Below are 55,262 nucleotides of genomic sequence, written 5' to 3' on the forward strand. Positions count from 1 at the left end.
CTGGGGCGGCGTGAACAGGTTGTAGCTGGTGAACGCGTAGTAGAGCGACGCGATCATCGGCCCCGCCGTGAGCAGCAGGAACCCCGCGATCCACGGCGACATGAAGAGATAGCCGGCGAGGTTCTCGCGGCGCCGCCCGCGCCGCCCGGCGACAGGAGCGGCGGACCGCTTCTGCACCGGGCGCGCGGGCGCTTCTTTGACGAGCGTCATGGTCGTACGTCCCCTCAGCCCGCGAACGCGGCCTTGGCCTCGCTGAACAGCGCCTTCGCACCGTCGGCCGGCTTGGTCTTGCCCTGGGCGATCTCGGCGCCGATACGCAGGAAGGCGGCCTCGACGACGTCCGCGCCGGACGGGTGCGGGGTGATCTTCCCGAGCACGCCGGCCTTGGCGACCTCGTCCTCGTAGGCCGCGACGCCCTTGTTGTTGGGATCGGTCGGCTTGAACGCGTCGAACTGCTCGGTGGTGGCGAGGATGCCGCGGTCGTAGCCCATGATCTTGCCGACCTCGGGGTCGTGGACCATGAAGCTGATGAACTGGGCGACCTCCTTGGGGTGCTTGGTCCCCGAGAAGGCACTCATCATCAGCGAACCGAGGTACTGGCCGGTGTCCTTGCCGTCCGTGGTGGGGATCGGCGCGAGCCCGTAGTCGGACTCCCCCTCGCCCTCGTAACGGATGGAGAAGTTGTCCCAGGTGAACTCGGACGCGGCGAGCCCCGCCGACAGACCGGACTTGGGCGCGACCTGCTCGATCTTCTTGGGGTCGGCGACCAGGCCTGACTTCACGCGCTTGTAGCCGTCCGTCCACCACTGCGTGAGATCGTCCTCGGTGAACCCGAGATCGCTGTCGGTGAAGAAGGCCTTGCCGTTCTGGCGCAGGTACAGGTCGTACAGGTACATGATGCCGAAGTAGCCGGTGTCACCGGCGATCTTCAGCTTGTCCTGGATCTTCTGCAGCGCGGCGAAGTACTCGTCCCAGGTCCAGCCGAACTTCGCCTCGACGCCCGCCTTCTCGAAGGCCTTGAGGTCGATGACGAGCGCCATGGTGTTGGCGCCGACGGGAATGCCGAGCTGCTTGCCGTCGACCTGACCGTTCGCCAGAACACCGTTGCGGAAGTTCTCCAGGTCCAGATTCCCGGCGTCCGCCTGCGTCTTGAGATCCAGCAGAACGCCGCGCTTGTCGTACTTGCGCAAAAAGCCGACAGCATTCTGGAAAACGTCCGGCGGATTACCACCGGAGGCCTGCGTCTGGAACTTCTCCCAGAACGCCGCGTAGTCGGTGAATTCCGGCTTGATCTTGATCTTCGGGTACTTCTTCTCGAAGAGCGCGATCGACTTCTTGATGGCGATGGTGCGCGGTTCGCCACCCCACCACGCATAACGGAGCGTCACATTCCCGTCTCCGGCACCACTGTCGCCACCACATCCGGTCGTCGTCGCCAGCCCCAGCACGGCCGCCGACGCTCCGGCCGCCTTGAGGATGGTTCGCCTCTCAACATTTCCGTTCTTAGGCACAGTGGGCCCTCCCCGCGACGTCGTTGGCGCCCGCGTGAATCGTTTCAAGTAAGCGCTTGCTGGCACAAGCTACGGAGGGCCTCGGAATGCGTCAATGATTCGGACAGGATTTTTCTGTGAGCGGGCTGGGCGCGGGCAGCGCGCGGGTCGACCCGGGCCTCCGGAAAGGAGGTTGACGTTGCAGGTGAGGCGCCCGGGGTCGACCGGCCGAACATCGGCGGGCGCCCGGTGTTTATTTGGGACGAGGCCGAAATGCGCCTGCCGGGTGGGAAGTTGACGCCGGGCAGGGCGGACGCTCGAACAGGACGATGTCGGTATCGACGACAACGGGAGGGCATTTGCCGGAGGGCTCACGGCGGTCCCGCCGGGTCGCACGACGCGGCCACGAGGAGGGCCGCGAGGGTGTACGGGGTGGAGTTGTCGGGCCGGGCCGTACTAGCGCGACCGGTCTGCGCGGAACAGGCGATGCCGAACGAAAAATACGGCCCGTGTCCACATTTCCGTGGACACGGGCCGCACTCGATCCGGTGGGCGATACTGGGTTCGAACCAGTGACCTCTTCGGTGTGAACGAAGCGCTCTCCCACTGAGCTAATCGCCCGGACGCAGGGAGAACATTACCCCATGTCAGGGGGTGCCCCGGACATGCGCCGGATCACTGATCCTTGATCTTCCAGGGCATTTCCAGCCCGAACTTCCACACGTAGATCCCGACGAGAACCGACACGATCACCAGGCCGACCGTCGTCAGAATGATGTTGCGGCGGCGCACCCTGGGATCGAGTGCGCGCTGTGTCGCCTCGGTGACCTTGCGCTTCGTCCAGCGCAGTACCAGCTGCGCCCAGACGAACTCGGTCGCCCAGATCGCCATGCCGCCGAAGATCACCAGCCAGCCCGGCCCGGGCAGCGGCAGCATGACGATGCCGGCGCCCACCACCGCGAGGCCCACGACGAAGACGCCGACCTGCCAGCTCACATGCAGCATGCGGCGCGCCTTGATGAATTCCGGTGCTCTCGACCCGAGCTCACGCTCACCCGTGGCCGCACCGGCCCCGGTCTCATCTGGTGTCACGACAGCCTCGACCGGCTTGTCACTCCCCGTATTCATACAGCCAAACCCTACCGGACAGAAACCGGTCACCGGAATGGTCGAAGCCGACGAACCGGCCCTCGGCCGGAAGAGTTACGTAAAGGCACGCAAAACACTCAGAGGGGTTTACAACGGCACCGTAGGTGGCATGTCGATTTCGCCGACGTGCGAATCCCCGAGCGCACACTGAGCGAAAGGCCTTGGCGCTTATGAACACCACGGTCAGCTGCGAGCTGCACCTGCGCCTCGTTGTGTCGAGCGAGTCCTCACTGCCCGTTCCCGCAGGACTGCGGTATGACACGGCCGATCCCTACGCCGTGCACGCCACCTTCCACACCGGAGCCGAGGAAACCGTCGAGTGGGTGTTCGCCCGCGACTTGCTCGCGGAGGGCCTCCACCGACCCACCGGCACCGGCGACGTCCGAGTCTGGCCGTCCCGGAGCCACGGTCAGGGCGTTGTCTGCATCGCTCTCAGCTCCCCAGAGGGTGAGGCCCTGCTCGAAGCCCCCGCACGAGCCCTGGAGTCCTTTCTGAAGCGAACGGACGCCGCCGTGCCACCCGGCACGGAACACCGCCACTTCGACCTCGACCAGGAACTGTCACACATCCTGGCGGAAAGCTAGGACGAGGGACCCCCACTGAGCCGCCCGGCGCCGTCCACTCGGGGAGACGGCTCGGGTGACAACCGCATATGGCACACCGCCGCCGCCCCGCGGGTTTCCGCGGGGCGGCGGCGGTGCGTCCGCATGTCCTTCCCGGGCCACTTACCCGACCCCCGCCGAACACCGGCGCCGACCTCCGTCGCTGTGAGCCACTACCATCGGCCAGCATCGGCGGCGGGCGCCCGCCCGACCGCCCAGGCAGGCCAGGGAGAGCAACGTGCTGATCACCCACGACACCCGGTGCGCCCTCGACACCGTGGTCGATCTGGTGAACACCGCGCCGGAGGACGACTCGGCGGACGGACTGCCCGATGTCGACGCGCTCGAGGATTTCGTACGAAACCACAAAATCAGCGACATCGGCGTGCTGTCGGAGTTCGACCTCGCCGCCGTGCGCAGCATCCGCGGACGGTTCGCCGGGGTGTTCGCGACCCAGGACGCCCGGACCGCCGCCACTGTCATCAACGAGCTGGTCGCCGCCGCGGGCACCACGCCCCGGCTCACCGACCACGACGGCTACGACTGGCACGTGCACTACTTCGCCCCCGGCGCGTCCATCGCCGACCACCTCGCCGCCGACTGCGGGATGGCGCTCGCGTTCTTCGTGGTCGCCGGCGAGCAGGAACGGCTACGGCGCTGCGAGGCTCCGGACTGCCGGCACGCCTTCGTCGACGTCTCCCGCAACCGGTCGCGCCGCTACTGCGACAGCCGCACCTGCGGAAACCGGCTTCACGTGGCGGCCTACCGGGCGCGCCGCAAGGAGTCGGCGGGCTGACGGGAGGCGGACGGACAGGAGAGCTGGTCCTGATCCTGGTCCTGGTGCTGACGCAGTCCCCGGCGGGTGACGCCGGGGACTGGCGTGTACAGCTCATAGCAACAGCAGATCGTGCAACGAAGCCATGAGGAGCAGACACCCGATCACCGCAAGGAAGATCATCAGCGGTGGCTGGGAAAGGGCGAAGAGGCACCCGCGCGGCTCGTCCTTCGGCGGCACGGCCTCGCTCTGTGTTGTGTCCAGCATCTCGCCGCGATGATGACGCAGCCGACACCCTCTACGCGATCAACACGCCTGGAATGCGCGGTAGTTCGCCGAATTCCTTAATGTCCCCAGCGTGTCATGATCGCTTCGGAGCGACCTCCGTCGTCTCCCGGCCGTTTGTGTCGTTTCAGTACGTCACCTGTCGTACCCCGTCATACGCGGCACTTCTTCATATGCCGTGCTTCTTCATATGCCGTGCTTCTTCAGGATCGCCTCCAGGTCACTGAAGTCGTCCCCGGCACCACCACCGCGCGGCTTGGCCGCGGGCTGGGCCGCCGGGCGGGAGGTCTTGCCCCTGCCCTGCCCCAGCGAGGGTGCGGAGGCCGCCGGGGCCACCGCCTCGGGCCGCGCGACCTGTATCTCCCCGGTCCCCCCGCGCTCCTGCCGGGTGCCGCCCCTTCGCCGCTCCACCGCGCGGGTGGTCGTGAAGAGCAGCCAGGCGCCGCCGAGCACGCCGAAGCCCGCCCAGGCAGAGGGGCTGAAGGCGGTGTCGGCCGCCCACCCGACCACCCCGGTCATCACCAGGCCCACGGGAACCAGCGAGTACGCGGCGATCCGGGCAGCCGCGAGAAAACGCTTGCGGTACGCCGTGACCACCGCGATGCCCAGGCCGGCCGCGGAGACGGCGGAACAGACGGTCTCGGCAATCATCCGGTCCTCCAGGCAGGGTTCGGTCGCGCATGGTGCGCTTCGTCCCTTCCATCCTGCACCGCCCGGTCCCCCGGATGCCATGCTCCGGCCCGACATCAGGGACATCTCCGGGTCGGCTCCTCCACAGGTCCCGGTGCCCCTCGTACGACGGACCCGGCCGCGGCTGGGAAACTGGTGCCCATGAGCGACTCCTCCCCCGCGCCCGCCGGCGCTCCTGCCCCGGCCTCCGTCCCCGTCCTGGATCTCTGGTGCGAGCTCCAGTGCCCGGACTGCCGCACGGCCCTGGACGACGTACGCGCGCTGCGTGCCCGCTACGGCGACCGGCTGGAGGTGCGCCTGCGGCACTTCCCGCTGGAGCGGCACAAGCACGCCTTCGCCGCCGCGCAGGCCGCCGAGGAGGCGGCGGAGCAGGGGCAGGCGTGGCCGTACGTCGAGGCCGTGCTCGGTCGGGTCGAGGAGCTGGACCGTAAGGGCGAACCCTTCCTGGTCGAGGTGGCCGGTGAACTCGGTCTGGACGCCGAGGAGTTCGACACCGCGCTGATCGACGGCCGGCACATCCTGATCGTCGACGCCGACCAGGCCGAGGGCAAGGCGATCGGCGTGACCGGTACACCGACGTACGTCGTCGCAGGTGAGCGTCTCGACGGCGGCAAGAGCCAGGACGGGCTGCGGGAACGGATCGAGGAGATCGTGGACCGGCTGCTGGCCGGGCAGGACGTCTGACGCCGCCCACGCCCGGAGGTGACCGGCCGCCGTCCTACAGCAGGTCCTTGTACATGTGGTGGGTCACCGTCTCGTACCCCAACGACTCGTAGAGCCGTTCCGCCGGGGTGTTGCCCGCGAAGACATTCAGGGAGACGGCCGGGCGCCCGACCGCGATCGACTGGGCCTCCGCCAGGAGCATGAGGGCGCGGCCGTGCCCTCTGCCCCGATGATCCGCGTCGATCTCGACCTTGTAGACGAAGCCCAGGCCCTCGCGGGAACCCAGCCACAGGCTGCCGACCCGGGTGCCCTCGTGTTCCAGAACGCTGAGCGTCACGCCCTCGCTGGCCACGCCACGCGGCAGCAGTTGCTCGTGGTCCCGTGCCGCCTTGGCGTGTGCCTCCGCGGCCGACACTCCCCGGTCGATCCAACTCTGCGCGTAGTCCAGCCTGCCCGCCGCCTGCCACCCAACGAACTCAGCCTCCGTCATGGGCCGGCCACGGCTTCCGGCGGGCAGTTCGGGCGAGGTGGCGCCGAGCGCCTTGTCCATACGGCGGTTGCGCAGCACGTAGCCGAGCGCGGTCGCGAGCCGTAGGGCCGCCGGCGCGTCGCCCGGAACGGACGCCTCGATGCGGCGGCAGCCCCAGCCGCGTGCCACCTCCTCCGCGGCGAGTGCGGCCACCGTGGCCCGGCCCCGCCGCCGGTCGCGTTCGTCGATGCGGAGGTCAAGGATCTTCGCAACGGAGTCCCCGAAAACGGGGTCGGTGCCAAGGTGTATCGCACCGACGGGACGGCTGTTCACGCACACCTGATAGCGCCGTGAAAGCGCCCCGTCGGCCTCGTGCTGCAGCGGCTCGGTCGGCCGCAGGGTGGTGGTCATCAGGGGTGTTCTACCCGCTGCGGCGTCCGGCGTCAGCCCATTTACATGCGGCTTCTCCAAACCCTGTCCCAGGATCAGGGATCGAGGTCGTCCCCGGCCCGCTCGTCGAAGACCCGCATCGCCTTGGCCGTCACCGGGCCCGGTGCGTCAGGGAGTTGACGGTCGTCGACGCGCCGCACAGCCTGTACGTCCCTCAGGGTGGACGTCAGGAAGATCTCGTCGGCGTCCTCAAGGACGCCGAGCGGCAGGTCGGTCTCCTTGGCGCCCGTCCACTCGGCGACGAGGGCGCGCGTGACGCCGGCGAGGCAGCCGGAGGCGAGCGGCGGGGTGTGGATCTCGCCGCCCAGGACGACGAAGACGTTCGACCCCGTCCCCTCGCACAGTCGGCCGACCGTGTTGCCGAACAGCGCCTCGGACGCGCCCTGTTCGCGCGCCCTGGCGAGGGCGACGACGTTCTCGGCGTACGACGTGGTCTTCAGGCCGGTGACGGCGCCACGTTCGTTGCGCGTCCAGGGGACCGTGATCACGGCGGTCGAGTCGGGCCGCCGGGCGGAGTCACCGAGGGCGACGACCAGGGTCGGGCCGTGCTCCCCGCGATCGGAGCCGAGGGGCCCGTGACCACCGGTGTAGGTGATGCGCAGGCGGCCCAAGGACATCGGATTGGCGGCGAGTACGGCCGTACAGGCGCGCCGGACCTCGTCGAGGTCGGGGTCGGGCAGGCCGAGGCCGCGGGCCGAGCGGGTCAGCCGGTCCAGGTGCCGGGTGAGCGCGAACGGCCGGCCGTCGACGGCCTTCACCGTCTCGAAGATGCCGTCGCCCACGGTCAGTCCGTGGTCGAACACGGAGACACGGGCGGTCTCGATGTCCTGCAACCCGCCGTCGAGCCATAGCTTCACGTCAACGATCCCTCTCCACTGGCCGCATACGCCCCCGACGCTACCGCGAGCAGCCGGGACGCCTTCAGCTCGGTCTCCCGCCACTCGGCCTCGGGGTCCGAACCCCAGGTGATGCCCGCTCCGGTGCCGAAGCGCAGCATGCCCTCGGCCCGGTCGATCCAGAACGTGCGGATGCCGACCGCCAGTTCGCCCGCACCCCGGTCCGCGTCGACCCAGCCGATACCTCCGCAGTAGGGCCCCCGGGGTGCCGTCTCCAGGGCGTCGATGATCCGCAGGGCGCTCGACTTGGGCGCGCCGGTGACCGAGCCGGGCGGAAAGGCCGCCGCCAACAGCTCCGGCCAGCCGGTGTGCGGGCGCAGCTCACCCCGTACCGTCGACACGAGATGGACCAGCCCGGGGTGCTTCTCGACGACGCACAGTTCGGGGACGGTCACCGAGCCCGTCGCGCAGACGCGCCCGATGTCGTTGCGGACCAGGTCCACGATCATCACGTTCTCGGCGTAGTCCTTCTCCAGGAGGTCCGCCTCGGTGCGTCCGGTGCCCTTGATCGGGCCGGATTCGACGGTCCGGCCCGCGCGGCGGAGGAAGAGTTCGGGGGACGCGGTGGCGATCTCGACGCCCTGCACGGGCAGGCGGATCGTTCCTGCAAACGGTGCCGGGTTGCCGTGCGCGAGCAGCGAGGTCAGGGCGTCCACGTCCGCCCCGGGCGCGACGGGCGCGGACAGTACCCGGCAGAGATTCGCCTGATAGACCTCGCCGGTCGCGATGTGTTCACGGATCCGGCGCACCCCCGCCGTGTACGCGGAGCGGTCGAGAGACGACGTCCAGTCACCGGCGGCCGGACCCCGCCACTCCCCCGGTCCCGACCTCGGCGCGGGCACCGGTTCCTCTCGTACGTCCCGGAAGCGGGCGCAGGTCAGACGGCCGCCGTAGTCCGCGGACACGGCCCAGAAACCGGTGGAGTCGAGGGCGGTGGGATCGCTGGTGACATCGAGGAGACCGGTGGCGACACGACCGCCGAAGCGGGCGAGAGGAGCGAGATCGGACACACCGCCGAGTCTATGGCGGGTGTCCTGCGGGTGCCCTGACCATTGCTTCGAGCGGACACAGCGCAGCACGCTGCACAAACGCGTTTTTGTGCTGGCACCGGAATCCGCTAGAGTTCAACTCGTCGCCGGGTCGCGAGAGCGCACCGAAACGACATGCGGACGTAGCTCAGTTGGTAGAGCGCAACCTTGCCAAGGTTGAGGTCGCCAGTTCGAACCTGGTCGTCCGCTCGTAGGAAGTGGGGGATCTTCCCGAACCCCCGCACTCCTGGTGGAGTGGCCGAGAGGCGAGGCAACGGCCTGCAAAGCCGTCTACACGGGTTCAAATCCCGTCTCCACCTCCAAGGACGATTAGCTCAGCGGGAGAGCGCTTCCCTGACACGGAAGAGGTCACTGGTTCAATCCCAGTATCGTCCACTGGTCCGCAAGGACCTTGATCCGCAAGGGTCCCCGCGCGATTAGCTCAGCGGGAGAGCGCTTCCCTGACACGGAAGAGGTCACTGGTTCAATCCCAGTATCGCGCACGCAGTAGTCACGAAATCACGGCCTTCGGGTCGTGGCCCCGAGGACGATTAGCTCAGCGGGAGAGCGCTTCCCTGACACGGAAGAGGTCACTGGTTCAATCCCAGTATCGTCCACACACCGAAAGCCCCCCGGCCGTCTCGAACGGCCGGGGGGCTTCTTCGTGGTTCCAGCCAGTCGTTCCGGTCAGCTGGAGAACAGCATGTGGCCGAAGCTCTTGTGGCGCTTGTTGCCGTGGTGACCGCCATGGCCGCCGTAGTGGCCGCCCTGCGGGGCGCCCCAGGCGGGGGCGGGAGCGGTCGGGTAGGCCTGCGGGGCCTGGGGCGGCGGCGCGGCGGGCCCGGCCCACTGGGTCTCCACGCGGGTCAGCGCCTCCAGCTCGCCGTAGTCGAGGAAGATCCCCCGGCAACCGCTGCACTGCTCGATCTGGACTCCGTTGCGGTTGTACGTGTGCATCGGCGCATGGCACTTCGGACACTGCATGCTCGGCTCAACTCCTCGCCGTCGGTACTGCTTCTTGATCCGGTACTGCTTCTTGATCCGGTTTTGCTTCTCGCCAGGACAGACTCGGTCCGGCTCCGGTCGGTTGCACCCTACTTCGTGTTTTCGTGGGCCAACTCGGGTGGTACCGAACCCATTCGGGCACAGGCGTCGACCACGGCCCGCTGTACGTCGTCCAGCGGGCGGTCCGCCGCCGTCGCCTTGACGATCGCCAGGGCGGCCGTCTGCACGGTGAGGGCGCGGGCGGCGACGTCCAGGGCGGGCCAGGGGTCGCCGTCGGCGGGGACGGCCGGGCCGCCCGCTGTGCGGTAGGCGGTCAGAAAGCGGGTCCACTCGTCGGGCGGGAGCAGTCCGCAGGCGTACCAGGCGGCCGGGCGGGCCAGATCCCAGGCGGGTGCTCCGACGCCGAGATCGTCCACGTCGATGAGCAGCCAGGGGCCGTCCGGGCTGGGGTGGCGTACGAGCTGGCCGAGGTGGAGGTCGCCGTGACAGAGGGTCGGGCGGAGCGCCTGGCCGGGGAGGTCGGGCATGGGGGCCTCGGCTCTGGCCCAGGCCGGGAGGGTCGCCCAGGCGCGCAGGACGGGTTCGGTGGCCGGCTGTGGGGTGGTGGCCCGGAGTCGGGCGATGGCGCGGGCCGCCTTGGCCGGGCCGCGCATGGGCGGCAGACCGGGCGGGGCGGGGGTCCGGTGGAGGCGGGCGAGGAGGGTGGCGGCCTCTTCCCAGGGTGCCGCGTCCGGGTCCTCCGGGTCGACCGGGTCGCCGTACGGCCAGAACGTCACGAGCCTGCCGTGCAGGTCGACGGGCGTCGGGCTGAGCGGGGGCAGGAGTACGCCGGGGAGGTGGGCGGCGAGAGTGAGGCGGGCGGTGAGGTCGGTGGGGGTGGTGTCCGGGGAGTGGGCCTTGGCGACGGTGTCCGCGTGGCGCACGACGGTGCCATCGGGGCGGTCGGTGAGGGTGGCTGCGCCGCAGGGGCACGGGGAGAGGTGGGTGCGGGAGTGGGCCTTGGCCTTGGCTCGGGTGGTGAGGTCGGAGAGCAAGGAGGTGGCGGTCACGGGGCTCCCTGGGGCGTGGGTGGGTCTGGTCGCGAGAGTACGGGCCGGTTGCGGTGGGTTGTTTCGCCCCCGCCGCCCCTACCCGTCCCATCCCAGGGGCTCCGCCCCTTCGACCCCGCCAGGGGCTGTGCCCCTGGACCCCCTTCGGCCTGAACGGCCTCGTCCTCAAACGCCGGACGGGCTGGGGGTGCGGGCCGGGGCTGAAAAGGGCAAGGCAATGCCCGCGCAGCTCCCCAGCTGCGCGGGCATTTTTTGCCGTCCGCCGCACCCCCGTCCCCACGGGGTTTCATGGGTGGATGTCCCCGCCCGGACCGCTCTTCCGGGCCTGGGGTCGCCGCTCAGCGCCCCAGCATCACTCCCACGGACGACGCTTGTGTGACCACTGCTTCCCAGCCGCCGAAGACGACCACGAGCAGGGCTGCCAGGGGGAGGACCATGGCTGTCGCCACCAACGGGTGGCGTTGGCCCTGTCGGCGCGGACGGAACGCGGCGATGTACGCCTTGCGTCCCTGTGTGCGGAGCGCCGTCCGCGATGCCGTGTGGGCCATTGGTCCCTCTCCTGACCGTTCTCTTGTTGGTTGGCAGCGGCGAGTGTCTGACCTCGGGGGACGAGTGCTGCACCCGCCGCTTGACCTCAAATCTAGGCTGCCGAGACGTAGCGGTCGTCATGCCCTCGTACCGATTGCCGGGCCTCCCGGAGGATGACCTGTGACCTGCGGAGTACTCCCCTGGGTGGAGACGGGGTCCCAGGTCTCAGGGTCTTCCCGGAAGGGGCGCCCGGTGTGTCCCTACTGTTCCGAGCTGTCCTCCCTCGGCACCGGCTGCTCGACCAGGGCCAGGACACGGTTCGCCATGAAGCGGGCCGTGCGGACAACCGATCCGTTCCTCGTGACTTCGCTCACTTCCACGACACCTCGGCGTACCGCCGTCTCCACCCTGCGGCCCGCCCTGCTGGCCACCACCTCATACGTACGTGTCGTGTCCCCGGCATCCACCACTATCTCCACGCGGTCACCCTTCACGGGTCCAATCCCCCTTCTGCGACGGGTGGTTGGGATCACACCCACCGTCAAGCCGCCCTGCTCGCGCGCTCCCTGACCACCTTTCAAGTCTCCCACCCGGCACTGACAATCCATCGGGACGAGAGGGCGCGGCCTCTGCGCGCACCCGGCCGTGGAAACGTAAGCTGTCGCTCGTCAAACGGACCGGGCAGCGGGGATGAACATGGCGATGATGCGCCTGAGGCGCGAGGACCCGCGCGTCGTCGGCTCGTTCAGGCTTCACAGACGGCTCGGCGCGGGCGGCATGGGCGTCGTCTACCTGGGCTCCGACAAGCGGGGGCAGCGCGTCGCGCTGAAGGTGATCCGGCCCGATCTGGCGGAGGATCAGGAGTTCCGTTCCCGGTTCGCGCGCGAGGTCTCGGCGGCCCGGCGGATCAGGGGCGGGTGCACCGCGCGGCTCGTCGCCGCGGATCTGGACGCGGACCGGCCGTGGTTCGCCACGCAGTACGTGCCGGGGCCCTCCCTGCACGACAAGGTCATGGACGAGGGATCGCTCAGTGCGGCAGACGTCGCCTCCATCGGCGCCGCCCTCGCCGAGGGGCTGGTCGCGGTGCACGAGGCCGGTGTCGTGCACCGGGACCTGAAGCCGTCCAACATCCTGCTGTCCCCCAAGGGGCCGCGGATCATCGACTTCGGCATCGCCTGGGCGACCGGGGCCTCGACACTCACCCACGTCGGTACGGCGGTCGGCTCGCCCGGCTTCCTCGCACCCGAACAGGTGCGCGGCGCGGCGGTCACGCCGGCCACGGACGTGTTCTCGCTCGGCGCCACTCTCGCGTACGCCTCGATGGCCGACTCGCCCTTCGGGCACGGCAGTTCCGAGGTGATGCTGTACCGGGTGGTCCACGAGGAGGCCCACCTGCAGGGCGTTCCGGACGCGCTGGCACCCCTCGTACGGGCGTGTCTGGCGAAGGATCCGGAGGAGCGTCCGAGCACGCTCCAACTGTCGCTGCGGCTCAAGGAGATCGCGGCGCGCGAGGCGCAGGGCATGGCGGACTCACGGCCGCCCGGGCCGCATGCGGCCGAGGCGGAGCGGCCGACGGGACGGCTCACCGAGAGCTATCCGGACCAGCGGCCCCCCTATCACTCCCAGACCCAGCCCCACTCGCAGTCCCCTTCCCCGTCACAGTCCCAGCGGCGTCCGCAGGGGCCGGCCTCGGGGGCGTCCGGGTCGCGCGGCGGCGTGCCGTCGCGGGGTGGCAGCGGTGCTTCTCGGGGGGAAAGTCCGTCGCGGGGTGGCGGGGCCTCGCGCGGTGGTGCCGCGTCGCCGCGTTCCGGGGCACGGCCGGTTCCCGGGGCGCGGAACACGAACCGTCCCGGTCCGCGCAGTGGCACCGGGCGTCCGGCGCCGCGTGGCACGGGCACCGGGCGGCGGCCCGCCAATCCGCGGCTCCTGCGGCAGCGGTTGTTCGTGTTCGTCGTGGTGACGCTGCTGGTGGCCCTCGGGATCGCGGCGGCTCAGGGATGCCAGGGCCCCAGCCGTGGGCTCGGGGACGACAGTGGTCGTGGCGCAGGCGGGCAGGAACAACAGCAGCGGCAGGAGCAGGTGCGGCCGGACGACAAGCCCGGTGGTGGTGCCGGGTCGTTGGCACCCGCTCCGCCCCGGCCTCGGTCGAGCTCGGACGCGAACAGCGACTGACGTCCGCCGGGACCTGAGGTTCTGGTCGTCGACTCGGGCTGACTCGGCACAGGGGTGGGGCGGCTCGTCGCCACCACGTAGAGGGTGACCGTTGCCGCCGCGCCCACATCGAGGGAGTCGACGCCGTGGGCCATCGGGATGCGGATGTGTTCGTCGGCCGTCCCCAGGGCCTGGGTGGAGAGCTGTCGCCCTCCGCACCCAGGATCCAGGCGACGCGGTGCATCTTGTGCGGGGCCGTCTCGTCGAGGGTCTACTTGATCTCGACCGTCACTTCGGAGGATCCGCACCCGACGACGGCCGGCACAATAACGCTCACACGGCCCCCCACCTGCGCAGCGTGGGGGCAACCCGCCGGGATCCGATGCGGTACAACTTCTTGGCCCCCCGCCCGGTGACCCGGCGTACGGCACTCTTCAGCGAACCGGGACCGGCGGTCCCCAGCGCAGTGGGCAGCGGGCGGCCCTTCTCGTCGATTCCATGGCGCTGCAGCAGGTCGCCCAGGTAGAACCCGGCGCGCTGCAGCGTGTAGTGCGGCCGCAGCGGTGGCAGCGGTCTGTCGGCGCGCAGGACGGCGAGGCGGGCGCGGGCGGTCGCGTACGGGTCGGTCTTGCCGATGCCCTGCGCGGTCACCCACTTCGGGTCGGGCTGGGGCAGGGCGCCGGCGTCGATCTCGTCCCAGGAGGCCAGGCAGCCGGAGTGCACGAAGTAGTGGTTGCCGTGAGCCTCGCGGACGCCGAAGTCGGTGAGGATCGCCGTCGGAATCCTGCGGTGCATCGACTCCAGGGCGGCCGTCGAACTGACGGTGACCAGCAGGTCGGTGCGGTCGAGGACCTCACCCATGTTGCCGTAGACCAGCTGGAGGTTGGCGGGGGCGGGCTCGGCCAGGTTGTCGATGAGCACCTGGTAGGGGTTGGCTTCGACGTGGGTGGTCCGCTCTCCGGGCAGACTTCGCAGCTTGAGCAGCACCAGCCGGTCCGGGTGGCGGCGGGCATGTGCGGCGACCCGCTCCAGGAGCCGAAGTCGGGACTCGCGCCCCTTCGGCACGGACGGCTGGACGGCGAAGGTGAGGGTGAACGGCCGGTCGTCGGACGGCCGGTAGGGCTCGCCGCCGAGGAAGGGCAGTGCGCACTCCACGACCGACTCCGGGTCGACCCCCACACTCGCGAACGCGGAGCGGAAACGCCGGGCGTCGTAGGCGGAGTTGGCGAGGACGACATCCGTCCCCGCTCTCGTCATCAGGCCGTCGACCATCTTCTCGTAGACGACCCCGACATAGCCGGTGACAGTGATCGGGCGCTGCTCCAGCCCCTCCCACGCCAGACCCAGGCTGTGCGTGAGCGTGAGAATCGTGCCGCCGGCGATTGCCATCACCACGATGTCGGCGTCGGCCAGCTGCTCGTCGTCGACGAGTTCGACGGCGGACACCTCACGCTGGGTGTCGGGGACGATGCCGATCTCGGCGAGCTGCCGCTCCGTCGGGCACGAACGGCCGCGCAGGAAGAACGCGTCGAGAGCATGCCCGGGGGCGATCTCGCGGGCCACCGACGCCCCCCACTTCCATCTCGTGTCCGAGTCGGCTAGTACGGCGATGCGTTTGGGAGGCATGGCTCAGCGCCCTTTTCTGAAGTTGGTGCGGCAGGGTGAGCCGAGGCTAGAAGCGGAGCGTGGGTGTCCGATGAGGAGTTCCGAGGAATCTCCTGTGAACACGTGGTCCTCGAACGTCCTTGAACGTCCTTCATCACCCGGGGCCGCCGGTGCGCATCCTGTCGCTCTGGTCGTACGGACCCTTCCGAACGCGACAGAACCGTCCGCCGGTCCCGGGGGAGGTAGTGCCGGAAGACTCCCTGGCGGCACAGGACGGGGGTGAGCTGTTCGCCGAGGTCCGTGGTGCGTTCGGGCGGCCTCACGACATGTGCAGGGCTACCCGCCAACACTCACGGACGGCACACGAACGGACGTCGGGCCTCCGGTCAGGCGGGCCTTGACCGAGTCGCGTAGAACGCGACGGCAGAAGCAGCCGCCACGTTGAGAGAGTCGATCCCGGCGGACATGGGAATGCGCACCCACTCATCCGCGGCCCGAAGAGCGAACGTGGACAGCCCATGCCCCTCCGACCCCAGCATGATGGCGCACCTCTCGAAATACTTCGGATCCAGCCTGTCCAGCGGAGTCGCCTTCTCGTCCGGGGTCATGGCCAGGATGTCGAACCCGGCCTCACGCACGAGATCGAGCCCCGCCGGCCACGCGTCGAACCGCGCATAGGGAACCGAGAAGACAGCACCCATCGACACCTTGATCGCACGCCGGTACAAGGGATCCGCACAGTCCGGCGACAGCAGGATGCCCCTGATACCCAGAGCGGCGGCGCTACGGAACGCAGCCCCAAGATTCGCATGATCAACGAAACCCTCGAAGATCGCGATCCGCTGACCTGCGTCATCCTGCGGACCCGAAGCGAACATCGCGCCGATGTCGGTGTGGTCGTTGACCGACTCCATGACCACCGTCCGGCGCGCGGTCTGCAGGAGTTCGTCCGCCGTCGGGAGCGGTTTGCGCTGCATGGAGGCGAGGGCGCCACGGTGCACGTGGTAGCCGGTGACACGTTCGGCGAGCTCTGGGCTCACCGCGTACACCGGCGCCGGGAGTTCGTCGATGACGTCGCGCATGACGTCGACCCACTTCGCGGACAGGAGCATCGAACGCATCTCGTAACCGGCGTCCTTGGCCCGTCTGATGACCTTCTCGCCCTCGGCGATGAACAGGCCCTCCGCGGGCTCGCGTTTGCGGCGCAGTTCGACGTCGGTCAGTCCCGTGTAGTCGCGCAGACGCGGGTCGTCGGGGTCCTCGACGGTGATGAGATCGGCCACAGGGGTGATACTGCCTTGTCCTGGGTGCGGTGCCAACGGCTGGGAACGGATTGTGTTACCCGGGGTTACAGCAATGTCGTCGGGCCTACGTTCACGACCGCGCCGATCACGATCACCGCAGGGGGCTTCACGTCCTGCGTACGGACCGTCTCGGCGACCGTCGCGAGGGTCGCGTCTACACGCCGCTGGGCCGCGGTCGTGCCCTCCTGGACCAGGGCGACCGGCGTGTCCGGGGACTTGCCGTGCGCGACCAGGGTCTCCGCGATCCGGCCGATCTTGTCGACGCCCATGAGGACGACGAGCGTGCCGGTCAGCTTCGCGAGGGACGGCCAGTCGACCAGGGAGCGTTCGTCGTCGGGGGCGACATGGCCGCTGACCACCGTGAACTCGTGGGCGACCCCGCGGTGCGTGACCGGGATACCGGCCGCGCCCGGGACCGAGATCGAGCTGGAGATGCCGGGGACGACCGTGCAGGCGATGCCCGCCTCGGCCAGCGCCTGGACCTCCTCCATGCCCCGCCCGTAGACGTACGGGTCGCCGCCCTTGAGCCGTACGACCCGCTTGCCCAGCTTCGCGTGTTCGATCAGCGCGTTGTTGATGGCCTCCTGGGCCATGTAGCGGCCGTACGGGATCTTCGCGGCGTCGATCACCTCGACGTGCGGGGGCAGTTCGGCGAGGAGGTCGCGCGGGCCGAGCCGGTCCGCGATGACCACGTCCGCCTCGGCGAGCAGGCGGCGGCCCCGGACCGTGATCAGGTCCGGGTCGCCGGGGCCGCCGCCGACCAGGGCGACGCCGGGGGCGCGGGTGCGGTGGTGGGGCGCGACGAGTGTGCCGTCGCGCAGGCCCTCGACGACCGCGTCCCGGATGGCGGCGGTGTGGCGGGGGTCGCGGCCCTTGGCGTCCGTGGTGAGGACGGCGACCGTGACGCCCTCGCTGTGGCCGGTGGCCGGGGTCCAGGCCGTCGCCGCGTCGGCGTCGTCGGAGCGGACGCACCAGACGCGGTGGCGTTCGGCCTCGGCGGAGGCCTGGGCGTTGGCCTGCGCGTCGCTGGTCGCGATCAGGGCGTACCAGGCGTCCGCCAGGTCGCCTGCCGCGTAGGGGCGGCGCTCCCAGGTGAGTTCGCCCGCGTCCGCCATCGCCTCCACGGAGGGGGTTGCCTCCGGCGATACGAGGAGGATGTCCGCGCCCGCCGCGATGAGGGCGGGCAGGCGGCGCTGGGCCACCTGGCCGGCGCCCAGGACCACCACTCGGCGGCCGGTGAGGCGGAGGCCTACGGGGTAGGCGGGGTGTTCGGCCATGGGGGTGCGGCTCCCTCGTGCGGTGGTTCTGATCGGAGCCCTGTGTGTTGCCTCGGGCACGGGTCCTGACGTGCGCATTTTACGGCGCGGGTGGGGTGGGGGCTCGGGGCAGGGGTTTCTCTTCCCCGAGCCCCCGGCCCGTTCCTTCCCGAAGCCGGGGCCTTCGGGAAGGAACGGGCCGGCGCGCGGCTACTTCTCCGTTACTCCCGCCGAGTCGAACGTCGCCACCTCGTGCATCGCCCTTGCTGTGCTCTGGACCAACGGCAGGGCCAGGAGTGCGCCCGTGCCCTCGCCCAGGCGGAGGTCCAGGTCGATCAGGGGGCGCAGGCCCAGCTTGTTCAGGGCCGCCACGTGACCCGGTTCCGCGCTGCGGTGGCCCGCGATGCACGCGGCCAGGACCTCGGGGGCGATGGCGCGGGCCACCAGGGCGGCGGCGCCGGCGCTGACACCGTCCAGGATCACCGGCGTACGGAGTGAGGCACCGCCGAGGAGCAGGCCGACGATGGCCGCGTGTTCGAAGCCGCCGATCGCCGCCAGCACGCCGATCGGGTCGGTCGGGTCCGGCTGGTGGAAGTCGATGGCACGGCGGACGACCTCGGTCTTGCGGGCGAGGGTCTCGTCGTTGATGCCGGTGCCACGGCCCGTGACCTCGGCGGGGTCCGTGTCCGTGAAGACCGAGATCAGGGCCGCCGACGCCGTGGTGTTCGCGATGCCCATCTCACCCGTGAGCAGGGCCTTGTTGCCGGCCGCCACCAGGTCGCGGGCCGTCTCGATGCCCACCTCGATGGCCGCCTTGGCCTCCTCGCGGGTCATCGCGGGGCCGGTCGTCATGTCGGACGTGCCCGCGCGGATCTTGCGCGGCAGCAGGCCGGGGGTGGCGGGCAGGTCCGAGGCGACGCCCACGTCGATGACGCAGACCTCGGCGCCCACCTGGTTCGCGAAGGCGTTGCAGACCGCGCCGCCGCCGAGGAAGTTGGCGACCATCTGGGCCGTCACCTCCTGCGGCCAGGGGGTGACGCCCTGGGCGTGCACTCCGTGGTCGCCCGCGAAGATCGCGACCGCCGCCGGCTCGGGGATCGGGGGCGGGCACATCCGGGACAGCCCGGACAGTTGCGCGGAGATGATCTCCAGCATGCCGAGCGCGCCCGCCGGCTTCGTCATGCGCTTCTGGCGCTCCCACGCCTCGCCGAGCGCTTTGGCGTCCAGCGGGCGGATGTTGGCGACGGTCTCGGCGAGCAGGTCGTGCGGCTCCTCACCGGGCAGCGCGCGACGGCCGTACGTCTCCTCGTGCACGACCCAGGACAGCGGGCGGCGCTTGGACCAGCCCGCCTGCAGCAGTTCGGGCTCCTCCGGGAACTCGTCGACGTAGCCGACGCAGAGGTAGGCCACGACCTCCAGGTGCTCGGGCAGACCCAGCGCGCGGACCATCTCGCGCTCGTCGAAGAAGCTGACCCAGCCGACACCGAGGCCCTCGGCGCGGGCGGCGAGCCACAGGTTCTCGACCGCGAGCGCGGAGGAGTAGGGGGCCATCTGCGGCTGGGTGTGCCGGCCGAGGGTGTGCCGGCCGCCGCGGGTCGGGTCGGCGGTGACGACGATGTTCACCGGGGTGTCGAGGATGGCCTCGATCTTCAGTTCCTTGAACTGCTTCGCCCGGCCCTTGGGCAGCGACCTGGCGTACGCCTCCCGCTGCCGCGCGGCCAGTTCGTGCATCGTGCCGCGTGTCTCCGCCGAGCGGATCACGACGAAGTCCCAGGGCTGCGAGTGGCCGACGGACGGCGCCGTGTGGGCCGCCTCCAGCACGCGCAGCAGTACGTCGTGCGGGATCGGGTCGCTGCGAAAGCCGTTGCGGATGTCCCGGCGCTCACGCATCACCTTGAGCACGGCCTCGCGCTCGGCGTCGTCGTAACCCGGGGCGGCGGGGCCGGTGGACTGTCGTCGTACGTCCTCCGCCGGCGCCGTGCTCTCGTCGCCCTCTTCCTGGTCTTCCTGGTCTTCCTGGTCGGCGGCCCTCGTGTCCAGGTCCTCCGCCTGCTGTGCCACCTGTAGGGCATCGAGGTCAGGGGCGAGGTCTGGTTCGAACTCCTCGGCCGGGGCCGCCGCCACAGGTTCGGGGGTCGGTTCCGCCTCCTGGAGAGCCGGGTCCTCGGTTTCCGCCGCTTCCGGCTCCGGTTGCGGAGTCTCGAGGGCGAGTACCGGTGCGGGCGCGGGTTCCTCCTCCGGGGGGAGGACGAGCGCGTGCGGGGGCGTCGAGGTCAAGTACGGGGTGGGGAGCACCGCATCGTCCACCGGGACGAACTCGCCCACCGGCTCGACGAACGGTGGCTCGGTCTGCAGGTGGGGCTGGTCGGCCGGCTCGGCGAACGGGGCGGTTTCCTCGGCGGGCTCCGCGTACTGCTCGGCGAAGGAGGTTGCGGTGACAACGGCTTCCGGGGCGGGCGCCTCCGCAGGTACGGCCTCGTACAGGGGTTCCGCGAGCGGGGCGACCTCGGTCACCTGGGCGGACGTGTCCGTCTGCTGGGACGCCGGGTCTGCCAGGTGGACAACCGGGGACTCCTCCTCGGCGGGCGGAGTCGGGAACTCCCCTACGGGGACACCCGGAGCCTCGGCCTGGGCGCCGGGGTCCACCATCTGCGGGTCGCTCTCGGGGGCGGCCTGCGGGACCGTCTGCGCGACGGTCTCCTCGTAGGCCTCGGGGGCGAACTGAGCCTCCGGCGCCGTCAGGACGTCCGGCACGAGCTGCTCTTCCGGTACGACCGGCTCTTCCGGTACGACCGGCTCTTCCGGTAGGACCGGCGCGGCCAGTACGGGTTCCGCCGCCGGAAATCCGGGTTCGGCCTCCGCTACGACGATCAGGTCGTCCTCGGGCTGCGTCACAGCGGCCTCGGACTCCTGCGGTGCCTGCGCCACCTCGATGGTCATGGGGGGCGCCGGGAAGGCGGCGCCGGCCTCGGGGCCCCCGACTGCGGGGAGCGCCACGGCGGGGTCCGGGATCTCGGGGACCTCGAAGGCGTACGCGTTCTCCGGCGGGTGAACCGCTGAGGGGGCGACGGGCTCGGTCGTCTCGTAGGCGTCCTCCGGCTCCTCGTACGAGGCTTCCGGGGGCGATTCCTGGAGCGCCGGCTCGGGCTCCGACGGCTCCGGGACCTCGACCGTCTCGGGCGCCGGTTCCGGTTCCGGTTCCGGGGTCGGGGTCGGGGTCTCCAGCAGAAGTGGAGCAACCGTTTCCGCAGGGTGGGTCGTCTCGCTCACCAGCGGCGGGGCCGGCGCGGCCTGTACCGCTGTCCGGGCCGGGGCCTGGGCGCCCCAGGGAGCCGCGCTCTGCGGGGCCGCATCGGCGAGCAGAGGGGGCGCGTCGAGGTATTCGGGGCCGGGGGCCTGCGCGGGCGCGCCGAACTGGCGTACCGGTGCGGTCATGCCCGCCGGGCCGCGGTCGGCGAGGGAGCGGACCGGGCTCGCGGAGGCGTCGGGGGTCGGCGGGCCGAGGTGCAGCGGGCGGCGGGGCGCGATCGGCGCCGACGCCTGGGCGACGGCGGTCTGGGTCGCCAGCCGGACGGCGCTCAGGTCGACCGAGCCGCTGTCGCGGCCACCGGTCTCGTGCGGGCCGGGCTCGTGCACGGCCTCGACGACGGGCGCCGGGACGGGTGGAGCGACCTCGTTGCCCCAAGCGCTCTGGGCGCCCGGGAGCAGCAGCAGGTCTTCGTCCTCGGCGGTGGTCTCGGAGAGGTAGGTGTACGCACCGTGCGTGGGAACGCCCGGCTGTTCCACCATGCCTGCGTTCTCCGGCAGCCCCTCGGCCGGGACCTGGCCGGTGTCGGTCATGCGTACCCCTCGCCCATCGGTTAGTGCTTCTACGACCAGCTCACCCGTAACGGCTCACCGATCGCCCCGTAGTGAAGAACGAGCATGCGCGCCCAGCGGCACGAACGACCCGTCCCAGAAAGACGACAAAGCCACTAACTGGCATTGTCGCCATCAACTGGCATTCTTGCGGTCGTTCCGCCGTAGCGGCACCTTGATCCGCCACGGACCGCTGTGGACTGCGCCACGTTGCGCGCCCCAACGGCTCCGCCGTACCACACTCACCCCAAAACGGGCGCGTTTTCCGGACATTGGGCTACGAAGTGCCGGGCCACCGAGTGCAGTGCAACGGTCGGCCAGCCTACCGCGCGCAGTACGACAACAGGATCACGGGACTGCAACCGGCGTCAGGTGGCACGGTCGGGCAGCACTCCGCTGAGCAGGAACGCGACGCTCCGCTCCTTCTCCGTCCAGGCCCGGATGTCGAGCTCGACGGACTGGAGGAGGGCGCACTCGACCTGGTAGCCGTGCTCGGTCAGGTCGCGGCCGACGAGTTCGGCCGCGTCGCGGGTCGCCGCGTGCGTCACGATGCGCTGCGGGCGCCGGTCTGCGACCGCGGAGACCACCGCCGCTCCCCCGCCGCCGACACGGACGACGTCGGGCTCGGGGAGGTCCTCCAGGACGTGCGGGGCCTCGCCGCGCACGATCTGGAGCTGGACACCGAAGCGGCGGGCGGCGAAGTCGGTGCGGGCGCAGGCGTCCACGTTCCGGTCGACGGCGATGACGGCGGCGCCGCTGCGGGCCGCGTCGGTGGCGAAGGCTCCGCTGCCACAGCCGATGTCCCAGACGAGGTCGCCCACGCGCGGTCCCAGGCGGGCGAGTTGGGCGGCCCGCAGCAGTTCCGTCTCGCCTTCGGCGTACCCGGTCGAGCCGTGCCCGTACGCCTCGGTGGGCAGGGCCCAGCCGCGGGGACCGGCCGCCGGGTCGCGGCCGGCGATCCAGTCGCTGTCGCCGCCGACGGCGACCGGGCCGCCCATGACGATGACGACGTTGGGATCGCGCCAGGCGCGGTCGGCGGCCTTGTCGGAGGTGAGGATCGAGATCTTCTCGCGCGCGGTGCCCAGTTCCTCGCAGATGACGAAGGTGCGGTGGACTCCGTCGAGGAGCAGGCCGAGTTCGGCGGGGCCCGCGCCCGGTGAGGTGAGGACGGCGACCTTGGTGTGGGCACGGCACACGTTGACCGCGCGGCGCAGGGTGCGGCGGTGGGCGACGACGATCTGGGCGTCGTCCCAGGGCATTCCGGCGCGGGCGAAGGCGGTGGCCACCGAGGACACTGCGGGGACGACCTCGACCTCGAGCCCGAACTCGGGGTTGCGCAGGGTGCGTACGACACCGAAGAAGCCGGGATCTCCGTCGGCGAGGACGACGGCTGTGCCGCGATGGCCCGCGATACGGGGGGCCGCGAGGCCTACGCTGCCGAGGCGGACGCGTTCGGCGGCCGGAGGCACTTCAGGGAGAGCGAGGTGGTGGGCCGAGCCGGCCACCAGCGTGGCGGCGCCGAGGGAGGCGCGTGCCGAGGCGCTCAGGGGTGAGCCGTCCCAGCCGATCACCGTGACCCGGTCGGCCATCGTCGTCAGTCTCCAGAGGGTTCGGCGTGGTCGTCGGGCAACTGGGGGAACTTGGGGGCATCCCCTACGGAGTCGGCCGTATCGGTGCTCCGTGAGGGTATCGGGTGTTCCCGTGGTGTCCGGCCGCGTAACCCTCGGTTCAGTTCCAGTCCGAGTACGACGTGAAACCGCCGGTGTCGGCCAGTTCCTCGTCGGCTCCTTCGAGGTCCTCGGGGAGCAGGCTCCAGACGATGAAGTCGGTGCGTACGTCGGTCCAGGTGCCGTCCGCGGTACGGACGTGGGCTATGCAGGCGCTTCGCAGGACGCCCTCGCTGATGCAGCCGATCTTCTGGGCGACCTGCTGGGAGGCGGTGTTGTCGGCGGCCGTGCGCAGTTCGACGCGCTCGAACTTCTGGTCGCCGAGCACCCATTGGGAGGTGGCGAGCGCGGCCTCCGAGGCATAGCCCTCGCCGCGCGCCCAGGGGGCGATGATGTACGACAGCTCGGTGGAGCGGATGTGCCAGTCCGTCTTGGACAACTGGACGATGCCGACGAGGCGTTGGGTGAGGAACTCGGTGACGGCGAAGTCGAGGCCACGGCCCCCGGTGCGTTCGGCGGGCGCGTACTCGGTGATCCAGGTGTGGGCCGCGTCCTCGGTGAAGGGCTGGGGGACGTCGGTCCAGGCGGCAACCTGTTCATCGTTCATCATCTCGGCCAGCGCGGGGATGTCGTCCTCGTCGAGGGGGCGCAGTACCAACCGCTCCGTGCTGATGGAGATGTTGGGGAAGGTGCTCGTCATGCGCCACTCCGTAACCTTCGAAACCTTCGAACATGCAAGGCCTGATGAACTGCCCAGCATGCAGCATGCGCCGCCACAGCCGCATCACGGGGTCCACACCCGGTGAGGGAGCGGACCCCGTACGTGTCGGTACGTACCGAGGTGGCGGGTACCGAACGGCGGCCGGACCAGAAGGGGGATCAGAAGGAGGGGATCACGGAGCCGTCGTACTTGTCCTCGATGAACTTCCTGACCTCGGCGGAGGTGAGCAGCTTCGCCAGCTTCGCGACCCGGGGGTCGTCCTCGTTGCCCTTCTTCACGGCGAGGAAGTTGCCGTACGGGTTGTCCTTGGGGGACTCCGAGACGAGGGCGTCCTTCGCGGGCGAGAGGTCGGCTTCGAGGGCGTAGTTGCCGTTGATCACCGCGGCGTCGACGTCGTCCAGGGAGCGCGGGGTCTGGGCCGCCTCCAGCTCCTTGAACTCGATGTTCTTGGGGTTCTCGGTGATGTCCTTGGGGGTCGCGTCGTTGCCCACGCCATCCTTGAGGGTGATGATCCCGCCCGCGTCGAGGAGCTTGAGGGCCCGCGCTTCGTTGACCGTGTCGTTCGGGACGGCGATGGTGGCGCCGCTCTTCAGCTCGTCGGCCGACTTCAGCTTCTTCGAGTAGAGGCCGAGCGGCTCCAGGTGCACGGTGACGACCGGCACGATGTCGGTGCCGTTCTTCTGGTTGAACTCGTCGAGGTACGGCTGGTTCTGGAAGTAGTTGGCGTCCACGGACCCGTCCTCGGTCGCCGGGTTCAGCGTTGTGTAGTCGGTGAACCCCGTGACGTCCAGGTCGAGTCCCGCCTTCTTGGCCAGGTTGTCCTTGATGTAGGTGAGGATCTCGGCGTGCGGGACGGTGCTCGCACCGACGACCAGTGGGCGGCTGGTGTCGGAGGCGGAGTCCTTCTCCGAGCCGCACGCGGTGAGACCCAGGGTGAGGGCTCCGGTGGCGAGGGCGGCGGCGGTGAACTTTATGGCGTTACGCACGAAAAGTGCCTTTCCAATGGGGTGTGACTGTCCCCGTGATGGGTGGTACGGGGAAATCCGCGGGTGGGTGGGAGGGGGCAGAGGGGGTGTTCGGCGGCTCTCAGGCAGCCTTGCCGACGTCCGCGGCAGCGGATTCCCCGGTCGCCGAGCTCGCCTTGGGCCTCGCCTTCAGCAGCCGGAACGCGGGCGCGGGACCGGAACCGCCGCCGCGCCGGTGCAGCCTGCGGGCCGCGAGATCGCCGGCGAACTGGATGACCGAGATGACGACAGCGAGGATCGCCACGGTGATCCACATCAGGCCGGTCTCGAAGCGCTGGTAGCCGTAGCGGATGGCGATGTCGCCGAGACCGCCCGCACCGACCGTGCCGGCCATCGCGGAGTAGCCGATGAGGGCGACGACGGTCGTGGTCGCCGACGAGATCAGCGAGGGCAGGGATTCCGGTACGAGGACCCTGCGGACGACTGTCCAGGTGTTGCCGCCCATGGCCTGCACGGCTTCGACGAGCCCGTGGTCCACTTCGCGGACAGCTGTCTCGACGAGGCGGGCGAAGAACGGGATCGCGCCGATGGCGAGCGGCACGATGGCGGCCTCACGACCGATCGTCGTGCCGACGACGGCCCGCGTGAAGCCCATCAGCGCGACCATCAGGATGATGAACGGCATCGAGCGGGCGACGTTCACGACCTGTCCGATGACCTTGTTGGCGAGGACGTTCTGGAGGAGCCCGCCGCGGTCGGTCAGGACCAGCAGGATGCCCAGCGGAAGCCCGGCGACGACGGCGATCAGCGTGGACCAGCCGACCATGTAGAGGGTGTCCCAACACGCCTGCTCCAGCAGGGGCCGCATTTCGGACCAGGTCACTTGGCACCGTCCTTCACCAGCACGGACTCGTGGTCCGCCCGCTCGACGACATCGATCTGCAGACCCTGCTCGCGCAGGAAGCCGACCGGCACGACGTTCTCCTCGTAACCGCCCGGCAGCGCGATGCGCATCCGGCCGACCTGTCTGCCTGCGACGGTGTCCATCGCGGCGCCGAGTATCGAGATGTCGATGTTGTACGTGCGCGAGAGCTGCGAGATGACGGGCCGGCCGGTCGCGTCCCCGTGGAAGGTGACGTCGATGACCGTGCGGTCGTCCCCGGAGGCGTCGTCGCCGACCGGGAAGAGCGCGGCGGACAATTCGGAGCCGGGGGTGGCTAGCAGCTCACTGACGGTGCCGGACTCGGTGATCCGCCCGTTCTCCATGAGGGCCGCCGAGTCGCAGATGGACTTGACGACGTCCATCTCGTGCGTGATGAGCAGCACGGTGAGCCCCAACTGCCGGTTCAGGTCGCGCAGCAACTGGAGGATGGAGCGCGTGGTCTCCGGGTCGAGGGCGCTGGTGGCCTCGTCGGAGAGCAGCACCTTGGGGTCACCTGCCAGGGCGCGGGCGATGCCGACGCGCTGCTTCTGGCCCCCGGAGAGCTGTGCCGGATAGGCCTTGGCCTTGTCGGAGAGGCCGACGAGGTCGAGCAGCTCCAGCGCCTTGCGGGACCGCTCCCTGCCCGACGTGCCGAGGATTTCGAGCGGCAGCGCGACGTTGTCCTGAACGGTGCGGGTGGAGAGCAGGTTGAAGTGCTGGAAGACCATGCCGATACGGCTGCGCGCCCGGCGCAGTTCCCGGCCCGCCCTGGGTCCGCGCCCGGCCAGGGCGGTGAGGTCCTGGCCGTCGACGGTGACCGTGCCGGTGGTGGGGCGTTCCAGGAGGTTGACGCAGCGGATGAGCGAGGACTTGCCGGCGCCGGACCGGCCGATGACGCCGTAGACCTCGCCTTCGCGGACGTGCAGGTCGACGCCGTCGAGGGCGGTGACTTCACGACCGCGCGAGCGGTAGACCTTCGTGAGGCCGGACGTGGTGATCACAGGGGTTTCCGTCACTGTCGAGTGCGCGGGCGTGGGTGTGCCCGGACGCGGGAAGAGGATGTGCGCGGCGCGGGTCGGTCACGTACGCGCGTGCCTGTGTATGAGTCGGAGGAGTCATACGGCTGCGGCGCACGGACATGCCACGGCGGCTCGCTTCGGGGCGCGAGGCTCAGGGAGTGGTGCGAGGGCCCTCTAGAAGGCGCACATTCGACACGTACAACGAGCACCGGGCGTCATGGTCGCCTCGGTCGCAGGGGTGCGGCTGCTCGTCGTGGTCATGCGATCAGTAAAGCAGACGTATGGGTGCGGCCAAGAATGCCTGTCTCATGTCTGTCCATATTCCGGACAAGCCCGCTTCCCGGCGGAGATCTCGAGGCGCGCCCCCAAGGGGCCGACCGCACCAGGCATTTTGCGCCGTAATAGGGTTCCGGCATGCTTGATGCCCTGACGGTCGCGACCGCCGTCGCCGCTCTCGCGCTCGCCGCCTGGTGCGGCTGGGCCGCCTCTCGAGATCAGCCCACCAAGGACTGGCACTTCATCGGCATGGGCGTGGTGACCCTGCTCACCGTGGTCCAACTGGTGGTCGGCATCGTCCAGCTCGCACGGGGCGAGAAGCCGGAGCAGGGGACGACGATCTTCGTGGCGTATCTGCTGGGCGCGGTGGCGTGCGTACCGGTGACGGGGTTCATGTCGCTGGCGGAGCGCACCCGTTGGGGCTCGGTGACGGTTGCCGCCGGCGGTGTGGTGCTGGCCGTGCTGGAAGTACGGCTCTATGACATCTGGGGAGGGTGAGATGGCCACGGCCGAGAAGACACGGCTCATCGGCGGGCCGGGGATGCTGCTGGTCTGGCTGTACGGCGTGATGGTCGTCGGCGCGGTGTCGCGGTCCGCCGTGCAGATCTCCACCGAGTTCGGGCATGCGCCGCTCGCCTACTCGCTGTCGGCTGTCGCCGGTGTGGTGTACGGGTTCATCACGTACTCGCTGGTGCGGGGTGGCGAGACGGCGCGGCGCGCTGCGCTGGCCTGTTGTGCCGGGGAGCTTGTCGGGGTGTTGGTCGTGGGCACCTGGACCCTGGTCGAGCCGTCCGCGTTTCCCGACTCGACCGTGTGGTCCGACTATGGGATGGGGTACCTGTTCATTCCGGTACTGCTGCCCATCTCTGCCATGTACTGGTTGCGCCACGCGCGTGCGCCTCAGGGGGAAGTCGGCTGAGGTTGTTGCGCGACCGCAGGCCACTTGTGGCTGGTCGCGCAGTTCCCCGCGCCCCTCTGGGGCGCTCCTCTGAACCCTTGTTACGCAGTTGCCGCGTACGTCCCCGCCGGCTTTTCCAGGACGATCATCGGTACGCCGTCGGTGCCCTTGTCCGTGCCCACCGTTTCGTAGCCGACGCGGCGGTACAGGCGCAGCCCCTTGTCGCTGCGGTGGCCCGTGCTGAGGCGGAACCTCTTGGCGCCGCGTTCCTCCGCGAGCGCCGACTCGGCCGCGCGCAGGAGGCGGGCGCCGATGCCGTGGCCCTGGAGGCGCGGGTGGACGCAGAGCTTGCCGATGGACGCCGTGCCGTCGGGGTTCGGCGTGCCGCGCACCGAGCCGACCACCTCCTCGCCCAGCCGGGCGACGAAGACGCAGTCCGTGCCGACTTCCTCCCGCACGGAGTCCAGGGTCTGGACGAGCGGATCGATCCGGTAGTTGCCGTACAGAGCGGCCTCGCTCTGGAAGCACAGGTACTGCAGCCGGAAGATCTGTTCGGCGTCCCGTTCTGTCGCCACGGAGATGGTCACGCTCATGCCCATGTGTGCACGCCTCCCGCTCACCTGCTCAGTCGTATGTCCTCACTCCTATCCCCGTGCTTCGCGGGCCGCAACCTCCGGCGTCAGCAAACGACGGAGACATCCCAGGCATCTGGAACGTTCCGGACCAAGACTCCCCTGTGAGATACCCAACTCCCCCGCGATTTCCCGGTAGGTGAGGTCCTTCGGTGACAGCAGCGCCTCCAGCAGGCTCGGACAGCGGCCGGGCAGCCTGCGTACCGCGTCACGCAGGGCGCGGTGCCGGGCGGCGGTCAGGGCGAGCTGCTCGGGACCCGGCCGCTCGTCGGCCGCGGGCTGGTCGCCGTAGGGCCGTTCGATGCGGGCGGTACGGCGGTTGCGGCGGGCTTCGGAGCGGACGGCCCGGCGGAGCCAGTTCTGCGGGTCGGCCGGCGGCCCGTCGGAGTCGAGGCGCTCCAGGAGGCGGAGCCAGACGGCCTGTTCCAGGTCGCCCGGTTCGGCGCCGTAGGCATATGCCTCCGCCGAGGCCTCGGCGGCGAGCAGGGGGCTCAGGTCGGAAACCAAGTCGTGGGTCATATGCGGCACGACGCGACCGCCCCGGCGGGAGGTTGCCGGAGCGGCCGGTTGTCACCCCAACCGGGGCCGGGCGTTCAGCCGTTGACGAGGCCTGCCAGCCCTACCGGTCGGCCCGGTCGGCCTGGTTGTCTCAGTCGTTCAGGAAGTCCGCGCGGGCCAGGACGCCCGTGTCCGCGTTGTCCGTGAAGACGCCGTCGATGCCCGTCGCGAAGTACGTCCGGTACGCCCCGAAGGCGTCTCCGTAGGCGTCCGCATCCGTGCCCTTGCGGAAGTTCGCCGGCAGGAAGGGGTTCTCGTTGCGCATGGTGTACGGGTGCAGGATCAGGCCTGCCTTGTGCGCGTCCGCGACCAGGGTGGTCGGTGAGGTGAGCGCGCCCGCCGCGTCCTTCGGGATGACCAGGTCGAGGGTCGGGCCGATGCCCTGCGCGTACGAGGCGATCTCCTTGAGACCGGCCGGCTTGATCAGGTCGGCCACCGTACGGGGGTCGCCGGTCGTCACGAAGTCCCAGGGGCGGGTGTTCGCGGCCGAGAGAAGGACGACGAGCGGGTTGCCCACCAGCCGGTTCAGTCGCTGGATGCTGGTCGGCTCGAAGGACTGGAGGATGACCGGCGAGTTCTTCCTGTCCTTGCCGTGCTTGCGCAGCAGCTTCGCGACCCGCTCCTCCAGGCCCAGGCCGAGGGCACGGAAGTAGGTGGGGTGCTTGGTCTCGGGGTAGATCCAGACCTGCTTGCCGCGCTTGCGGGTCTGCTCGTCCTGCCAGCGGAGGACCTCTTCGAAGGTGGGGATCTCCCAGCGGCCGTCATAGAGGGTGTTGTGCGGGCGGTTGGCCGGAATGCGCTCGATCGCGCGCAGCGTCTTCAGCTCGGCGAGCGTGAAGTCCTCGGTGAACCAGCCGGTGAGGGAGACGCCGTCCAGGACCTTGGTGGTCCTGCGGCTCGCGAACTCGGGGTGGTCGGCGACGTTGGTCGTCCCGCCGATCTCGGGTTCATGGCGGCAGACGATGTGGCCGTCCTTGGTGGGGACCAGGTCACCGGCCTCGACGATGTCCGCGCCCAGGTCGAGGGCGAGTTGGTACGACCCGAAGGTGTGCTCCGGGCGGTAGCCGCTGGCACCCCGGTGGCCGATGATCGTCGGTACGGGCAGGCTCTTCAAGCCACCGCCTCCGTGCTTCTGGTCCCGGTGCGCGTCCTGGCCGGCGACCTGGGCGTCTGCGCTCGCCGCGCCGGGCAGCCCGAGGACCGCGCCGCCCGCGCCCAGCATCGCGGCTCCGAGCAGCGTCCGCCGCCCTGTGCCCGCCGACTCCCCCTGCGCATGTCCGTTCGACTCCAGCGTGCCCATGAGCGCCTCTCCTGCTGCACCGTCATCCGTCCATCTGTCCAAACGGACCGATCGTAGGTGCGTGTACATGTCGACAGGGAGACCTTGGGCGGAACACGCGGATCACGCTGGATGTCCGCATCGACTCGGGCGCGGTGGGTACGTGGTCGGTGTGTCCTGGACGACTCGCGCGATCTCCGTCACATTCGTGGCGGACCGTCACATGCCCGCAACACCGCGCCACCGCAGGTAAACGCGGGTCAACAGTACGTAAGCAGTCGGTGAACCCGATGTGCGTTACCCCCCGACGCGCGAGTATCGTCCTCACCTGCACAGACTTATACCGAATCCCTTGACACCGGAGGGCCCGTTGTCCCGCTTCGCGCTCATCAAGGCACTGCTCGGACCGATCATGCGCCTGATGTTCCGCCCACGGGTGGAGGGCATGGAGCACATCCCCGGGGACGGCCCTGTGATCCTGGCCGGCAACCACCTCACGTTCATCGACTCGATGGTCCTTCCGCTGGTCTGCGACCGGCAGGTCGTGCTCATCGGCAAGGACGAGTACGTCACCGGCAAGGGGTTCAAGGGCCGCCTCATGGCCTGGTTCTTCACCGGCGTCGGCATGATCCCGGTCGACCGGGACGGGGCCAACGGCGGTGTCGCGGCGCTGATGACCGGCCGCCGGGTGCTGGAGGAGGGCCGCATGTTCGGGATCTACCCCGAGGGCACGCGCTCCCCCGACGGCCGCCTCTACCGGGGCCGCACCGGCATCGCCCGGCTGACCCTGATGACGGGCGCGCCTGTCGTGCCGTTCGCGATGATCGGCACGGACAAGTTGCAGCCGGGCGGGGCCGGGATGCCGCGGCCGGGGCGGGTGACGGTGCGGTTCGGTGAGGCGATGGAGTTCTCCCGGTACGAGGGGATGGACCGGGACCGGTATGTGCTGCGGGCCGTGACCGACTCGGTGATGACCGAGGTCATGCTGTTGTCCGGGCAGGAGTACGTGGACATGTACGCGACGAAGGCGAAGGCCGCGTAGGGGTGTTGAGGGGTTCGTCGTCGGGTGCGGGTTCGTTGTGGCCTGTCGCGCCCCGCGGCGGAGCCGCAGACAGATACAGCCCCGCGCCCCTAAAAGGCGCACCCGGTGTGATCAGGTCCCGTCAGGGGTGGTCGCCCCGGCCCTCCAGCCGTTGTCCCTTCAGCAGTACCCAGGCCGCGCCCGCCGCTGCCAGGAGGACCACCGCGCCCGCGCCCGCGGCCAGGGCGATTCCGTCTGTGAACGCCTCGCGGGCCGCGTTCAGCAGGGCCTCGGCAGTGTGCGTCGGCAGGCCCGCCGCAGTTTCCACCGCGCCGCCCAGTGATTCGTGGGCCTCGGGCGGGGTGCCCGTCGGAGCGTCGAAGTCTCGGTAGACGCCGGTGACGATCGACCCGAGCAGGGCGATACCGAGGGCGGCGCCCAGTTCGTACGCCGTCTCCGACACCGCCGCTGCGGCACCCGCCTGTTCCTTGGGAACGCTGCCCAGAATGACGTCGGACGTCACGGTGAACGAGAGGCCCGCGCCGACACCCACGACCAGCAGCGCGGTGCCGAGCAGCGGATAGCCGGTCGACTGGTCGACCAGGGTGAGCGCCGCCAGGGCCAGGCCGATGGCCGCGAGGCCGCCCGAGACCACGGCCCGTACCGAGTAACGCCGGGCCGCCGCACCGGCGAGCAGACCCGCCACCACCGCGCCGATCGCCGCGGGCAGTTCGGCGAGGCCCGCCTCCAACGGCCCCCGGACCTGCACCAGTTGCAGATACTGCGAGAGGAAGAACACCAGCCCGGACAGTCCGAGGATGGTCAGCAGGTCGGCGAGTACGGCCCCACTGAACCCCCGGTCGCGGAACAGCCGCATGTCCAGGAGGGGGATGGGGAGCGTGAGTTGACGGCGTACGAAGCCGTAGAGAGCCGCGCCGCCCAGGGCTGCCGCGCCCAGCGCCGGCCACGAGAAGCCGTGTGACGCCGCCTCCTTGATGCCGTACACGATGCCGATCATGCCGACGAGCGACAGGACGACGCTTCGCAGATCCCACGGGCCCGGCGCCGGGTTGCGCGACTCGGGCAGCAGCTTGATGCCGACGAGGACGAGGACGACCATCACGGGCAGGTTGATCAGGAAGACCGAGCCCCACCAGAAGTGTTCGAGCAGGAAGCCGCCGACGACCGGGCCGACCGCGGTACCGGCTGAGGCGGTCGCGCCCCAGATGCCGATGGCGAGACTGCGTTCGCGCGGGTCGTGGAAGAGGTTGCGGATCAGGGCGAGCGTGGCCGGCATCAGGGTCGCGCCCGCGACACCGAGCAGGGCCCGCGCCAGGATCAGCAACTCCGGTGTCGTCGCGTAGGCGTTGAGCACGGACACCGCGCCGAACGCGGTCGCGCCGATGAGCAGCAGCCGCTTGCGGCCGATGCGGTCGCCGAGGCTGCCCATGGAGACGAGCAGGCCCGCGATGACGAACGAGTAGACGTCGCCTATCCACAGCAACTGGGTGCCGGACGGCTTCAGGTCCTCGCTGATGTAGGGGGTCGCGAGACCGAGAACGGTCGCGTCGACTGCCACCAGCAGCACGGCCAGCACGAGGACGGACAGCGCGAGCCAGCGGCCCGGACGCCTCCCTTCCTCCGTCGCGTTGGCCGGCTGCAGGGTGCTGGTCATGATTCCTCTCTCCGTAGCGCGCCGCCGAGCAACAGCTCGACGATCATGTGGTTGAAGTCCTTGGCGGCGACCCGGCCCTCACTCACGGCCCAGGCGCCGGAGGCCATGAGCCCGTAGAGCGCCTCGGTGAGCCACGCCGGGGTGAGGTCGATGCGGAACTCGCCGCCCTGCTGGCCGCGCCGGAACAGGGCGGCGATGGCGGTGTCGATCCGGGCCCAGCCCGCGTGCTGCTCCTCGCCCTCGAACAGCTGGTTCTCGGTGTAGAGGAACGCGAGAAGTCCGGCGGCGGGTTCGAGGTCCCGCACCAGGCGGCGCACGGCCTCCTGGGCAGTGCCGTCGCCGAGCCGCGCGGCCGTCAGAGCCGACTCGCACTCCTCGATGCCGAGCTCTTCGAGAGCCCGTACGAGTGCGTCCCGCCCGGCGAAGAGGCGGTGCAGCGTGGCCCGGCTGATTCCGGCCGCCTTGGCGACCTCGTCCATGGTGGACGTGGATTTCCGGGCGAGGAGGGCGGCTGCGCTGCGCAGCACGTGTTCACGGTCGACGGCCATGAGACAACAGTAACCCATGTGAGACATTAGTGTCTCATTGAAGGCGTGCGCGTATCAGAGGTACTCGTTCAAAAGTTACTCACTCAGGAAAGGGCCTCAGTGCCAGGGCAGCTGCCCGCGCCGCTCCCAGTAGGCGCGCGGCTCCTCCACCAGCGCGGCCAGGCGCGACAGGTGGTCCTCGTCGAGGTCGACGACCGCCGCGTGCAGATTCGAGGCGAGCTGGCCCGCCGTGGCCGCGCCGGACAGCACGACCCCCGCCCAGGGCTGGCGCAGCACCACCGCGAGGGCGACGGCGTCCGCGCCGAGGCCCGTCTCCTCGGCGATCGCCCGTACGCCGTCCGGCGTCTGTCCGGCGGCGAGACGGCCGTTGGCCATGCCCTCCTTGACGATCACCGTCAGTCCGGCGTCGTGGGCCTCGGCCAGCGCGGGGCCGGCGGAGGTCTCCAGGACGTTGTACGTCGACTGGACGGTACGGAAGAGGGGCTCGCCGTCGACCGTGACAGCGAGGGCGGCGCGGACGGTGTCGGCCTGGGCCGGGCCGCTGGTGGAGAAGCCGACGGTCAGGCCCTCCGCGGCGGCCTCGGCGAGACGGGCGTGGAGTTCCTTGTCCGACAGGGCCGGGCTGTCAGGGGTCAGCGAGTGGATCTGGTAAAGGTCCAGGCGGGCGCCGAGCAGTTGATCGGTTTCGGCGCGCTGACGCTCGTACGTCTGGAGGCTGTGGTCCTTGACCTCGTGCCGCTCGGCGTCGGTGGTCCAGCCGGCGGTGTATGTGTAGCCCCACTTGCTACCGATGACGACGTCGTCGATGTCGGGGCGCGCGTGCAGCCAGTCGGCGAGGAATTCCTCTGAGCGGCCGTATGAGCGGGCGACGTCGAAATAGCGCACTCCCTGGGCGTGGGCGGCGTCCAGGAGTTCGTGGGTGCGGGTACGGAGGGCTTCGACGCTGCGGTTGTCTCCGAGGTCGTCGTCGCGGCCGAGGTTGATGTAGCCGGGGCGGCCGACTGCGGCGAGGCCGAGTCCGAGGTGGCAGGTGGGGGTTGTCGCTGTGGCCAGTCGGGTGAAGGGCATCGCGGGTTCCGTTCGGTCGGGTCCGGTACGGTTTCCGACCAACGTAGCCCGCGATGACCTTCGCGGGGGCTGTCGCGTGGGGGCGCCGTGATGTTTTCGCCCCCGCCGCCCCTACCCGTCCCATCCTTCAGGGGCTGTGCCCCTTCGGCCCCCCTTGCGCCTCGGAGCTCGGTTTGTGAGGTGCGTTGGCGAGTGCGGGTTCGGTTGTGGCTTGTCGCGCAGTTCCCCGCGCCCCTAAAGGGGCCTGCGGCCCTTCAGGGCCCATTCGTGCTGGGCTGCCACGTTCGCCTTCACCTCTGCCAGTTGGACCGCCACCGCGCTCGGGGCTGTGCCGCCCCTGCCGTTGCGGGAGGCCAGGGCGCCGTGGACGTTCAGGACCGTGCGGACCTCGGGGGTGAGGTGGGCACTGATCTTCGCGAACTGGTCGTCGGTAAGGCCGTCCAGCTCGACCCCGTCCGCCTCGGCGGCCTTCACACACTCGCCGGCGACCTCGTGGGCGACCCGGAAGGGGACGCCCTGCTTGACCAGCCACTCGGCGATGTCGGTGGCGAGGGAGAAGCCGGCCGGGGCCAGTTCCTCCATGCGCTCGCGGTGGACGGTGAGCGTGGCCATCATGCCGGTGAAGGCGGGGAGCAGGACCTCCAGCTGGTCGCAGGAGTCGAAGACCGGCTCCTTGTCCTCCTGGAGGTCGCGGTTGTAGGCGAGGGGCAGGGCCTTGAGGGTGGCCAGGAGGCCCGTCAGGTTGCCGATCAGACGGCCGCTCTTGCCGCGCGCCAGCTCCGCGATGTCCGGGTTCTTCTTCTGCGGCATGATCGACGAGCCCGTGGAGAAGGCGTCGTGCAGCGTCACGAAGGAGAACTCCTTCGTGTTCCAGATGATGATCTCCTCGGCGATCCGGGAGAGGTTGATCCCGATCATCGCCGTGATGAAGGCGAACTCGGCGACGAAGTCCCGCGAGGCCGTGCCGTCGATCGAGTTGCCCACGCTGCCGTGCTCGAAGCCGAGGTCCCTGGCGACCGACTCCGGGTCCAGGCCGAGAGACGAACCGGCCAGCGCGCCCGAGCCGTACGGGGAGACCGCGGTGCGCTCGTCCCACTGGCGCAGCCGCTCCGCGTCCCGCGACAGGGGCTGGACGTGGGCCAGGACGTGGTGGGCGAACAGGACCGGCTGGGCGTGCTGGAGGTGGGTGCGGCCGGGCATCGCCACGTCCGGGTGGGCCTCCGCGAGGCCGATCAACGCGTCCTGGAGGTCGGCGATCAGACCGCCGATCGTACGGGCGTGGTCCCTGAGGTACATGCGGAAGAGCGTGGCGACCTGGTCGTTGCGTGAGCGGCCGGCGCGGAGCTTGCCGCCGAGGTCGGGGCCGAGGATCTCCAACAGGCCGCGTTCCAGAGCCGTGTGGATGTCCTCGTCGGCCATCGTGGGGACGAGGGTGCCGTCGGCGAGGTTCGCCTCGAGCTGATCGAGGCCGGCCAGCATGCGTGTCAGCTCGTCGTCCGTGAGCAGGCCCGCCTTGTGCAGCACGCGTGCGTGGGCACGCGATCCGGCGATGTCGTAGGGCGCGAGCCGCCAGTCGAAGTGGACGGACGCGGACAGCTTGGCCAGGGCCTCGGCGGGACCGTCGGCGAAACGGCCGCCCCAGAGCCGTACGTCACCGCTGTTGCTGCTCACTTGCGTTGCTCCTCGAAGGCAGGGAAGGCAGGGGGTGGATGTGCCACCGCCTCCCCACCCGGACCGGGAGAGGAGGCGGCAGCAACGGTATCGGTTACGCCTGGTCGCGCTTGGCCGCGATCTTCGACGACAGGCTGTAGATGTCGATGAAGCCCTTGGCCGCGGCCTGGTCGAAGGTGTCGCCCGTGTCGTACGTGGCCAGGTTGAAGTCGTACAGCCCGGTGTCGGAGCGCCGGCCGGTGACGACCGCGCGACCGCCGTGCAGAGTCATCCGGACATCGCCGTTGACGTGCTGGTTGGCCTCGTTGATGAAGCCGTCCAGGGCGCGCTTCAGCGGGGAGAACCACTGGCCGTCGTAGACCAGTTCGCCCCAGCGCTGCTCGACCTGGCGCTTGTAGCGGGCCAGTTCACGCTCGACCGTGACGTTCTCCAGCTCCTGGTGGGCCGTGATCAGGGCGATCGCGCCCGGAGCCTCGTACACCTCACGGGACTTGATGCCGACGAGACGGTCCTCGACCATGTCGATCCGGCCGATGCCCTGGGCACCTGCCCGCTCGTTCAGCTGCTGGATCGCCTGGAGGACGGAGACCGGCTTGCCGTCGATGGCGACCGGGACGCCCTCCTTGAAGGAGACGATCACCTCGTCGGCCTCGCGGGGGGTGGCCGGGTTCGAGGTGTACTCGTAGATGTCCTCGATCGGGGCGTTCCAGATGTCCTCCAGGAAGCCCGTCTCGACCGCGCGCCCGAAGACGTTCTGGTCGATGGAGTACGGGGACTTCTTGGTGGTGGCGATCGGGAGCTGCTTCTCCTCGCAGAAGGCGATCGCCTTGTCGCGGGTCATCGCGTAGTCACGGACCGGGGCGATGCACTTGAGGTCGGGGGCGAGGGCGACGATGCCGGCCTCGAACCGCACCTGGTCGTTGCCCTTGCCGGTGCAGCCGTGGGCGACCGTGGTGGCGCCGTGCTTCTGGGCGGCGGCGACGAGGTGCTTGACGATCGTCGGCCGGGAGAGGGCGGAGACCAGCGGGTAGCGGTCCATGTAGAGGGCGTTGGCCTTGATCGCCGGGAGGCAGTACTCCTCGGCGAACTCGTCCTTCGCGTCCGCGACCTCGGCCTCGACAGCACCGCAGGCGAGCGCGCGCTTGCGGATGACGTCCAGGTCCTCGCCACCCTGGCCGACGTCGACCGCAACGGCGATGACCTCGGCGCCCGTCTCCTCGGCGATCCAGCCGATGGCGACGGAGGTGTCCAGACCGCCTGAGTAGGCGAGTACGACGCGCTCGGTCACGGGTTTTCTCCTCACAGTGCATTCGCTGACATGCATGAGTATGCAGGACTCTGCATGGTTCGTCAATCTCAGGAACTTTTCTACGGATCTTTGACGAGCCTTTGAACACGCGAAACCGCTTACCCGTACTCCACGCCAGACGCAGGCGCCGCGTCTGTAAAACGAGTTGAACCACACAGCCACCCCCTGACCCGAGTGAGGCATCCGCATGTCCAGGGCTCTTCCGAAGTACAACAAGCGTCGTGTGGGCATCATCGGCGGCGCCGCCGCAGTGGCACTGTCCGGCGCGATCGTCGCCGGCTCCGCCCTTGCCGGGGAAACCTCCAGCAACAAGACCACCACGCAGGCGACCACCAAGGCCGCGGTCCCGACGGTGAACTGCCCGGCGGTCGCGAACAGACTGCCCGCGATCCCCGCGTCGGCGAAGGCCGAGGTCGACCGCAACCTCGCCCTGCTGAACACCCAGATCGCCGAGGCCAACAAGCGCATCGTCGACACCCAGGGCCAGGGCGGTCCCAACTTCATCCAGAACGCGATCACCGGTCCGCTCAAGGACAAGCGCGTGGCGACCATCAACCGCATCGCCACCGCCATCGGCCGCACCGCCGCCAAGCCGGTCGGCCTCGACGCCCTGGCGCCCTGCTCGCTCAACGGTGCCGGAGTGGCAGCGCCTGCCGCGACGGCGGCCCCGCAGGCGGGCGGCAACACCGGTAACGCGGGGAACACCGGCAACACGGGTAATGCCGGTAACACGGGCAACGCGGGCAACAACGGCGGCGCCGGCACCATCAGCTGCCCGGACGTGGCCTCGAAGCTGCCCGCGATCCCGGCGTCGGCACAGGCCGAGGTCACCCGCAACCTCGCCCTGCTGAACACGCAGATCGCCGAGGCCAACACGCGGCTCGTGAACACGGTCGGTCAGGGCGGTGCCAACTTCGTCCAGAACGCGATCAACGGCCCGCTCAAGGACAAGCGCGTGGCGACCATCAACCGCATCGCCACCGCCATCGGCCGCACCGCCGCCAAGCCGGTCGGCCTCGACGCCCTGGCGCCCTGCACGTTCACCAAGTGACGTGACAGGCACTGTGGCCGCCCCGAAGCAAACGCCGGCCGGGGCGGCCGCGGGCCTGCGCATTCCTGTGCAGCCCTGTATCGCCGTAGCGGCACAGCCGCAGACGCGTCAGCAAAACCCTTAGACAGGCAAACGAATTTCCCGGACAATGACCGGTCATGGGAAAGACCTACGAGCGCATCGACGGCCGGCTGCGTACGTTCATCGAGGCGCAGCCCCTCTTCTTCACCGCGACCGCCCCGCTGTCGGGCGACGGCACGGTCAACCTCTCCCCCAAGGGGCTCAAGGGCTCCTTCGTGATCCTCGACGAGCAGGCTGTCGCGTATCTCGACTTCGCGGGCAGCAACGCCGAGACCGTCGCGCATCTGCGCGAGAACGGCCGGATCACCCTCATGTGGTGTGCCTTCGAGGGCCCGCCGAACATCGTCCGGCTGCACGGCCGCGGTGAGCCCGCCTTCCGTGACGACCCGCGCTTCCCCGAACTCCTCGCCCGCTTCCCGGACATCGACGCCACCGCGCACGGTCTGCGCGCGATCATCGTCGTACACGCCGAACTCGTCCGGGACAGCTGCGGCTACGCGGTGCCCCTCATGTCGTACGACAGCGACCGCGATCTGCACGCCAGGCGCTTCGCGCGCGAGGACGACGCCTCGCTCAGCGCCTACTTCGAGAAGAAGGACCACATCGCGACGAGCCTGGACGGACTACCGGGGCTGCCGTTGCCGCTCCCGCCCAGTACTGTCTGAGCCATGCGTCCCGGAGCCGCCGTCGTCCTCGCGTCCGTGTCCCTTCTCGCACTCGCGCCCGGTGCCCCTCCCACGGCCGCGCCGCCGCTGCCCGCCCTGTTGGCCGACACCGGTGGCGGCTCCCAGCTGATCACGGCTCAGGCGCCGCGCGCCAAGGCGACCACCGGCACGCTCACCTGGTGGAACCTGCGCAACGGGACATGGACGAAGGCCGGTTCCGCGCCCGCCCGCTTCGGTGCGAACGGGCTCGTCGAGGGCGGCTCCCGCAAACAGGGCACGAACACCACTCCCGCCGGGCTGTACGAACTGCCGTACGCCTTCGGCATCAAGGCGGCCCCGGTCGGCACCAAGGTCACCTACCGGCCCGTGCGGCAGAACTCCTGGTGGTGCGAGGACAACGACTCACGCTCCTACAACCGCTGGACCGAGCCCCGCCCCGCCGACTGCCGGGCCACCGAGTCCGAGCACCTGATCTCGTACACGCAGCAGTACGCGCACGCGTACGTCATCGCCTTCAACTACGCCGCGCCGGTACGGCAGCGCGGCGCGGGGATCTTCCTGCACGTCAACGGGCGTGCGGCGACGGCCGGCTGTGTGTCGGTACCTGCGGAGGCGATGCGGGCGATCCTCGCGTGGGCCGATCCGCGCCGACGGCCGCACATCGCGATCGGCACGGCGAGCGGGCCGACGGCCATCGTCCGCTACTGAGCGCCACCGACCGGCACCCAGCGGGTGTTACCGGCAGTCACCCCATTTTAACTGGCATTTAACTGTGGACTTGTCGGGTCTCTGAACACTCGGCGGTCGTGGCGCGTATCTGAGGGCCAAGGGGCCAAGCCTCTCGACTAGACCCCGTCCCACGGAGGAACCGTGACCACCACGATCCAAGGCGGACGTGCCGCGCGGCGCCAGACGATGCGCCGCATCCGACCCCGCCGCTCACCCGCCGTCCCGCTGCTGCTCGTTGTGGCGGCGGGCGCGGCCGGAGTGATCTGGCTGTGGTGGAACAACACCGCCTCCCTGGCCGACACCACCGCCCAGATCATCGCGGCGGGCCGGATCACCGGTCTGCTCGCCGGTTACCTGATGGCGCTGGTGGTGCTCCAGATGGCCCGGGTGCCCGCGCTGGAGCGCCGGGTCGGCTCGGACCGGGTGGCGCGCTGGCACTCGATGAGCGGCCGGTACACGCTCAGCCTGGTCGTGGCGCACGTCGTCCTGATCATGTACGGGTACGCCCTCCAGGCCGGGAAGACGTTCGGCGACATCGTCCAGCAGACGGTCGACTCGGTGAACCAGCTGCCCGACATGGGCAAGGCGGCGATCGGCACGGGCCTGCTGGTGGTCATCGGGCTCAGCTCCATCGGCCCGGTCCGGCGGATGATCCCGTACGACCTCTGGTACCACGTGCACCTGCTGACGTACGCGGCCACGTTCCTGACGTTCTGGCACCAGCTGTCCACGGGTAACGAGTTCGTCGTGGAGCCGGCCGCGAAGACCGCCTGGTACGCGCTGTACGGCTCGGTGACCGCGCTGGTCCTCTGGTACCGCATCGTCACGCCGATCCGGCTGAACATGCGCCACCGGCTGCGGGTCGAGGCGGTCATCGAGGAGACCCCGGGCATCGTGTCCGTGCTGATGAGCGGCCGGAAACTGCACCGGATGGGCGCGGAGGCGGGCCAGTTCTTCCGCTGGCGCTTCCTGGCCCCCGGTATGCGGTTCAGCTCGCACCCGTACTCCCTGTCGGCGGCCCCCCGCCCCAACATGCTGCGCATCACCGTGAAGGCGATCGGCGACCACAGCTCGGCCCTTCGCGAGCTGGAGCCCGGCACCCGGGTGTGGGCCGAGGGTCCGTACGGCGCCCTGACCGCTTCCAAGCGCAGCCAGGGCAAGGTGCTGCTGGTGGCCGGCGGTGTCGGCATCACCCCGATGCGCGCCCTGTTCGAGACCCTGCCCGGCGCGGCGGGCGACCTGACCCTTCTCTACCGGGCCAACAGCACCCAGGACCTGGCCCTGTGGGACGAGCTGGCGACCATCGCCAACGAGCGCGGCGCCCGTCTCATGTACGCGGTGAACAGCCCCGACGGAGAGCGCCCGGACATCTCGCCGGAGTCGCTGCGCCGGAAGCTGCCGGACATCGACGACCACGACGTCTTCCTGTGCGGGCCTCCCGGCTTCGCGCAGGGTGTGTACGAGGCATTGCGCGGCGCGGGTGTTCCGGCGCGCCGTATCCACCACGAGTCGTTCGAGATGTGAGCGACGGGAGCCAGGAGCAATGAAGAAGAGTCACCCCTTTCGGCGCGTCATGCTGGCGAGTGCCGCCACAGTTTCCGGAATCGTGCTGCTGCTGACGCTGAAGCCGTCGTCGGACCCCGGTGGCGCGCAGGCTGCCGGCGCTCTGCCGCAGCAGACGGCGGCGGCACAGGAGTCGGCCCAGGGCGGCGCGGCCGCCAAGGACGGCACCTTCACCGGCGACACCGTCGACACCCAGTACGGCCCGGTCCAGGTCCGCGTCACGGTGAGCGGCGGCAAGATCACCAAGGCGGAGGCGCTCCAGCAGCCCAAGGGCGGCCAGAGCGACCAGATCTCCGGCAACGCGATCCCCAAGCTCAACAAGGAAGCGGTCACCGCCGGCCTCAACGGCAGTATCGACGCGATCTCCGGCGCCAGCTACACCAGCGCGGGCTACGGGAAGTCGCTCCAGTCCGCCCTGGACAAGGCCAGTGCGGGTACGGGTACGGGCGCCACCGGTGGCGGCGGTGCGGCCAAGGCCGCCACGGTCACCGGTGACGCGGTCGACACCCAGTACGGCCCGGTCCAGGTCCGTATCACGGTGAGCGGCGGCAAGATCACCAAGGCGGAGGCGGTGAAGGCGCCCACCGGCGGCCAGAGCACCACGATCTCCGGCAACGCCGTACCCAAGCTCAACCAGGAAGCGGTCGCCGCCGGCACCGCGAACATCGACGCGATCTCCGGCGCCAGCTACACCAGCGCGGGCTACAAGAAGTCGCTGCAGTCGGCCCTGGACAAGGTCCCCGCCGCGGAATCGGACAAGGGGACGGGCGCGGGCGCGGCTTCGGCCGACCCGAAACCCAGCCCGACACCCAGCTCGGCAGCGGGCTCGGGCGGGGCGGCGGCAGGCGGGGCGACCTCCAACGGCGGCGGCACGTACACCGGAAGCGTGGTCCAGACGGAGTACGGCCCGGTGCAGGTCCGCGTCACGCTGACCAAGGGCAGGATCACCTCGGCGTCCGCGGTCCAGGCACCCACTGGTGGCCGGAGCGACCAGGTCTCCGCGAACGCGATCCCCAAGCTCAACCAGGAGGCGGTGACAGCGGGCGACGGCGACATCGACGCCGTGTCCGGCGCCAGCTACACCAGCGCGGGCTACAAGAAGTCCCTCCAGTCGGCCCTGGACCAGGCCGGTGGTTGATCCCGCGGAAGCTCCCGTCGCGGTGCGTCATGCGGAGGAGGTCATGGGGACCGTCTTCTCTTTTGACGTCCGCGGCGGGGACCCCCGTGCGGTCCAGGTGGCGCTGGCGGCGGCGATCGCCGGACTGCACAAGGTCAACGAAGTGTTCAGCACCTATCGCGAGAACAGCCAGATCTCCCGGCTCGCCCGCGGTGAGATCTCCGTCGCGGACTGCGACCCGGAGGTCGCCGAGGTGCTCGACCTGTGCGCCGAGGCCAAGCGGGTCAGCGAGGGGTGGTTCAGCCACACCTACCAGGGCCAGATCGACCCGACCGGCCTGGTCAAGGGCTGGGCGGCGGAACGCGCGGCCAGAACCCTGATGGCGGCCGGGGCGAGCGGCGTCAGCGTCAACGGCGCCGGAGACGTCCAGCTGTGCGGCGCGCCGGGTCCCCAACGCCCTTGGCGGGTGGGCGTGTCGGACCCGCTCCGCCCGGGCGGCCTGGCGGCCGTGGTCTCGGCGGCGGGCGCCGACGAACTGGCGGTGGCCACCTCGGGCACAGCGGAACGCGGCACCCATATCGTCGACCCCCGCACCAGAAAGTCCGCGGTGACGGACCTGGTCGCGGTGACGGTCGTGGCCCCGGAACTGACTTGGGCGGACGCCTGGGCGACGGCGGCCTTCGCGATGGGGTCGAGGCAGGCGCTGGGCTGGCTGGAGTCGCTGCCGGACGTGGAGGCGTTGCTGATCACGGCGGGCGACGAGGTGCGATGCACGGGGGGCCTGGCAAGACGACTGGGCTGAGGGTGATATGTGCTTTTAGGGGCGAGGGGATGTGTCTATTTGCGGCTCCGCCGCGTGGGCGCAACAAGCCACGACGGACCCGCACCCGAAACTCAACCGTCAATGGCCCCTCAGTGATTCTTCTGAGCCAACCCCAACAAATGATCAGCCAACGCCTGCCCCCCCGCAGGATCCCGGCTGATCAGCATCAACGTGTCGTCCCCCGCGATCGTCCCCAGAATGTCGTGCAGCTCGGCCTGGTCGATCGCCGACGCCAAGAACTGCGCGGCCCCCGGAGGGGTCCGCAGGACCACGAGATTCGCGGAGGCCTCCGCTGAGATCAGCAACTCCGAGGACAGCCGCCGCATCCGCTCCTCCTTCGCCGACTCCCCCAGCGGAGCGCGAGGCGTACGGAACCCGCCCTCGCTCGGCACCGCGTAGATGAGATCGCCGTCGGTGTTACGGATCTTCACCGCGTTCAGCTCGTCCAGGTCCCTGGACAGCGTCGCCTGCGTGACGGTCAGCCCGTCGTCCGCGAGCAGCTTCGCCAACTGACTCTGCGACCGCACCGGTTGCCGGTTGAGGATGTCCACGATCCGGCGGTGGCGTGCGGTGCGGGTCTGCGGTACGGCAGGCCCCGCGTGCTCGTGTTCCTGCGCCTGCGTCATCGTCGTCGTCTCATTCCCCGGCTAGTCCTTCCCGTCAACGGCAACCGCGTCGAGAACTCCGGGAAGCGCCTGGAGGAACGCGTCCACTTCGGCGTCACCGATGTTCAGCGGCGGCATCAGCCGTACGACATCGGGAGCGGGCGCGTTCACCAGGAACCCGGCGTCCTGAGCCGCCTGCTGCACCTGGGGCGCGAGGGGCTCGTTGAGCACGATACCCAGGAGAAGTCCCGCGCCCCGGACATAGTCGATCAACGGGTGGCCCGCACCTTCGATTCCGTCCCGCAACTTCTCGCTCTGCCGCTTGACGTTCTCCAGCAACCCCTCGTTCTCGATGGTGTCGAGTACGGCGAGTCCGGCGGCGCAGGCGACCGGATTGCCGCCGAACGTCGTACCGTGCTGGCCGGGCTGGAGCAGGTCGGCGGCGCGGCCGAAGGCGACGGTCGCACCGAGGGGCAGTCCGCCGCCGAGGCCCTTCGCGAGGGTGACGACGTCGGGCAGGACACCCTCGTGGGCCTGGTACTCGAACCAGTGCCCGGTACGGCCGATGCCGGTCTGCACCTCGTCGAGGACGAGCAGCGCGCCGGTCGCGGCGGTGATCGCGCGCGCGGCCTTCAGATAACCGGCGGGCGGGACGACCACACCGTTCTCGCCCTGGACCGGCTCGATGATGACGAGGGCGGTCTCGTCGGTGACAGCGGCGGCCAGTGCCTGCGCGTCGCCGTACGGGACGTACGTGACGTCACCGGGCAGCGGCACGAAGGGCTCCCGCTTTCCGGGCTGGCCGGTGAGCGCGAGGGCGCCCATGGTCCGCCCGTGGAAGCCACCCTCGGTGGACACCATGTGCCCGCGTCCGGTCAGGCGGCCGATCTTGAAGGCGCCCTCGCTGGCCTCGGCGCCCGAGTTGCAGAAGAACACCTTGCCGTCCCGGCCGAAGCGCTGGAGCAGCCGTTCGGCGAGTGCGACGGGCGGCTCGGCGACGAAGAGATTGGAGACATGGCCCAGGGAGGCGATCTGGGTGGAGACCGCCTCGACGATCGCCGGGTGGGCGTGGCCGAGCGCGTTCACGGCGATGCCGCCCACGAAGTCGACGTACGCCTTGCCGTCGGCGTCCCACACGGTGCTGCCCGCGCCGCGGACGAGGGGCAGCCGGGGGGTGCCGTAGTTGTTCATGAGCGCGCCCTGCCAGCGCGTCGTCAGTTCCTGATTGGCACTGTTGGCGCTGTTGGCACTGTTGGCGCTCGGTTCCTGACTGGCGTCCAGCTCCTGGCCGGCGTTCATGCGGCGTCCCCTTCTTCCTCCGCATCGGGCACGACCATCGTGCCGATGCCCTCGTCGGTGAAGATCTCCAGCAGGATCGAGTGCTGGACCCGGCCGTCGATGACGCGGGCGGTGTTCACGCCGTTGCGTACGGCGTGCAGACAGCCCTCCATCTTCGGCACCATGCCGGAACTCAACTCCGGGAGCAGCTTCTCCAGTTGGGAAGCGGTGAGGCGGCTGATCACCTCGTCGGAGTTGGGCCAGTCCTCGTAGAGGCCCTCGACGTCCGTGAGGACCATGAGGGTTTCGGCGCCAAGAGCAGCAGCAAGTGCCGCAGCCGCCGTATCAGCATTGACGTTGTAGACATGTCCGTCGTCCTGGCTACGGGCGATCGACGAGACGACCGGGATACGGCCGTCGGCGAGCAATGCCTCGATCGCGCCCGTGTCGATCGCGGTGATCTCGCCCACCCGCCCGATGTCGACCAACTCCCCGTCGATCTCGGGCAGATGCTTGGTGGCAGTGATGGTGTGCGCGTCCTCGCCGGTCAACCCGACGGCGAGCGGCCCGTGTTGGTTCAGCAGCCCGACCAGCTCCCGCTGGACCTGCCCGGCCAGCACCATGCGTACGACGTCCATGGCGTCCTCGGTGGTGACCCTGAGGCCCGCCTTGAACTCGCTGACGATGCCGTGTCTGTCGAGGGCGGCGCTGATCTGCGGGCCGCCGCCGTGCACGACGACGGGCTTGAGGCCGGCCTGGCGCAGGAAGACGACGTCCTGGGCGAACGCACCCTTCAACTCGTCGTTCACCATGGCGTTTCCGCCGAACTTGATGACGACGACCTTGCCGTTGTGGCGGGTCAGCCAGGGCAACGCTTCGATGAGGATCCTGGCCTTGGGCAGGGCGGTGTGCTTCCGCGTGGTGCTCATGAAGAGTACGCGCTGTTCTCGTGGACGTAGTCCGCGGTCAGGTCGTTGGTCCAGATGGTGGCGGTCTCCGTGCCTGCGGCGAGGTCGGCGACGATGTGGACCTCCCGGTAGCGCATGTCGACCTTGTCGCGGTCCTCGCCGACACCGCCGTTCTTGCAGACCCAGACGCCGTTGATGGCGACGTTGAGCTGGTCGGGCTCGAAGGCGGCAGCGGTCGTGCCGATGGCGGAGAGGACGCGGCCCCAGTTGGGGTCCTCGCCGTGGATGGCGCACTTGAGGAGGTTGTTGCGGGCGATGGAACGCCCCACCTCGACGGCGTCGTCCTCGCTGGCCGCGTTCACGACCTCGACCTTGATGTCCTTGCTGGCGCCCTCGGCGTCCCGGATGAGCTGCTGCCCGAGGTCGTCACAGACTGCCCGGACGACCTCCGCGAACTCGGCCTGTTCCGGGGTGACTTGGGAGGCCCCGGAGGCGAGCAGCAGCACGGTGTCGTTGGTGGACATGCAGCCGTCGGAGTCGACGCGGTCGAAGGTGGTGCGGGTTGCGGCGCGGAGCGCACTGTCCAGGCTCTCGCTGTCGACATCCGCGTCCGTGGTCAGAACGACGAGCATGGTGGCGAGGCCGGGGGCGAGCATGCCCGCCCCCTTGGCCATGCCGCCCACTGTCCAGCCGCCCTTGCTGACGACGGCCGTCTTGTGGACGGAGTCGGTGGTCTTGATGGCGATGGCCGCCTTCTCACCACCATGCGCGGAGAGTTGACCGGCGACGGTCTCGACTCCCGCCAGCAGCTTGTCCATCGGCAGGAGCAGCCCGATGAGTCCGGTGGAGGCGACCGCGACCTCTCCGGCGTTCAGGCCGAGGGTGTCCGCGACCTTCTCGGCGGTGGCGTGGGTGTCCTGGAAGCCCTTCGGCCCCGTACAGGCGTTGGCGCCACCGGAGTTGAGGACAACCGCGGAGACGATGCCGCCCTTCAGTACCTGCTCGGACCACACAACCGGTGCGGCCTTGACCCGGTTGGAGGTGAAGACGCCGGCGGCGGCGAGGCGGGGCCCGCTGTTGACCACGAGGGCCAGGTCCGGGTTGCCGTTCTCCTTGATCCCGGCGGCGATTCCGGCCGCCGTGAACCCCTGTGCTGCCGTGACACTCACGGTGCGACTCCGATCGTGGAAAGCCCGGTGGTCTCGTCGAGCCCGAGGGCGATGTTCATGCTCTGGACGGCACCGCCCGCGGTGCCCTTGGTCAGGTTGTCGATGGCACTGATCGCGATGATGCGGCGCACGGACTCGTCGTACGCGACCTGCACCTGAACGGCGTTGGAACCGTAGACGGACGCCGTGGCGGGCCACTGCCCCTCCGGGAGGAGGTGCACGAACGGCTCGTCGGCGAACGCCTTCTCGTAGGCGGCGCGCACGGACTCGGCGGTGACGCCGGGCCGGGCGGCGGCCGTGCAGGTGGCGAGGATGCCGCGGGACATGGGAGCGAGGGTGGGCGTGAACGAGACGGCGACCGGCGAGCCCGCGGCGCCGCTGAGGTTCTGGACGATCTCGGGCGTGTGCCGGTGGCCGCCGCCGACCCCGTACGGGGACATGGACCCCATGACCTCGCTGCCCAGCAGGTTCGTCCTGGCCGCCTTGCCGGCGCCGGAGGTCCCGGAGGCGGCGACGATCACGGCCTCGGTCTCGGCGAGGTCGGCGGCGTACGCCGGGAAGAGGGCGAGCGACACGGCGGTCGGATAGCAACCGGGCACCGCGACACGCTTGGACCCCTCCAGCGCGGCGCGGGCACCCGGCAGTTCGGGGAGTCCGTAGGGCCAGGTCCCGGCATGCGCGGAGCCGTAGAACCTCTCCCAGTCGGCCGCGTCGTGGAGCCGGAAGTCGGCGCCCATGTCGACGACAAGCGCATCCGGCCCGAGCTGCTCGGCGACGGCGGCGGACTGTCCGTGCGGCAGCGCGAGGAAGACGACATCATGCCCGGCGAGCACGTCGGGGGTGGTCTCCTGGAGGACACGGCCGGCCAGCGGCAGCAGATGCGGTTGCAGGGCGCCGAGCCGCTGCCCGGCGTTGGAGTTGCCGGTCAGGGCGCCGATCTCGACCTCGGGGTGGACGAGCAACAGACGCAGCAGTTCCCCGCCCGCGTACCCACTCGCCCCGGCCACCGCCACACGTACCGCCATGGAACCCTCCTCCTTGATGGCATGACTATACGTTTCGATGCACGTTTATGCAATGCGATGGATCAGTATGCGGAGCCGGGACGAGTGTGGCGGCTGAGCACTCACCCGGCAAAGCCTCGGAAGACTCCGTCGGGATCACCCTTGGCCGCGTCCGCGAAATCGCCGAAGTCCAGGTTGGCGATCATCAGGTTCGCGTTCATCTCGTGGATGCCGTACGGCGCCACGCGGAACGCGCCTCCGTAAGCCGCGAACTCCTCGTCGTCCTCACACTGCTCCCTGGTCAGCAGGGACAGCGCGAGCAAGGTGACAGGGGTGTCCCGCATCGAGGTGTGGTCGGCGAGGTAGACGACATTGCGGCTCTCCGAGTGCGGGGATGCCTCACGGAGCGCCTCGGCGGGCGTGATTCCGGCCCACTTCGGATCGTCGACGATGTGGACGTACGGCTCGACGTCGTCATCCTCGCCCCAGGTCATCAGCAGCGCCGCCTTCACCGCCGCCCACGCCGGCTCATCACCGAAGTCCGTCCTGATGATCAGCGCGGCATCCCTGTCACGCCCCGCCGGCCACTCCACACGGTCACTCACGCCGCTCCGCCCCCCCCTCATACGCGCAGGTCATCACCGCCTCACGCATTCGGCATGCACGCTACGCGAGAGCGTCGGCACGTCGACGGGGCGTCCGTCCCGGCGCCGGGCGACCGGCCGAACTCGGTACGGGCGGCCCAGGCACCCCTCCGGTACCTGGGCCGCCCGTCCGGTCAGCCCTCCTCCGCGCTCCCCGTCACCCCTTCTTGATCCGCAGGAAGGTGACGGAGTTCGCCGGGAACGTGTACGTGAACTTCCTCGCGACGCCCGTGAGCGTCGACTTCACCGGCGCGACCGCTGTCGCCGTCTCGCTGTTCACCGCGTCCGGCGCGGCGGCCAGCGTGGTCACCGCGGCCCTGGACCTGACCTTCACCTTGCCGAGGTCGATCGTGGTACGGGCCTGCGCCGCCTGGGCGTTGACGACCTTGACGATCAGGTCGCCGGTCTTCGCGTCCTTCGTGACGATCTGGCGGAACGGCTCGGCCGGCTTGTCGTCGGTGAAGCTGCCCCACTCCTGGCCGTCGAGGTAGAGGGTGACCTGCCGGCCCCGCACATGGACGTCGATGTCGTACGCGCGACCCGTCTCGATCGAGCCGGCCTTGGACACGAGCGTCGACTTGCCGCCGTCCGTGGCCTGTTCGACGGCGGACAGGGTGTTGTTCCAGCCGCCCAGGTTCCACCAGTAGTAGTTGCCGGTGTCCTTGACGCCGAAGGCGACGAGGAAGCCCTCCTTGCCGGACTTCTTGGTGGCCTTCACATGGAGGTCGTAGTCGTGCCAGGCCGGGTCGCCCGCGGAGACCATGGTGTTCTCGGCGGCGACGTCCGTCTGGACGTACTGCCCGTCCTGGACCGCCCAACTCCCGCCCCCGGTATGGGTCCACCGGGAGGCGTCACCCGAGAAGTCGTCGGACAGCAGCGCCGTGCCGTCCGCGCCGGTGACCTTCACATCGTCGTACGCCGCCGTGGTCGCCCATGTCGACAGGCCGACGGCGCCCGCGATCGGGCCGCTCACCGAGGGCGTGCCGGTCGCTGTGGTAGGCACCACGCGGTCCCCGACGTTGTTCATGAACAGCTTCTGCACCTCGTACGAAGGCGAGCCCCAGGACGCGTGGTTGTTGAACCAGATCATGTCCGGGCTCCACTGCACGTAGTCCTCGTTGGACAGCAGCGGGGCGTACGAGGCGAGCTTGACGACGTCCGCGTTGCGCTCCAGACCGGTCATGAACGCGGCTTCGGAGAGGGCGTTCTTGAAGGTGTTGCCGCGGGAGGCGTACTCGCCGAGGAAGACCTTGGGGCCGTTCCTGTCGTACGAGTCGTAGCGGTCGTTGTTCTGGAGGAACCAGTTCGTGCTGTTGTAGTAGTGCTCGTCGACCATGTCGACGTTGGCGTCCCGGTTCAGCTTCCAGGCGGTGTCGAAGATCGAACCACTGTCGTCCGGCCCGGAGTTGGAGATGACGGTGATGTCCGGGTACCTGGCCTCGATGGCGGTCCGGAACTCCGTGAAGCGGGCGAAGAACTCGTTGGGCAGGTTCTCCTCGTTGCCCACCTCGATGTGGGTGAGATGGAACGGCTTGGGGTGGCCCATCTGAGCCCGCTTGCGGCCCCACTCGCTGGTCGCCGGGCCGTTGGCGAACTCGATGAGGTCGAGGGTGTCCTGGATGTGCCGCTTGAGCAGCGCCTCGTCGACGACGGCCTTGTCCTGCCCGCAGCCGGTGACCAGCGCCGGGACGACGGGCAGCGGCATGGCGCCGATGTCCTCCGAGAGCTGGAAGTACTCGTAGTAGCCGAGTCCGTAACTCTGGTTGTAGCCCCAGACGTTGGAGTTGGTCGCGCGCTGCTCGACCGGCCCGATGGTGTCCTTCCACTGGTACGAGCGCTGGCGCTCCCAGTTCGAGGCCTCGCTGTAGTCCTGCATGGACCCGGTGTTGACCAGGCAGCCGCCCGGGAAGCGGACGAAACCGGGATCGAGCGCGGCGATCTTCCGGGCAAGGTCCTCGCGCAGCCCATGGCCCTTGTAGGTGTCCCGGGGCAGCAGCGAAACCATGTCCAGGGCAACGGAGTTGTCCGTCGCGACCGTCAAACGCCCAGCGGTGCTGGAGCGGGTCGCGGTGAACCGCGCCCGGTACTTGGCCCAGCCGCCCTTCACCGCTACCTGGCGGACCTCGGCGAGGGAGCCCTCCGCGTCCGCGAGGGACACGGTGAGCGCGGCGGCCTGATCGGCGCGGGCCCAGACGGAGAAGTCGTACTTCTTGCCGCTCTCGACCCTGATCCCGGTGTTGTAGCCGGAGTTGGTGACGGACGAGCCGGCACCCAGGGAGAGGTAGGTGCGGTTGCGGGCGTTCAGGCGCCCCTCGTCGTTCGGGGTCGTCGCCGTACCGCTGACGGCCCAGGAGGTGAGGGGCGTGTAGGAGCGGTTGTCGGCGGTGGAGTACTCGAAGGACCGGTTCTGCACGAGTTCGGCGTACAGACCGCCGTCGGCGGCACGGTTGATGTCCTCGAAGAAGACGCCGTACATCGTGTCGTCGATCTTGGCGCCCTTGGTAGCCGGGTCCACCGTGATGGCGTAGTCGGTGACGTCCTCGGCGCTGGCCGGGGCGGGGACGACCGCCGAGACCACCAGGAGTGCGGTGGTGGCCGTGAGACCTAGTCTCCAGCGGGTGCTTGTGCGTGACATGGATACTCCGCGGCTCTGTCGATGCAGTTCGGGATACCGGACAACGATCAGCACTTCGAACGGCAACATAGGTATGTGACAGGAGTGCGTCAATGGGGCGTGCGACAACTCGAGGGTTTTGGAGAAGGTGGCGGCGTGGGCGAGTTCCGGCCAGTGCCTGATGCGTTGCTGTATCTGGCGGGGAGCTGGCTGCTGGAACGGTCGGTACGCGATCTCGCGAGCACGGACGAGGGGACCTTCATCGGCACCGCGACGTTCAGCCCCTTGCACAGAGAGGGCCGAGGCGGCCTGTTGCACCACGAGTCCGGCACGTTCGTGTGGCAGGGCGTCACCCGCCCCGCCGAGCGGACGCTCCACTTCCTCCCGGGCACCGCGCCTGGCACCGTGGACGTACGTTTCACGGACGGCCGCCCGTTCCACGACCTGGACCTGACCTCGGGCCGATGGATCACCGACCACCCCTGCGCGGCCGATCTCTACCGCGGCGAGTTCACGGTCCTCGACGCGGACCACTGGCGGACGGTGTGGCGGGTGGCGGGCCCCGCCAAGGATCTCGTCCTCACCACCGACCACACACGCGACCGGCCGGGCGGTCAGCCGCGCGCCGACTGAGGGAACGCACCCTCGAAACGCAGGTTCCAGCGGCCCGTACGACCCATGACGACGGTCGTGGACAAGGGCCGGACGTCGAGGTTCCAGTAGGTCGAGGGCGGCGCCTTCAGGGCGTAGACGAGGGCCGCCCGGATGACCGAGGGCTCGGCCACAGCGACGATCCGGCCGTTGTCGTCGGCGGGCCGGGTGTCGAGCCAGCCGCCGACCCGCGAGATGAAGTCCAGCAGCGACTCACCGCCGTGGGGCGTGGCACGCGGATCGGCGAGCCAGGCATCCACGGACTCGGGCTCCCGGGCCATCGCCTCACCGAGGGTGAATCCGCGCCAGCGGCCCATGTCGCAGTCGCGCAGGGCCAGCTGGACGAGCGGCCCGTAGCCGAGGGCGTCCCCGGTGGCCCGGCTGCGGGGTGTCGGCGAGCAGTAGCGCAGCTCGGCCGCCGCCAGCGGCACCAGATCGTGCGCGGCGCGCTGCACCTCCTCCCAGCCGGCCTGGTCGAGCGGCCGGTCATCGTCGAAGCGCTCGGCGAGCAGCGGGGAGCTGCGCGCGGCGGCGACGAACGTGACCCGAAGTTGCATGCGGCGATCGTGGGCCGGGAAAGAACGCAGGTCAAGGGGTGTTACTTGGTGTTACTCAGGAGTTATCGACGGTGCGCGCCGATCACTGCCCGATCATCACAGCGGCTTTACGCCTGCTCCACAAGGGCTTCACTCGAAGTGGAGCGCCATCCACCGGTCGGGCTTGTCGAGCGGGCGGAACCCGATCTTCTCGTAGACGCCGTGCGCGTCGTGCGTGGCGAGCAGGATGCGGCGCACCCCGAGCGCCCCGAGGTGATCGCGCACCTCGCGCACCATCGCCGTACCGACCCCCGTACCCCGCACCGACGGGTCCACGTACACATCGCACAGCCACGCGAACAGCCCCTGGTCGGTCACCACCCGCGCGTACGCCACCTGCACCCCCGAAGTCACCTCGTACACACCGAAGTTGAGTGAGTTCGGGATCACCTCGTCGAACTTCGCCCGCGGCCGGTCCAGCGCCCAGTAGGCGTCGGTCGACAGCCACCGGTGAACACGCTCGACGTCGACCCGGGCGGGGTCGACGGAGATCTCGTAGCCCTCGGGGAGGGCGGGCACATCGTCGTCGTTCATGCCGGGAGGTTCTCCCTTTCCGGCCCACCGTGTCGAACCGTTTTTGCACGACCCGCCCCACGTCGGAGCACCTGGTCAGAGCACCTCGTCACAGGCCGTACGCAGCCTCCGCACCCCCTCCCCGATCTCTCCCACCCCTGCCACCGCCGCGAAGCTCAACCGCACGTGCGCGGCCGGGGGTTCGGCACTGAAGTAGGGGCGGCCGGGAGTGATCGCGACGCCCGCGCGCAGCGCCGCCGCGACGAAGGCCGAGTCGTCCGTGCCGTCAGGCAGGCGCAGCCAGAGGTGGTAGCCGCCCGAGGGGATGTGGGGCAGCGACAGTTGAGGGAGGGCGGTCAGCAGCGCGGACGTCATGGCGTCCCGGCGGATCCTCAACTCCGTTGACACCGACCGGAGATGCCGGGGCCAGGCCGGTGAGCCCACGAGTTCCAGGGCCGCCTCCTGCAACGGCCGCGGGACGAAGAAGGTGTCGACGATCTGGATGGCGCGCAGCCGTTCCAGTACGGGGCCCCGGGCCGCGAGCGCGCTCACCCGGAAGCTCGGCGAGGTCGCCTTGGTCAGCGAGCCGACGTGGACGACCACACCGTCGGGATCCTCCGCCGCGAGCGGACGCGGCAGCGGCGCCGAGTCCTCGTGCACCAGCCGCCGTACGAAGTCGTCCTCGATCACGAAGGCACCCGCCTCGCGCGCGATCCGCAGTACCTCCGCGCGCCGTTCGGGCGCGAGCACGGCCCCGGTCGGGTTCTGGAACAGGGGCTGGCAGACGAAGACCCGGGCGCCGGTCGCCCGGAACGCGTCGGCCAGCAGCGGCGTACGTACCCCGTCCGCGTCGACCGGGACCGGCACCGGGCGCAGGCCGGCCGCGCGGGCGATCGCCAGCATGCCGGGGTAGGTGGGCGACTCGACCAGTACCGGGGCGCCGGGCGGGGCGAGGGCGCGCAGGGCTGTCGTCAGGGCCGCCTGGCCGCCCGCCGTGATCAGCACCTCGGCTGCCGTGACGGCACCGCCGATGCCCCGCGCGAACCACTCGCGCAGCTCCGGCAGCCCGTCCAGCGGCGGCCGTCCCCACGCCCCGGGACGGCGTCCGGCACGCGACAGGGCCGCCGCCATCGCCCGCTCGGGCTGGAGGGAGGGGTGCAGATAGCCGCCGTTGAACTCGATCACGCCCGGCGGCGGCGCGGCCAGCGAGATGACGACACCGGCCGCGTTCACCGTGCGCGGTACGAGGTCGGCGGCGCCGTCCGCGCTCAGGGCGACCTCCTGCCAGGAGGTGTCCCCGGCCGGGGTGGACGCGGGGCGGGCCTGCGCGCGGTACGCGCCCGCCCCCGGGCGGGTCACTACCAGGCCCTCGGCAGCCAGTTGCGCGAGCGCCCTGGAGACGGTCACCGGGCTCACCCGGAAGCGTTCCACCAGCACCCGACTCGACGGCAGCTTTCCACCTGGAGAGTAGCGGTTCAGCTCTTGTCGCAGCCGGTTCGCCAGTTCACCGACACTGCTACGCTCTTGCATGAGAGCACACGATAGCGCTACCGCACCGACTCCGATAGCGGTCAGCAGCCGCACGGAGGCCCCGGGTGCCCGCACCGGTCTCCTGTCCGGGCAGCCCCCGGCGACGCGTCGCGCCGGGACCCTTCAGGCCGCCCTCGGTGTCACCGCCTTCTCGCTCACCTTCCCGGCCACCGCCTGGGGCCTGGAAGGCTTCGGCCCGTGGTCGCTGGTGGCCGTACGGTCCGTCCTGGCGGCGGTCG

Annotated in this window: 54 protein-coding genes, 6 tRNA genes and 1 pseudogene (2 of these 61 cut by a window edge); 20 read left to right on the forward strand and 41 right to left on the reverse strand. The window is 69.9% G+C overall.

Annotation, left to right across the window (positions count from 1 at the left end):
- The 4 genes from G3I56_RS10655 to G3I56_RS10670 form a co-directional block, all read right to left on the reverse strand.
- Positions 1 to 210, reverse strand: the 5' end (the start) of a protein-coding gene (locus G3I56_RS10655; RefSeq protein ID WP_164408667.1) for a sugar ABC transporter permease. The gene continues 747 nt to the left of window position 1, outside the view; only the first 210 of its 957 coding nucleotides appear in the window; its start codon is at positions 208 to 210; its stop codon lies off the left edge, out of view.
- A gap of 14 nt (positions 211 to 224) precedes the next feature.
- Complete coding sequence (locus tag G3I56_RS10660; RefSeq protein ID WP_164408668.1) at positions 225 to 1,511, reverse strand: extracellular solute-binding protein; 1,287 nt, start codon at positions 1,509 to 1,511, stop codon at positions 225 to 227.
- A gap of 528 nt (positions 1,512 to 2,039) precedes the next feature.
- Positions 2,040 to 2,111, reverse strand: a tRNA-Val gene (locus G3I56_RS10665).
- 54 nt (positions 2,112 to 2,165) lie between these two features.
- Positions 2,166 to 2,618 carry a TIGR02611 family protein gene (locus tag G3I56_RS10670; protein ID WP_164408851.1) on the reverse strand — a complete coding sequence of 151 codons (453 nt, stop codon included), beginning with the start codon at positions 2,616 to 2,618 and terminating at the stop codon, positions 2,166 to 2,168.
- A gap of 191 nt (positions 2,619 to 2,809) precedes the next feature.
- Here G3I56_RS10670 and G3I56_RS10675 point away from each other — a divergent pair, with 191 nt between their 5' ends.
- Positions 2,810 to 3,223: an SsgA family sporulation/cell division regulator gene (locus tag G3I56_RS10675; RefSeq protein ID WP_004002642.1), complete on the forward strand. Its 414-nt coding sequence runs from the start codon at positions 2,810 to 2,812 to the stop codon at positions 3,221 to 3,223.
- A 256-nt stretch (positions 3,224 to 3,479) separates the two neighbouring features.
- Positions 3,480 to 4,037 carry a CGNR zinc finger domain-containing protein gene (locus G3I56_RS10680; RefSeq protein ID WP_164408669.1) on the forward strand — a complete coding sequence of 186 codons (558 nt, stop codon included), beginning with the start codon at positions 3,480 to 3,482 and terminating at the stop codon, positions 4,035 to 4,037.
- 93 nt (positions 4,038 to 4,130) lie between these two features.
- Here G3I56_RS10680 and G3I56_RS43160 read toward each other — a convergent pair whose 3' ends face one another.
- On the reverse strand, positions 4,131 to 4,283 hold the full coding sequence (locus G3I56_RS43160; protein ID WP_006375961.1) for a hypothetical protein: 153 nt from the start codon (positions 4,281 to 4,283) through the stop codon (positions 4,131 to 4,133).
- Between the two features lie 204 nt (positions 4,284 to 4,487).
- Complete coding sequence (locus G3I56_RS10685) at positions 4,488 to 4,952, reverse strand: hypothetical protein (RefSeq protein WP_164408670.1); 465 nt, start codon at positions 4,950 to 4,952, stop codon at positions 4,488 to 4,490.
- A 180-nt stretch (positions 4,953 to 5,132) separates the two neighbouring features.
- Between G3I56_RS10685 and G3I56_RS10690 the strand changes: the two genes are divergently transcribed.
- Positions 5,133 to 5,675: a DsbA family protein gene (locus G3I56_RS10690; RefSeq protein WP_164408671.1), complete on the forward strand. Its 543-nt coding sequence runs from the start codon at positions 5,133 to 5,135 to the stop codon at positions 5,673 to 5,675.
- Positions 5,676 to 5,709: 34 nt separating this feature from the next.
- On the opposite strand, the gene G3I56_RS10695 is transcribed toward G3I56_RS10690, so the two are convergent.
- The 3 genes from G3I56_RS10695 to G3I56_RS10705 form a co-directional block, all read right to left on the reverse strand.
- A complete protein-coding gene (locus G3I56_RS10695; protein ID WP_164408672.1) occupies positions 5,710 to 6,534 on the reverse strand; it encodes a GNAT family N-acetyltransferase in 825 nt (274 codons plus the stop codon).
- Between the two features lie 74 nt (positions 6,535 to 6,608).
- Positions 6,609 to 7,430 carry an aminodeoxychorismate lyase gene (locus tag G3I56_RS10700; protein WP_164408673.1) on the reverse strand — a complete coding sequence of 274 codons (822 nt, stop codon included), beginning with the start codon at positions 7,428 to 7,430 and terminating at the stop codon, positions 6,609 to 6,611.
- A complete protein-coding gene (locus G3I56_RS10705; protein WP_164408674.1) occupies positions 7,427 to 8,479 on the reverse strand; it encodes a chorismate-binding protein in 1,053 nt (350 codons plus the stop codon). The genes G3I56_RS10700 and G3I56_RS10705 overlap by 4 nt, the downstream gene beginning before the upstream one ends.
- 155 nt (positions 8,480 to 8,634) lie before the next feature.
- Between G3I56_RS10705 and G3I56_RS10710 the strand changes: the two genes are divergently transcribed.
- The 5 genes from G3I56_RS10710 (at position 8,635) to G3I56_RS10730 (ending at position 9,114) form a co-directional block, all read left to right on the forward strand.
- Positions 8,635 to 8,707: transfer RNA gene (locus G3I56_RS10710), tRNA-Gly, on the forward strand.
- Positions 8,708 to 8,746: 39 nt separating this feature from the next.
- Positions 8,747 to 8,820: transfer RNA gene (locus tag G3I56_RS10715), tRNA-Cys, on the forward strand.
- Between the two features lies 1 nt (position 8,821).
- Positions 8,822 to 8,893: transfer RNA gene (locus tag G3I56_RS10720), tRNA-Val, on the forward strand.
- A 35-nt stretch (positions 8,894 to 8,928) separates the two neighbouring features.
- Positions 8,929 to 9,000, forward strand: a tRNA-Val gene (locus tag G3I56_RS10725).
- Between the two features lie 42 nt (positions 9,001 to 9,042).
- Positions 9,043 to 9,114 (forward strand) — tRNA-Val (locus G3I56_RS10730).
- A 70-nt stretch (positions 9,115 to 9,184) separates the two neighbouring features.
- Here G3I56_RS10730 and G3I56_RS10735 read toward each other — a convergent pair.
- The 4 genes from G3I56_RS10735 to G3I56_RS10750 form a co-directional block, all read right to left on the reverse strand.
- On the reverse strand, positions 9,185 to 9,481 hold the full coding sequence (locus G3I56_RS10735) for a zf-TFIIB domain-containing protein (RefSeq protein ID WP_164408675.1): 297 nt from the start codon (positions 9,479 to 9,481) through the stop codon (positions 9,185 to 9,187).
- 110 nt (positions 9,482 to 9,591) lie between these two features.
- Positions 9,592 to 10,551: an aminoglycoside phosphotransferase family protein gene (locus tag G3I56_RS10740; RefSeq protein WP_164408676.1), complete on the reverse strand. Its 960-nt coding sequence runs from the start codon at positions 10,549 to 10,551 to the stop codon at positions 9,592 to 9,594.
- Positions 10,552 to 10,889: 338 nt separating this feature from the next.
- Complete coding sequence (locus G3I56_RS10745; protein WP_006375967.1) at positions 10,890 to 11,099, reverse strand: hypothetical protein; 210 nt, start codon at positions 11,097 to 11,099, stop codon at positions 10,890 to 10,892.
- Positions 11,100 to 11,339: 240 nt separating this feature from the next.
- Complete coding sequence (locus tag G3I56_RS10750; protein WP_044472070.1) at positions 11,340 to 11,573, reverse strand: hypothetical protein; 234 nt, start codon at positions 11,571 to 11,573, stop codon at positions 11,340 to 11,342.
- A gap of 196 nt (positions 11,574 to 11,769) precedes the next feature.
- Between G3I56_RS10750 and G3I56_RS10755 the strand changes: the two genes are divergently transcribed.
- Positions 11,770 to 13,251, forward strand: coding sequence for a serine/threonine-protein kinase (locus G3I56_RS10755; protein ID WP_164408677.1), 1,482 nt, complete (start codon positions 11,770 to 11,772; stop codon positions 13,249 to 13,251).
- A 56-nt stretch (positions 13,252 to 13,307) separates the two neighbouring features.
- On the opposite strand, the pseudogene G3I56_RS43705 reads toward G3I56_RS10755, so the two are convergent.
- The 10 genes and pseudogenes from G3I56_RS43705 to G3I56_RS10805 all read right to left on the reverse strand — a co-directional run.
- Positions 13,308 to 13,501 (reverse strand): annotated as a pseudogene (locus G3I56_RS43705) (TrmH family RNA methyltransferase); the annotation flags it as partial.
- A gap of 62 nt (positions 13,502 to 13,563) precedes the next feature.
- Complete coding sequence (locus G3I56_RS10765) at positions 13,564 to 14,856, reverse strand: DUF6716 putative glycosyltransferase (protein ID WP_203689622.1); 1,293 nt, start codon at positions 14,854 to 14,856, stop codon at positions 13,564 to 13,566.
- A gap of 365 nt (positions 14,857 to 15,221) precedes the next feature.
- Positions 15,222 to 16,118 (reverse strand): RNA methyltransferase, encoded by an 897-nt coding sequence (locus tag G3I56_RS10770; RefSeq protein WP_164408678.1) that lies wholly within the window; start codon positions 16,116 to 16,118, stop codon positions 15,222 to 15,224.
- A 65-nt stretch (positions 16,119 to 16,183) separates the two neighbouring features.
- Positions 16,184 to 17,416 (reverse strand): uroporphyrinogen-III C-methyltransferase, encoded by a 1,233-nt coding sequence (gene cobA, locus G3I56_RS10775; protein WP_164408679.1) that lies wholly within the window; start codon positions 17,414 to 17,416, stop codon positions 16,184 to 16,186.
- A 189-nt stretch (positions 17,417 to 17,605) separates the two neighbouring features.
- Complete coding sequence (gene cobT / locus G3I56_RS10780) at positions 17,606 to 21,235, reverse strand: nicotinate-nucleotide--dimethylbenzimidazole phosphoribosyltransferase (RefSeq protein ID WP_164408680.1); 3,630 nt, start codon at positions 21,233 to 21,235, stop codon at positions 17,606 to 17,608.
- 386 nt (positions 21,236 to 21,621) lie between these two features.
- Entirely contained in the window at positions 21,622 to 22,842 is a 1,221-nt protein-coding gene (gene cbiE / locus G3I56_RS10785) for a precorrin-6y C5,15-methyltransferase (decarboxylating) subunit CbiE (protein ID WP_164408681.1), read from the reverse strand.
- A 139-nt stretch (positions 22,843 to 22,981) separates the two neighbouring features.
- Positions 22,982 to 23,620, reverse strand: a complete 639-nt coding sequence (locus G3I56_RS10790) for a GNAT family N-acetyltransferase (RefSeq protein ID WP_164408682.1) — start codon at positions 23,618 to 23,620, stop codon at positions 22,982 to 22,984.
- Between the two features lie 179 nt (positions 23,621 to 23,799).
- A complete protein-coding gene (locus G3I56_RS10795; RefSeq protein WP_164408683.1) occupies positions 23,800 to 24,627 on the reverse strand; it encodes a MetQ/NlpA family ABC transporter substrate-binding protein in 828 nt (275 codons plus the stop codon).
- Between the two features lie 100 nt (positions 24,628 to 24,727).
- Complete coding sequence (locus G3I56_RS10800; protein WP_164408684.1) at positions 24,728 to 25,489, reverse strand: methionine ABC transporter permease; 762 nt, start codon at positions 25,487 to 25,489, stop codon at positions 24,728 to 24,730.
- Complete coding sequence (locus tag G3I56_RS10805; RefSeq protein WP_164408685.1) at positions 25,486 to 26,529, reverse strand: ATP-binding cassette domain-containing protein; 1,044 nt, start codon at positions 26,527 to 26,529, stop codon at positions 25,486 to 25,488. Before G3I56_RS10805 ends, G3I56_RS10800 begins: the two co-directional genes overlap by 4 nt.
- Before the next feature lie 432 nt (positions 26,530 to 26,961).
- Here G3I56_RS10805 and G3I56_RS10810 point away from each other — a divergent pair, with 432 nt between their 5' ends.
- A complete protein-coding gene (locus G3I56_RS10810) occupies positions 26,962 to 27,321 on the forward strand; it encodes a hypothetical protein (protein WP_164408686.1) in 360 nt (119 codons plus the stop codon).
- On the forward strand, positions 27,302 to 27,742 hold the full coding sequence (locus G3I56_RS10815; protein WP_203689626.1) for a hypothetical protein: 441 nt from the start codon (positions 27,302 to 27,304) through the stop codon (positions 27,740 to 27,742). The genes G3I56_RS10810 and G3I56_RS10815 overlap by 20 nt, the downstream gene beginning before the upstream one ends.
- An 80-nt stretch (positions 27,743 to 27,822) precedes the next feature.
- On the opposite strand, the gene G3I56_RS10820 is transcribed toward G3I56_RS10815, so the two are convergent.
- The 3 genes from G3I56_RS10820 to G3I56_RS10830 form a co-directional block, all read right to left on the reverse strand.
- Positions 27,823 to 28,320 (reverse strand): GNAT family N-acetyltransferase, encoded by a 498-nt coding sequence (locus G3I56_RS10820; RefSeq protein ID WP_164408688.1) that lies wholly within the window; start codon positions 28,318 to 28,320, stop codon positions 27,823 to 27,825.
- A gap of 45 nt (positions 28,321 to 28,365) precedes the next feature.
- A complete protein-coding gene (locus G3I56_RS10825; RefSeq protein ID WP_164408689.1) occupies positions 28,366 to 28,872 on the reverse strand; it encodes a sigma-70 family RNA polymerase sigma factor in 507 nt (168 codons plus the stop codon).
- Positions 28,873 to 29,002: 130 nt separating this feature from the next.
- The gene (locus tag G3I56_RS10830) at positions 29,003 to 30,211 is read right to left on the reverse strand and encodes a glycerophosphodiester phosphodiesterase (protein ID WP_164408690.1); all 1,209 of its coding nucleotides are present in this window, start codon (positions 30,209 to 30,211) and stop codon (positions 29,003 to 29,005) included.
- Between the two features lie 349 nt (positions 30,212 to 30,560).
- Here G3I56_RS10830 and G3I56_RS10835 point away from each other — a divergent pair, with 349 nt between their 5' ends.
- Complete coding sequence (locus tag G3I56_RS10835; protein ID WP_164408853.1) at positions 30,561 to 31,232, forward strand: lysophospholipid acyltransferase family protein; 672 nt, start codon at positions 30,561 to 30,563, stop codon at positions 31,230 to 31,232.
- 121 nt (positions 31,233 to 31,353) lie between these two features.
- Here G3I56_RS10835 and G3I56_RS10840 read toward each other — a convergent pair whose 3' ends face one another.
- The 5 genes from G3I56_RS10840 to G3I56_RS10860 form a co-directional block, all read right to left on the reverse strand.
- The gene (locus tag G3I56_RS10840) at positions 31,354 to 32,886 is read right to left on the reverse strand and encodes an MFS transporter (RefSeq protein WP_164408691.1); all 1,533 of its coding nucleotides are present in this window, start codon (positions 32,884 to 32,886) and stop codon (positions 31,354 to 31,356) included.
- Positions 32,883 to 33,434 carry a TetR/AcrR family transcriptional regulator gene (locus tag G3I56_RS10845; RefSeq protein WP_239134816.1) on the reverse strand — a complete coding sequence of 184 codons (552 nt, stop codon included), beginning with the start codon at positions 33,432 to 33,434 and terminating at the stop codon, positions 32,883 to 32,885. The genes G3I56_RS10840 and G3I56_RS10845 overlap by 4 nt, the downstream gene beginning before the upstream one ends.
- A gap of 96 nt (positions 33,435 to 33,530) precedes the next feature.
- Positions 33,531 to 34,502 carry an aldo/keto reductase gene (locus G3I56_RS10850; protein ID WP_164408693.1) on the reverse strand — a complete coding sequence of 324 codons (972 nt, stop codon included), beginning with the start codon at positions 34,500 to 34,502 and terminating at the stop codon, positions 33,531 to 33,533.
- A gap of 234 nt (positions 34,503 to 34,736) precedes the next feature.
- Complete coding sequence (gene argH / locus G3I56_RS10855; protein ID WP_164408694.1) at positions 34,737 to 36,173, reverse strand: argininosuccinate lyase; 1,437 nt, start codon at positions 36,171 to 36,173, stop codon at positions 34,737 to 34,739.
- 94 nt (positions 36,174 to 36,267) lie between these two features.
- On the reverse strand, positions 36,268 to 37,461 hold the full coding sequence (locus G3I56_RS10860; protein WP_164408695.1) for an argininosuccinate synthase: 1,194 nt from the start codon (positions 37,459 to 37,461) through the stop codon (positions 36,268 to 36,270).
- 208 nt (positions 37,462 to 37,669) lie between these two features.
- On the opposite strand from G3I56_RS10860, the gene G3I56_RS10865 reads away from it, so the two are divergent.
- The 6 genes from G3I56_RS10865 (at position 37,670) to G3I56_RS10890 (ending at position 43,490) form a co-directional block, all read left to right on the forward strand.
- The gene (locus G3I56_RS10865) at positions 37,670 to 38,533 is read left to right on the forward strand and encodes a hypothetical protein (RefSeq protein WP_164408696.1); all 864 of its coding nucleotides are present in this window, start codon (positions 37,670 to 37,672) and stop codon (positions 38,531 to 38,533) included.
- A gap of 158 nt (positions 38,534 to 38,691) precedes the next feature.
- Positions 38,692 to 39,279 (forward strand): pyridoxamine 5'-phosphate oxidase family protein, encoded by a 588-nt coding sequence (locus tag G3I56_RS10870; RefSeq protein WP_164408697.1) that lies wholly within the window; start codon positions 38,692 to 38,694, stop codon positions 39,277 to 39,279.
- A gap of 3 nt (positions 39,280 to 39,282) precedes the next feature.
- Positions 39,283 to 39,987, forward strand: a complete 705-nt coding sequence (locus tag G3I56_RS10875; RefSeq protein ID WP_164408698.1) for a L,D-transpeptidase family protein — start codon at positions 39,283 to 39,285, stop codon at positions 39,985 to 39,987.
- A 162-nt stretch (positions 39,988 to 40,149) separates the two neighbouring features.
- Entirely contained in the window at positions 40,150 to 41,532 is a 1,383-nt protein-coding gene (locus tag G3I56_RS10880; protein WP_164408699.1) for a ferredoxin reductase family protein, read from the forward strand.
- Positions 41,533 to 41,551: 19 nt separating this feature from the next.
- Entirely contained in the window at positions 41,552 to 42,709 is a 1,158-nt protein-coding gene (locus G3I56_RS10885; protein WP_164408700.1) for an FMN-binding protein, read from the forward strand.
- 43 nt (positions 42,710 to 42,752) lie between these two features.
- The gene (locus G3I56_RS10890) at positions 42,753 to 43,490 is read left to right on the forward strand and encodes an FAD:protein FMN transferase (RefSeq protein ID WP_203689629.1); all 738 of its coding nucleotides are present in this window, start codon (positions 42,753 to 42,755) and stop codon (positions 43,488 to 43,490) included.
- Positions 43,491 to 43,600: 110 nt separating this feature from the next.
- On the opposite strand, the gene G3I56_RS10895 is transcribed toward G3I56_RS10890, so the two are convergent.
- The 7 genes from G3I56_RS10895 to G3I56_RS10925 all read right to left on the reverse strand — a co-directional run bounded on the left by G3I56_RS10895 (position 43,601) and on the right by G3I56_RS10925 (position 51,754).
- Complete coding sequence (locus G3I56_RS10895) at positions 43,601 to 44,137, reverse strand: arginine repressor (RefSeq protein WP_164408702.1); 537 nt, start codon at positions 44,135 to 44,137, stop codon at positions 43,601 to 43,603.
- 21 nt (positions 44,138 to 44,158) lie between these two features.
- A complete protein-coding gene (locus G3I56_RS10900) occupies positions 44,159 to 45,415 on the reverse strand; it encodes an acetylornithine transaminase (protein ID WP_164408703.1) in 1,257 nt (418 codons plus the stop codon).
- The gene (gene argB / locus G3I56_RS10905; RefSeq protein WP_164315183.1) at positions 45,412 to 46,323 is read right to left on the reverse strand and encodes an acetylglutamate kinase; all 912 of its coding nucleotides are present in this window, start codon (positions 46,321 to 46,323) and stop codon (positions 45,412 to 45,414) included. Before argB ends, G3I56_RS10900 begins: the two co-directional genes overlap by 4 nt.
- Positions 46,320 to 47,471, reverse strand: a complete 1,152-nt coding sequence (argJ, locus tag G3I56_RS10910; RefSeq protein ID WP_164408704.1) for a bifunctional glutamate N-acetyltransferase/amino-acid acetyltransferase ArgJ — start codon at positions 47,469 to 47,471, stop codon at positions 46,320 to 46,322. Before argJ ends, argB begins: the two co-directional genes overlap by 4 nt.
- The gene (gene argC / locus G3I56_RS10915; RefSeq protein WP_164408705.1) at positions 47,468 to 48,496 is read right to left on the reverse strand and encodes an N-acetyl-gamma-glutamyl-phosphate reductase; all 1,029 of its coding nucleotides are present in this window, start codon (positions 48,494 to 48,496) and stop codon (positions 47,468 to 47,470) included. Before argC ends, argJ begins: the two co-directional genes overlap by 4 nt.
- 101 nt (positions 48,497 to 48,597) lie before the next feature.
- Positions 48,598 to 49,080, reverse strand: a complete 483-nt coding sequence (locus G3I56_RS10920) for a hypothetical protein (protein ID WP_164408706.1) — start codon at positions 49,078 to 49,080, stop codon at positions 48,598 to 48,600.
- Between the two features lie 196 nt (positions 49,081 to 49,276).
- Positions 49,277 to 51,754 (reverse strand): alpha-L-arabinofuranosidase C-terminal domain-containing protein, encoded by a 2,478-nt coding sequence (locus G3I56_RS10925; RefSeq protein ID WP_164408707.1) that lies wholly within the window; start codon positions 51,752 to 51,754, stop codon positions 49,277 to 49,279.
- Between the two features lie 135 nt (positions 51,755 to 51,889).
- Between G3I56_RS10925 and G3I56_RS10930 the strand changes: the two genes are divergently transcribed.
- Positions 51,890 to 52,366, forward strand: a complete 477-nt coding sequence (locus tag G3I56_RS10930) for a DUF6314 family protein (RefSeq protein WP_164408708.1) — start codon at positions 51,890 to 51,892, stop codon at positions 52,364 to 52,366.
- Here the strand turns inward: G3I56_RS10930 and G3I56_RS10935 are convergent.
- The 3 genes from G3I56_RS10935 to G3I56_RS10945 all read right to left on the reverse strand — a co-directional run bounded on the left by G3I56_RS10935 (position 52,348) and on the right by G3I56_RS10945 (position 55,023).
- Entirely contained in the window at positions 52,348 to 52,941 is a 594-nt protein-coding gene (locus tag G3I56_RS10935; protein ID WP_164408709.1) for a histidine phosphatase family protein, read from the reverse strand. The genes G3I56_RS10930 and G3I56_RS10935 overlap by 19 nt on opposite strands.
- A gap of 129 nt (positions 52,942 to 53,070) precedes the next feature.
- Positions 53,071 to 53,514, reverse strand: coding sequence for a GNAT family N-acetyltransferase (locus tag G3I56_RS10940; protein ID WP_164408710.1), 444 nt, complete (start codon positions 53,512 to 53,514; stop codon positions 53,071 to 53,073).
- A 75-nt stretch (positions 53,515 to 53,589) separates the two neighbouring features.
- On the reverse strand, positions 53,590 to 55,023 hold the full coding sequence (locus G3I56_RS10945) for a PLP-dependent aminotransferase family protein (RefSeq protein WP_164408711.1): 1,434 nt from the start codon (positions 55,021 to 55,023) through the stop codon (positions 53,590 to 53,592).
- Between G3I56_RS10945 and G3I56_RS10950 the strand changes: the two genes are divergently transcribed.
- Positions 55,022 to 55,262, forward strand: the 5' portion of a protein-coding gene (locus G3I56_RS10950; RefSeq protein ID WP_164408712.1) for a DMT family transporter. 722 nt of this gene lie beyond the right edge of the window; 241 of the gene's 963 nt are visible here — the first part of the coding sequence; the start codon lies at positions 55,022 to 55,024; its stop codon lies beyond the right edge, outside the window. The genes G3I56_RS10945 and G3I56_RS10950 overlap by 2 nt on opposite strands.

Source organism: Streptomyces sp. SID12488 (assembly GCF_010548275.1).
In the GTDB taxonomy this organism is placed as follows: Bacteria; Actinomycetota; Actinomycetes; order Streptomycetales; family Streptomycetaceae; genus Streptomyces.

Excerpts from the sequence above, each read along its gene's own strand:
- G3I56_RS10670 (WP_164408851.1), bottom strand. The coding sequence starts at position 2,618 with ATGAATACGGGGAGTGACAAGCCGGTCGAGGCTGTCGTGACACCAGAT.
- G3I56_RS10675 (WP_004002642.1), top strand. The coding sequence starts at position 2,810 with ATGAACACCACGGTCAGCTGCGAGCTGCACCTGCGCCTCGTTGTGTCG.
- G3I56_RS43160 (WP_006375961.1), bottom strand. The coding sequence starts at position 4,283 with ATGCTGGACACAACACAGAGCGAGGCCGTGCCGCCGAAGGACGAGCCG.
- G3I56_RS10685 (WP_164408670.1), bottom strand. The coding sequence starts at position 4,952 with ATGATTGCCGAGACCGTCTGTTCCGCCGTCTCCGCGGCCGGCCTGGGC.
- G3I56_RS10690 (WP_164408671.1), top strand. The coding sequence starts at position 5,133 with ATGAGCGACTCCTCCCCCGCGCCCGCCGGCGCTCCTGCCCCGGCCTCC.
- G3I56_RS10695 (WP_164408672.1), bottom strand. The coding sequence starts at position 6,534 with ATGACCACCACCCTGCGGCCGACCGAGCCGCTGCAGCACGAGGCCGAC.
- G3I56_RS10735 (WP_164408675.1), bottom strand. The coding sequence starts at position 9,481 with ATGCAGTGTCCGAAGTGCCATGCGCCGATGCACACGTACAACCGCAAC.
- G3I56_RS10745 (WP_006375967.1), bottom strand. The coding sequence starts at position 11,099 with ATGGCCCACACGGCATCGCGGACGGCGCTCCGCACACAGGGACGCAAG.
- G3I56_RS10755 (WP_164408677.1), top strand. The coding sequence starts at position 11,770 with ATGAACATGGCGATGATGCGCCTGAGGCGCGAGGACCCGCGCGTCGTC.
- G3I56_RS10765 (WP_203689622.1), bottom strand. The coding sequence starts at position 14,856 with ATGCCTCCCAAACGCATCGCCGTACTAGCCGACTCGGACACGAGATGG.
- cobA (WP_164408679.1), bottom strand. The coding sequence starts at position 17,416 with ATGGCCGAACACCCCGCCTACCCCGTAGGCCTCCGCCTCACCGGCCGC.
- cobT (WP_164408680.1), bottom strand. The coding sequence starts at position 21,235 with ATGACCGACACCGGCCAGGTCCCGGCCGAGGGGCTGCCGGAGAACGCA.
- cbiE (WP_164408681.1), bottom strand. The coding sequence starts at position 22,842 with ATGGCCGACCGGGTCACGGTGATCGGCTGGGACGGCTCACCCCTGAGC.
- G3I56_RS10790 (WP_164408682.1), bottom strand. The coding sequence starts at position 23,620 with ATGACGAGCACCTTCCCCAACATCTCCATCAGCACGGAGCGGTTGGTA.
- G3I56_RS10810 (WP_164408686.1), top strand. The coding sequence starts at position 26,962 with ATGCTTGATGCCCTGACGGTCGCGACCGCCGTCGCCGCTCTCGCGCTC.
- G3I56_RS10815 (WP_203689626.1), top strand. The coding sequence starts at position 27,302 with ATGACATCTGGGGAGGGTGAGATGGCCACGGCCGAGAAGACACGGCTC.
- G3I56_RS10820 (WP_164408688.1), bottom strand. The coding sequence starts at position 28,320 with ATGGGCATGAGCGTGACCATCTCCGTGGCGACAGAACGGGACGCCGAA.
- G3I56_RS10825 (WP_164408689.1), bottom strand. The coding sequence starts at position 28,872 with ATGACCCACGACTTGGTTTCCGACCTGAGCCCCCTGCTCGCCGCCGAG.
- G3I56_RS10830 (WP_164408690.1), bottom strand. The coding sequence starts at position 30,211 with ATGGGCACGCTGGAGTCGAACGGACATGCGCAGGGGGAGTCGGCGGGC.
- G3I56_RS10840 (WP_164408691.1), bottom strand. The coding sequence starts at position 32,886 with ATGACCAGCACCCTGCAGCCGGCCAACGCGACGGAGGAAGGGAGGCGT.
- G3I56_RS10845 (WP_239134816.1), bottom strand. The coding sequence starts at position 33,434 with ATGGCCGTCGACCGTGAACACGTGCTGCGCAGCGCAGCCGCCCTCCTC.
- G3I56_RS10850 (WP_164408693.1), bottom strand. The coding sequence starts at position 34,502 with ATGCCCTTCACCCGACTGGCCACAGCGACAACCCCCACCTGCCACCTC.
- G3I56_RS10865 (WP_164408696.1), top strand. The coding sequence starts at position 37,670 with ATGTCCAGGGCTCTTCCGAAGTACAACAAGCGTCGTGTGGGCATCATC.
- G3I56_RS10870 (WP_164408697.1), top strand. The coding sequence starts at position 38,692 with ATGGGAAAGACCTACGAGCGCATCGACGGCCGGCTGCGTACGTTCATC.
- G3I56_RS10875 (WP_164408698.1), top strand. The coding sequence starts at position 39,283 with ATGCGTCCCGGAGCCGCCGTCGTCCTCGCGTCCGTGTCCCTTCTCGCA.
- G3I56_RS10885 (WP_164408700.1), top strand. The coding sequence starts at position 41,552 with ATGAAGAAGAGTCACCCCTTTCGGCGCGTCATGCTGGCGAGTGCCGCC.
- G3I56_RS10890 (WP_203689629.1), top strand. The coding sequence starts at position 42,753 with ATGGGGACCGTCTTCTCTTTTGACGTCCGCGGCGGGGACCCCCGTGCG.
- G3I56_RS10895 (WP_164408702.1), bottom strand. The coding sequence starts at position 44,137 with ATGACGCAGGCGCAGGAACACGAGCACGCGGGGCCTGCCGTACCGCAG.
- G3I56_RS10900 (WP_164408703.1), bottom strand. The coding sequence starts at position 45,415 with ATGAACGCCGGCCAGGAGCTGGACGCCAGTCAGGAACCGAGCGCCAAC.
- argB (WP_164315183.1), bottom strand. The coding sequence starts at position 46,323 with ATGAGCACCACGCGGAAGCACACCGCCCTGCCCAAGGCCAGGATCCTC.
- argC (WP_164408705.1), bottom strand. The coding sequence starts at position 48,496 with ATGGCGGTACGTGTGGCGGTGGCCGGGGCGAGTGGGTACGCGGGCGGG.
- G3I56_RS10925 (WP_164408707.1), bottom strand. The coding sequence starts at position 51,754 with ATGTCACGCACAAGCACCCGCTGGAGACTAGGTCTCACGGCCACCACC.
- G3I56_RS10935 (WP_164408709.1), bottom strand. The coding sequence starts at position 52,941 with ATGCAACTTCGGGTCACGTTCGTCGCCGCCGCGCGCAGCTCCCCGCTG.
- G3I56_RS10940 (WP_164408710.1), bottom strand. The coding sequence starts at position 53,514 with ATGAACGACGACGATGTGCCCGCCCTCCCCGAGGGCTACGAGATCTCC.
- G3I56_RS10945 (WP_164408711.1), bottom strand. The coding sequence starts at position 55,023 with ATGCAAGAGCGTAGCAGTGTCGGTGAACTGGCGAACCGGCTGCGACAA.